General features: G+C 65.9%; 49 protein-coding genes and 1 pseudogene (2 of these 50 cut by a window edge). 23 read left to right on the forward strand and 27 right to left on the reverse strand.

What is annotated here, in order from left to right; genetic code table 11:
• The 3 genes in view from KZX42_RS05935 to KZX42_RS05945 are tightly spaced (at most 10 nt apart) and all read left to right on the forward strand, a layout consistent with a single transcriptional unit that may run on beyond the window.
• On the forward strand, positions 1-519 hold the 3' portion of the coding sequence (locus KZX42_RS05935) for a fumarylacetoacetate hydrolase family protein (protein WP_248117965.1). It extends 330 nt beyond the left edge of the window; the window shows 519 of its 849 coding nt (coding positions 331-849); its start codon lies beyond the left edge, outside the window; its stop codon occupies positions 517-519.
• A complete protein-coding gene (locus KZX42_RS05940) occupies positions 516-1268 on the forward strand; it encodes an SDR family NAD(P)-dependent oxidoreductase (RefSeq protein WP_248117967.1) in 753 nt (250 codons plus the stop codon). The genes KZX42_RS05935 and KZX42_RS05940 overlap by 4 nt, the downstream gene beginning before the upstream one ends.
• A gap of 10 nt (positions 1269-1278) precedes the next feature.
• A complete protein-coding gene (locus KZX42_RS05945; RefSeq protein ID WP_248117969.1) occupies positions 1279-2181 on the forward strand; it encodes an amidohydrolase family protein in 903 nt (300 codons plus the stop codon).
• A gap of 19 nt (positions 2182-2200) precedes the next feature.
• Here the strand turns inward: KZX42_RS05945 and KZX42_RS05950 are convergent, their stop codons facing one another.
• The 4 genes from KZX42_RS05950 to KZX42_RS05965 form a co-directional block, all read right to left on the reverse strand.
• A complete protein-coding gene (locus KZX42_RS05950) occupies positions 2201-4936 on the reverse strand; it encodes a Tat pathway signal sequence domain protein (protein ID WP_248117971.1) in 2736 nt (911 codons plus the stop codon).
• Between the two features lie 90 nt (positions 4937-5026).
• Positions 5027-8158, reverse strand: coding sequence for a TonB-dependent receptor (locus KZX42_RS05955; RefSeq protein ID WP_248117973.1), 3132 nt, complete (start codon positions 8156-8158; stop codon positions 5027-5029).
• A gap of 315 nt (positions 8159-8473) precedes the next feature.
• On the reverse strand, positions 8474-10063 hold the full coding sequence (locus KZX42_RS05960; protein WP_248117975.1) for an MFS transporter: 1590 nt from the start codon (positions 10061-10063) through the stop codon (positions 8474-8476).
• Positions 10064-10088: 25 nt separating this feature from the next.
• Entirely contained in the window at positions 10089-11195 is a 1107-nt protein-coding gene (locus KZX42_RS05965; protein WP_248117977.1) for a glycoside hydrolase family 88 protein, read from the reverse strand.
• A gap of 307 nt (positions 11196-11502) precedes the next feature.
• On the opposite strand from KZX42_RS05965, the gene kduI reads away from it, so the two are divergent.
• The 9 genes and pseudogenes from kduI to KZX42_RS06010 all read left to right on the forward strand — a co-directional run bounded on the left by kduI (position 11503) and on the right by KZX42_RS06010 (position 21903).
• Complete coding sequence (gene kduI / locus KZX42_RS05970) at positions 11503-12348, forward strand: 5-dehydro-4-deoxy-D-glucuronate isomerase (RefSeq protein ID WP_248118073.1); 846 nt, start codon at positions 11503-11505, stop codon at positions 12346-12348.
• Positions 12349-12371: 23 nt separating this feature from the next.
• Positions 12372-13130 (forward strand): 2-dehydro-3-deoxy-D-gluconate 5-dehydrogenase KduD, encoded by a 759-nt coding sequence (gene kduD / locus KZX42_RS05975; RefSeq protein ID WP_248117979.1) that lies wholly within the window; start codon positions 12372-12374, stop codon positions 13128-13130.
• A 20-nt stretch (positions 13131-13150) separates the two neighbouring features.
• Positions 13151-14209, forward strand: coding sequence for a sugar kinase (locus tag KZX42_RS05980; protein WP_248117981.1), 1059 nt, complete (start codon positions 13151-13153; stop codon positions 14207-14209).
• A gap of 28 nt (positions 14210-14237) precedes the next feature.
• A complete protein-coding gene (locus KZX42_RS05985; RefSeq protein WP_248117983.1) occupies positions 14238-15446 on the forward strand; it encodes a rhamnogalacturonan acetylesterase in 1209 nt (402 codons plus the stop codon).
• A gap of 86 nt (positions 15447-15532) precedes the next feature.
• The gene (locus KZX42_RS05990) at positions 15533-15850 is read left to right on the forward strand and encodes an L-rhamnose mutarotase (protein WP_248117985.1); all 318 of its coding nucleotides are present in this window, start codon (positions 15533-15535) and stop codon (positions 15848-15850) included.
• Complete coding sequence (locus KZX42_RS05995; protein ID WP_248117987.1) at positions 15817-18837, forward strand: beta-galactosidase; 3021 nt, start codon at positions 15817-15819, stop codon at positions 18835-18837. The genes KZX42_RS05990 and KZX42_RS05995 overlap by 34 nt, the downstream gene beginning before the upstream one ends.
• Positions 18834-19829, forward strand: a complete 996-nt coding sequence (locus KZX42_RS06000) for an alpha/beta hydrolase (protein WP_248117989.1) — start codon at positions 18834-18836, stop codon at positions 19827-19829. The genes KZX42_RS05995 and KZX42_RS06000 overlap by 4 nt, the downstream gene beginning before the upstream one ends.
• Before the next feature lie 395 nt (positions 19830-20224).
• A pseudogene (locus tag KZX42_RS06005) lies at positions 20225-21414 on the forward strand (IS3 family transposase).
• 297 nt (positions 21415-21711) lie between these two features.
• Entirely contained in the window at positions 21712-21903 is a 192-nt protein-coding gene (locus KZX42_RS06010; protein WP_248117991.1) for a hypothetical protein, read from the forward strand.
• Between the two features lie 329 nt (positions 21904-22232).
• Here KZX42_RS06010 and KZX42_RS06015 read toward each other — a convergent pair whose 3' ends face one another.
• Positions 22233-23054, reverse strand: coding sequence for a hypothetical protein (locus KZX42_RS06015; RefSeq protein ID WP_248117994.1), 822 nt, complete (start codon positions 23052-23054; stop codon positions 22233-22235).
• Positions 23055-23240: 186 nt separating this feature from the next.
• Here KZX42_RS06015 and KZX42_RS06020 point away from each other — a divergent pair, with 186 nt between their 5' ends.
• Positions 23241-23465, forward strand: a complete 225-nt coding sequence (locus KZX42_RS06020; RefSeq protein WP_282438811.1) for a helix-turn-helix transcriptional regulator — start codon at positions 23241-23243, stop codon at positions 23463-23465.
• Between the two features lie 32 nt (positions 23466-23497).
• Here the strand turns inward: KZX42_RS06020 and KZX42_RS06025 are convergent, their stop codons facing one another.
• A complete protein-coding gene (locus KZX42_RS06025; protein ID WP_248117998.1) occupies positions 23498-23944 on the reverse strand; it encodes a hypothetical protein in 447 nt (148 codons plus the stop codon).
• 191 nt (positions 23945-24135) lie between these two features.
• Positions 24136-24558 (reverse strand): hypothetical protein, encoded by a 423-nt coding sequence (locus KZX42_RS06030; protein ID WP_248118000.1) that lies wholly within the window; start codon positions 24556-24558, stop codon positions 24136-24138.
• 94 nt (positions 24559-24652) lie between these two features.
• Between KZX42_RS06030 and KZX42_RS06035 the strand changes: the two genes are divergently transcribed.
• Entirely contained in the window at positions 24653-25312 is a 660-nt protein-coding gene (locus tag KZX42_RS06035; RefSeq protein WP_248118002.1) for a hypothetical protein, read from the forward strand.
• A 52-nt stretch (positions 25313-25364) separates the two neighbouring features.
• Here the strand turns inward: KZX42_RS06035 and KZX42_RS06040 are convergent, their stop codons facing one another.
• Positions 25365-25766: a hypothetical protein gene (locus KZX42_RS06040; protein WP_248118004.1), complete on the reverse strand. Its 402-nt coding sequence runs from the start codon at positions 25764-25766 to the stop codon at positions 25365-25367.
• A 49-nt stretch (positions 25767-25815) separates the two neighbouring features.
• On the opposite strand from KZX42_RS06040, the gene KZX42_RS06045 reads away from it, so the two are divergent.
• Positions 25816-26205 (forward strand): DUF411 domain-containing protein, encoded by a 390-nt coding sequence (locus KZX42_RS06045; protein WP_221415962.1) that lies wholly within the window; start codon positions 25816-25818, stop codon positions 26203-26205.
• Positions 26206-26261: 56 nt separating this feature from the next.
• Here KZX42_RS06045 and KZX42_RS06050 read toward each other — a convergent pair whose 3' ends face one another.
• The 4 genes from KZX42_RS06050 to KZX42_RS06065 form a co-directional block, all read right to left on the reverse strand.
• Complete coding sequence (locus KZX42_RS06050) at positions 26262-27467, reverse strand: bifunctional alpha/beta hydrolase/OsmC family protein (RefSeq protein ID WP_248118006.1); 1206 nt, start codon at positions 27465-27467, stop codon at positions 26262-26264.
• A gap of 15 nt (positions 27468-27482) precedes the next feature.
• Complete coding sequence (locus tag KZX42_RS06055; RefSeq protein ID WP_248118008.1) at positions 27483-28604, reverse strand: DMT family transporter; 1122 nt, start codon at positions 28602-28604, stop codon at positions 27483-27485.
• Positions 28605-28709: 105 nt separating this feature from the next.
• Positions 28710-30392 (reverse strand): tetratricopeptide repeat protein, encoded by a 1683-nt coding sequence (locus KZX42_RS06060; protein ID WP_282438812.1) that lies wholly within the window; start codon positions 30390-30392, stop codon positions 28710-28712.
• 134 nt (positions 30393-30526) lie between these two features.
• Complete coding sequence (locus tag KZX42_RS06065; RefSeq protein ID WP_184273140.1) at positions 30527-30994, reverse strand: Lrp/AsnC family transcriptional regulator; 468 nt, start codon at positions 30992-30994, stop codon at positions 30527-30529.
• A gap of 192 nt (positions 30995-31186) precedes the next feature.
• On the opposite strand from KZX42_RS06065, the gene hppD reads away from it, so the two are divergent.
• Positions 31187-32257: a 4-hydroxyphenylpyruvate dioxygenase gene (gene hppD, locus KZX42_RS06070; RefSeq protein WP_184273137.1), complete on the forward strand. Its 1071-nt coding sequence runs from the start codon at positions 31187-31189 to the stop codon at positions 32255-32257.
• A 45-nt stretch (positions 32258-32302) separates the two neighbouring features.
• Here hppD and cueR read toward each other — a convergent pair whose 3' ends face one another.
• Both cueR and KZX42_RS06080 read right to left on the reverse strand, forming a co-directional pair.
• Complete coding sequence (gene cueR, locus KZX42_RS06075; RefSeq protein ID WP_184273134.1) at positions 32303-32755, reverse strand: Cu(I)-responsive transcriptional regulator; 453 nt, start codon at positions 32753-32755, stop codon at positions 32303-32305.
• A gap of 15 nt (positions 32756-32770) precedes the next feature.
• On the reverse strand, positions 32771-35278 hold the full coding sequence (locus tag KZX42_RS06080) for a heavy metal translocating P-type ATPase (RefSeq protein ID WP_224762239.1): 2508 nt from the start codon (positions 35276-35278) through the stop codon (positions 32771-32773).
• 159 nt (positions 35279-35437) lie between these two features.
• Between KZX42_RS06080 and KZX42_RS06085 the strand changes: the two genes are divergently transcribed.
• Together KZX42_RS06085 and KZX42_RS06090 are read left to right on the forward strand one after the other, a co-directional pair.
• Positions 35438-35632 carry a heavy-metal-associated domain-containing protein gene (locus KZX42_RS06085; protein WP_184273131.1) on the forward strand — a complete coding sequence of 65 codons (195 nt, stop codon included), beginning with the start codon at positions 35438-35440 and terminating at the stop codon, positions 35630-35632.
• An 11-nt stretch (positions 35633-35643) separates the two neighbouring features.
• Entirely contained in the window at positions 35644-36054 is a 411-nt protein-coding gene (locus KZX42_RS06090) for a DUF305 domain-containing protein (protein WP_184273126.1), read from the forward strand.
• A 150-nt stretch (positions 36055-36204) separates the two neighbouring features.
• On the opposite strand, the gene KZX42_RS06095 is transcribed toward KZX42_RS06090, so the two are convergent.
• From KZX42_RS06095 to KZX42_RS06115, 5 genes are all read right to left on the reverse strand, one after another.
• Complete coding sequence (locus KZX42_RS06095; protein ID WP_184273123.1) at positions 36205-36534, reverse strand: metalloregulator ArsR/SmtB family transcription factor; 330 nt, start codon at positions 36532-36534, stop codon at positions 36205-36207.
• Between the two features lie 80 nt (positions 36535-36614).
• Positions 36615-38093: an efflux transporter outer membrane subunit gene (locus tag KZX42_RS06100; RefSeq protein WP_184273120.1), complete on the reverse strand. Its 1479-nt coding sequence runs from the start codon at positions 38091-38093 to the stop codon at positions 36615-36617.
• Positions 38094-38173: 80 nt separating this feature from the next.
• Positions 38174-41353, reverse strand: coding sequence for an efflux RND transporter permease subunit (locus KZX42_RS06105; protein WP_248118012.1), 3180 nt, complete (start codon positions 41351-41353; stop codon positions 38174-38176).
• Positions 41350-42570: an efflux RND transporter periplasmic adaptor subunit gene (locus tag KZX42_RS06110; RefSeq protein ID WP_248118014.1), complete on the reverse strand. Its 1221-nt coding sequence runs from the start codon at positions 42568-42570 to the stop codon at positions 41350-41352. Before KZX42_RS06110 ends, KZX42_RS06105 begins: the two co-directional genes overlap by 4 nt.
• A gap of 172 nt (positions 42571-42742) precedes the next feature.
• Positions 42743-43933, reverse strand: a complete 1191-nt coding sequence (locus KZX42_RS06115; RefSeq protein ID WP_248118016.1) for an MFS transporter — start codon at positions 43931-43933, stop codon at positions 42743-42745.
• 76 nt (positions 43934-44009) lie between these two features.
• Here KZX42_RS06115 and KZX42_RS06120 point away from each other — a divergent pair, with 76 nt between their 5' ends.
• Both KZX42_RS06120 and KZX42_RS17310 read left to right on the forward strand, forming a co-directional pair.
• The gene (locus KZX42_RS06120; protein ID WP_248118018.1) at positions 44010-44285 is read left to right on the forward strand and encodes a metal-sensitive transcriptional regulator; all 276 of its coding nucleotides are present in this window, start codon (positions 44010-44012) and stop codon (positions 44283-44285) included.
• Between the two features lie 15 nt (positions 44286-44300).
• A complete protein-coding gene (locus tag KZX42_RS17310) occupies positions 44301-45059 on the forward strand; it encodes a glutaredoxin family protein (RefSeq protein WP_312165675.1) in 759 nt (252 codons plus the stop codon).
• A 71-nt stretch (positions 45060-45130) separates the two neighbouring features.
• On the opposite strand, the gene KZX42_RS06135 is transcribed toward KZX42_RS17310, so the two are convergent.
• The 5 genes from KZX42_RS06135 to KZX42_RS06155 all read right to left on the reverse strand — a co-directional run bounded on the left by KZX42_RS06135 (position 45131) and on the right by KZX42_RS06155 (position 51355).
• Positions 45131-46225 (reverse strand): cation diffusion facilitator family transporter, encoded by a 1095-nt coding sequence (locus tag KZX42_RS06135; RefSeq protein ID WP_248118020.1) that lies wholly within the window; start codon positions 46223-46225, stop codon positions 45131-45133.
• A 113-nt stretch (positions 46226-46338) separates the two neighbouring features.
• Positions 46339-47190: a 3-deoxy-8-phosphooctulonate synthase gene (kdsA, locus tag KZX42_RS06140; protein ID WP_348983612.1), complete on the reverse strand. Its 852-nt coding sequence runs from the start codon at positions 47188-47190 to the stop codon at positions 46339-46341.
• Between the two features lie 96 nt (positions 47191-47286).
• Positions 47287-48204 (reverse strand): cation diffusion facilitator family transporter, encoded by a 918-nt coding sequence (locus KZX42_RS06145; protein WP_184273095.1) that lies wholly within the window; start codon positions 48202-48204, stop codon positions 47287-47289.
• 98 nt (positions 48205-48302) lie between these two features.
• Positions 48303-49685 (reverse strand): aldehyde dehydrogenase family protein, encoded by a 1383-nt coding sequence (locus KZX42_RS06150; protein ID WP_248118023.1) that lies wholly within the window; start codon positions 49683-49685, stop codon positions 48303-48305.
• 17 nt (positions 49686-49702) lie between these two features.
• Positions 49703-51355 carry an acetolactate synthase large subunit gene (locus KZX42_RS06155; RefSeq protein WP_184273089.1) on the reverse strand — a complete coding sequence of 551 codons (1653 nt, stop codon included), beginning with the start codon at positions 51353-51355 and terminating at the stop codon, positions 49703-49705.
• Positions 51356-51554: 199 nt separating this feature from the next.
• Between KZX42_RS06155 and KZX42_RS06160 the strand changes: the two genes are divergently transcribed.
• From KZX42_RS06160 to KZX42_RS06170, 3 genes are all read left to right on the forward strand, one after another.
• Complete coding sequence (locus KZX42_RS06160; protein WP_184273086.1) at positions 51555-51755, forward strand: heavy-metal-associated domain-containing protein; 201 nt, start codon at positions 51555-51557, stop codon at positions 51753-51755.
• A gap of 133 nt (positions 51756-51888) precedes the next feature.
• On the forward strand, positions 51889-53613 hold the full coding sequence (poxB, locus tag KZX42_RS06165) for a ubiquinone-dependent pyruvate dehydrogenase (protein WP_248118025.1): 1725 nt from the start codon (positions 51889-51891) through the stop codon (positions 53611-53613).
• A 211-nt stretch (positions 53614-53824) separates the two neighbouring features.
• Complete coding sequence (locus KZX42_RS06170; RefSeq protein WP_184273080.1) at positions 53825-54577, forward strand: PepSY domain-containing protein; 753 nt, start codon at positions 53825-53827, stop codon at positions 54575-54577.
• Positions 54578-54660: 83 nt separating this feature from the next.
• Here the strand turns inward: KZX42_RS06170 and KZX42_RS06175 are convergent, their stop codons facing one another.
• The 3 genes in view from KZX42_RS06175 to KZX42_RS06185 are tightly spaced (at most 11 nt apart) and all read right to left on the reverse strand, a layout consistent with a single transcriptional unit that may run on beyond the window.
• The gene (locus tag KZX42_RS06175) at positions 54661-55071 is read right to left on the reverse strand and encodes a copper resistance CopC family protein (RefSeq protein ID WP_184273077.1); all 411 of its coding nucleotides are present in this window, start codon (positions 55069-55071) and stop codon (positions 54661-54663) included.
• An 11-nt stretch (positions 55072-55082) separates the two neighbouring features.
• Complete coding sequence (locus KZX42_RS06180; RefSeq protein ID WP_248118027.1) at positions 55083-56342, reverse strand: copper resistance protein B; 1260 nt, start codon at positions 56340-56342, stop codon at positions 55083-55085.
• Positions 56339-57671, reverse strand: the 3' portion of a protein-coding gene (locus tag KZX42_RS06185; protein WP_248118029.1) for a copper resistance system multicopper oxidase. The gene runs 488 nt beyond the window's last position; 1333 of the gene's 1821 nt are visible here — the last part of the coding sequence; its start codon lies beyond the right edge, outside the window; the stop codon is at positions 56339-56341. Before KZX42_RS06185 ends, KZX42_RS06180 begins: the two co-directional genes overlap by 4 nt.

Raw genomic sequence — 57671 nt, forward strand, 5'->3', positions numbered from 1 at the left:
GACGTGGTCATTCCGCGCGGGTCCGAGAAGACCGACTGGGAGGTCGAACTGGGCGTCGTCATCGGCAAGCCCGCCTCCTATGTGACCACGGAAGAGGCCCTGGATCACGTCGCTGGCTATGTGCTGATCAACGACGTGTCCGAGCGCGCCTATCAGACCGAGCGCGGCGGCACCTGGGACAAGGGCAAGGGCTGCGACACCTTCGGCCCCGTCGGCCCCTGGCTGGTCACGACCGACGAGGTCGGCGACGTCCAGAACCTGGACATGTGGCTGGACCTGAACGGCAAGCGCATGCAGACCGGCAACACCCGCACCATGATCTTCGGCGTCGCCGAGATCGTGTCCTATCTGTCAGAGTTCATGACGCTGGAGCCCGGCGACCTGATCACCACCGGCACCCCGCCTGGCGTGGGTCTGGGCCAGAAGCCGCCCCTTTATCTGAAGGCGGGCGACACGGTGCGTCTGGGCATCCAGAAGCTGGGCGAACAGGGCCAGACCTTCGTGGAGTGGACCCGATGAGCGCCTATCGGGACCGGTTCGCGGGCCGCACCGCCGTCGTCACCGGCGGGGCCTCGGGCCTGGGCAAGGCCGCCGCCGCCCGCATCGTCGCCGAAGGCGGCAGGGTGGTGCTGTGGGACCTGAACGCCCAGGCGCTGACCGCCGCCGCCGCCGAGGTCGGGGCCGCCCATGTGATCGCCCTGGACGTCGCCGACCCTGACGCCGTCGCCGCCGCCGCCGAGGCCTCGGCCCAGGCGCTGGACGGCCGCATCGACATCCTGGTCGCCTCGGCCGGCATCACCGGCGCCACCGTGCCGGTGCAGGACTTCCCCGTCGACAGCTGGAAGCGCGTGGTCGACATCAATCTGAACGGCGTCTTCTACTGCTGCCGCGCCGTCGTGCCCTTCATGCTGGCCAACGGCTATGGCCGCATCGTCAACGTCGCCTCGGTCGCGGGCAAGGAAGGCAATCCCAACGCATCCGCCTATTCCGCCTCCAAGGCCGGGGTGATCGGCTTCACCAAGTCGCTGGGCAAGGAGTTGGCCGGCAAGGGCGTCGTCGCCAACAGCCTGACCCCCGCCACCTTCGAAAGCCCCATCCTGGAACAGCTGCCCCAGAGCCAGGTCGACTACATGCGCTCCAAGATCCCCATGGGCCGCCTCGGCGAGGTCGACGAAAGCGCCGCTATGGTCTGCTTCATGGCCTCCGAGGAATGCAGCTTCACAACCGCCTCCACCTTCGACACCTCCGGCGGAAGAACGACGTACTAAGGACGCAGCCGTGGCCCACGACCTCCGCATCGTCGACAGCCATGTCCACCTGTGGGACCTGTCGCGCGCCCGCTACGATTGGCTTCAGGACGATCCCCTGCCGAACAATCCGGCGGGGGACATGAGCCCCATCGCCCACCGGAACTATCTGCTGGACGACTATCTGGCCGATACGGCGGGCTGGCGCGTGGACAAGATCGTCCATGTCGAGGCTGGCCAGCCCATCGGTCGGCAGTTGGCCGAGACCGACTGGCTGCAATCCATCGCTGACCAGCGCGGCTACCCCCACGCCATCGTCGCCGGCGCCGACCTGCTGGATCCCGACCTGGACGCCCTGCTGGAAGCCCAGGCGGCGCGTCCGAACGTGCGCGGCGTGCGCCAGATCGTCTGCTGGCACGAAGACCCACTGAAGACCTACACCGACCGCGATCTGCTGCGCGATCCCAAATGGGTCGAGGGTTTCGCCAAGCTGGCCCGACACGGCCTGTCGTTCGACCTCCAGCTCTATCCGTCGCAGATGGCGACCGCCGCCATCATCGCCGCCCGCCATCCCGACATTCCGATGATCGTCAATCACGCCGGTCTGCCGACCGACCGCAACGACATCGGCATGGAGCGTTGGCGGATCGGCCTGCGCCTGCTGGCCGCCCAGCCCCAGGTCTCGATCAAGATTTCGGGCCTTGGCATCACCGACCGCGCCTGGACGCCCGACAGCATCCGCCCGACCTTCCTCGAGTGCATCGACGCCTTTGGAACCGAGCGCGCCATGTTCGCCTCGGACTTCCCGGTCGAAAGCGTCCACGGAACCTTCGACGCCTTCTATTCCGCCTTCGACGCCATCACCGCCGACTTCTCGCCCAACGAGCGAGACCGCCTGTTCGCGGGCAACGCCGAGGCGATCTACCGCCTCTGACCTCGCCGCTATGTGGCGGTCAGGGCCTGTAGCCCAGACGCGCCGCCGCCTCCTCCAGACTGTCGCCGATCAGGGCCAGGTTTTCGATGGCCGCCAAACTCCATTGCGCCGCGTCGTTGGTCGACACCTGCGCGTCCTCTTGGATGGGACGCAGAACATCCACGCCGCCCACGGGCATCGAACGGGCGCCCAGCAGCGCCTGCAGCTTGGCCGGATCTTTGCCCAGAAACTCGCTCCAGGCCCGTTGCGCCAGGGCGGGGTCGCCTTCCTTATTGGCTGCATAGGCGGTCAGGCGTGAGTGCGCCTCGGTCAGCGACCGGCCCCTGGGCGCCTGGCCCAGCAGGCCGGCGATCTCGTTGTCCGGCGCGTTGTAGTAGCGGCAGTATTCCAGCCAGGCGGCGCGATAGGACGGCACATCCAGCAGGTCCAGCAGTTCGGCGTTCATCTCCGCCACGCCGAAGACGGCGTTCAGATGCGACACGGCGACATAATCGCCCTGCCCCTGATAGCGGCCGGTGGCCAGATCGAACGGCGCCTCTCCGGCGAACCAGCGGCGCTTCATGCCGCCGATGGTGGTCATGCCGTTGACGATCCGGTCGCGCCAGCGGCGGTCGCCCGTCCGCTCCCATTCCGTCAGCCAGGCCGAGATGAAGGCGCCCCATGAGGTGCCGAAGCCGGACACCACCTGCCCCTCGGGGACGGCGCGTCCCGGCGCGGGCGGCAGCTTGCGTGAGATGTCGACGTTCTGAAGCGCGTGGTCCGACTCGTTCAGTTCGCGCATCAGGTCCCCGACCCGCTCGTCCGCCGTCAGGAAATAGTAGATGCGGCGATAGGCGACGTTCGAGACGCGCGGCTGTTTGGACGAATCCGACCAGTGCTGCACCCCGTGGCGCGTGCCGAAGCCCTTGAACCGGCCCAGGTGATAGACGTCCACCTCGCCCGTGTGGCGCGTCATGGCCTCGGCCAGCTTGAACACATCGGCTCGGCCCGTCCGCAAGTAGCTGGTCCACAGCCACAGGTCGGTCGAAAGCTCTGAGTTGTCCCAGGCGTAGCCGCCGACGTCGTAGCGCCACATGTGGCGATCGGGGTCATAGGTGTGCATGACGTCGCCATAGGACCAGAACCCGTACCAGCGCCGCTGATCGACCTCCTGAATATAGTGGTCCAGCAGGTGGGTCAGCCGCCCCTCCAGCGCCGCGCGAACGGGCGTGGAGGCATCGGGCAGGGACCAGTCGCCGAACACGCCCGCCCTATGCATCCGCGCCGGCTCGACCGTCAGGCGCGCCGGATCGGCGATCTGTTCGGCCATGGCCGAGAAGTCCGCGTGCGAGGGCGTCCCGCCCAGGGCCCAGAGCGTCAGTTCCGAGGTGCGGGCGATGCCGTGGGCGTCGTCCCAGCCGGCCTCATAATCCTCATAGGTGATGTCCAGCCCGACCAGCTCCTCGGCCGTGGTGTCCATGCCGTTGGCGCTGCGATAGGGGCGCAGGTCCATGGCCGGGGCTTCCGGCGACCACATCCAGGCCGTCAGCTGCGCCGTGTCGGTATGGGCGTTGCGGATGTCCAGCGCGACCGGCGCGCGTTGCCAGAAGTCCTTCAGCCCCAGGGCGACCTCGCCCGAGGCGCCGCCGACATAGGCCAGGCCCCGGCTGCGCCTGCCCGCATTGGAATCGATCCAGGCATGGCCCTCGCTGGTCCGCTTGCGCAGGGTGAAGCCGTCGGGCGACAACTGGCTGAAGGCGAAATCGCCCCACTCAGGCACCCATTGCAGACCGTCGTTCTTGAGGATGTCGGGCAGGTCGGCGAAGGCCACGGCGCGGCCTTCGATCTGGGCCTGACGTACGGCGGGGGCCGGGTTGGCGCGTGTCCGCAGCCCCGTCAGCGTCCGCACCGCCTCGCCCCACACCCCCTCGCCCTCTCCGGCGAAACGGATGTGGCGGTTATAGCTTTCGTCGGTCATCGGCGTGTCGGCGACGACGCCCACCCCCCGGATGAAGTCGGTCTTCGGGTCGCCGTCGAAGATGAAGCTGTGGACGATCCGCACGCTGTCGGACCCGGCGTAGAAGTACAGCCGCACCGAGACCGGCAGCCACTCGCGCGTTCCATCGGTGTGAACGCCGTCCAGCTTGATCACCGCGCGTACGGGGCCGGACTGCTCGACCACAGCCTGACGGATGCGGACGCCGTAGCGCGAGGACTTCACCGCCCCGCCCTCTTCCAGTTCGGGCTTGTCTTGCGACAGGGCGACCAGGGACAGCTTGCCCACGACCGAACGGCCGCCGCGCGTCGCGCCGGAAACCAGGGCGTCGCCCGACTTCGGCACGCGCCATTCCAGATCGCCGACCGTGACGACGATCTGCTGGCCCCGATCGGCGACCCGCACCGGCTTGCCGGGCGCAGGCGAGACGCCGGGGGCCAGCGTCAGACCGTCCAGCGAAGCATCCCCGGTCACCGCATGGGCCGACCATTTCAGCGAACCATCCGGCCAATAGGCGATCGGCCAGGACTGGGCGGGGGTTGCGCGGCCCGATCCGTCGCGGATACTGAACGCCTGATTGGGGCGAAGGGCGCCGCGCGGCCACGGCACGCCGAAGGTCGCGCCCTCAAGCCGGGCAGGCTTATGGCCATCCAGCCAGCGAAGAGGCGTGGCGGGCGCGCCGCGGCGCGGTGCGGCCAAGGCGACGCCGGATACGGCCTGAGCGGCGGCGAGAGAGACGGCGCCCATCAGCAGGTGACGCCGCGAAGGTTGGAACGACATGTTCGACTCCCGCCGCCCCAGCGGCGCTTTACGCACTGAAGGAAAAACGGCCGCCGCCCCTAGAGGCGACGGCCGCGATCACCGAGATGATCAGTATTTGTAGGTCGCGCCCAGGAAGAAGCGGCGGCCCGAATAGCCCCTGTTGATCAGGCGGATGTCGCCCGCATAGGTGCTTTCATCCTCTTCGGTCAGGTTCTTGCCTTCCGCGAACAGGGTCAGCCCCTTCAGGCCGGGCTTCCAGGAGATCTTGCCGTCCAGATAGCCGGTTGGCTCCTTGATGATCGGATTGCCCGACTGATCGGCGGCCGTAACCAGGTACTGCGAGCGATAGTTGTAGGCCAGGCGCGCGTTGATCGGACCGCGCTCATACCACAGGGTCGCGTTGTAGCTGGTGCTGGACAGGCCGGGATACGACAACTCCGAACCATCGAGTTGGCTGAAAACGCCGACGTCCGAGGCTTCCTGATAGGTGTAGTTCACGTCGGCGCCGAGGCCGGACAACAGGCCGGGTAGGAAGGTGAAGGCGGTTTTGGCCGTCAGTTCGACGCCCGAAATCTTAGCGCCTTCGCCGTTGATGAAGCTGTTATAGTAGTACAGCACGCCGTCGCCAAACACGTCCCGCTGGCCCAGGCTGGTGCGCGAGGGCAGATAGAAGGTTTGGATGTCCTTATAGAAGAAGCCGGCCGAGAACTGGGTGTCGCGGTTCGGATACCATTCGAAGGACAGGTCGTACTGCGCCGCTTCATAAGGCTTCAGGTCTGGGTTGCCGGCCGAGCAGCTGTCGGGACCATCTTCCGCCGTTCCGTCGTTGGCGTAGTTGATGGTGCAGGTCATGTTCGGCAGTAGGTAGTTGTAAAGCGGCCGCGCCATCAGCTTGGCGTAACCGACCCGCATGCTCAGCATATTGTCGATCAGCCAGGCGTTGACGTTGAAGCTGGGCAGCCACTTGGTATAGTCGCGCGTTTGCTCGACTAGGGTGTTGGACACGACCGCTGTGGTCGCCACGCCGTTGACCAGACGGGTCTCGCTGCGCGTGAACTTGCCCGCCGTATTGGTCTGAGTATGGACGCGGCGCAGGCCCAGGTTCCCGACCAGATCCAGGCCGAAGATCGGCAGGGCCCAGTCCAGACGGACGTACTGAGCGTCGGTCTGTTCCTTCACGCGGTACGGAATCTGGTCATAGGTTTTGCCGTCGTTGCCGACGCCGGAATACAGGTTGTCCAGGTTGAAGTGGCTGGTGTCCAGGTTCTGGGCGATGGCGCCGAAGTTCGGATACAGCCAGTTCGAAGGCAGAGCGCCGCCGCCGTAGTAAAAGTCGGACGGCAGAGCCGTCATGGCCGAGCCGAACACCGAGTTCGAGAAGGCGCGCGACCAGGTCTCGGTCGTGTTCCAATAGTTGGTCTGATACGCATTGCCGTACAGCGGCGCCGTCTGATCGACCGTCGCCGTGTCGCTGACTCGGGCCGTGGAGTTAATCGAGTTGGCGTAGATGACGATGTTGTCGAGTTCCGAGGCCAGATTTGCGCCAGGGCTGACGATGAAGCCGCCGTAATCGTAGCCCTTGGTTTCGGCGTTCGAATACCGCCCGCCGAACTTAATGTTGGTCAGGAAGGTCGTGCGCGGGTCGAAATCGATGTCCAGCTTGTACTGATCCTCCTTGTTCGACGATTGCGAGGGCCGATACTGGATCTGGTATTGGCTGACCGCAGAGGCGTCGGACGGCGAGAAGCCGGGCGCGAAGGTGAAGATCGGCGCCGAGGTGCCTGGTTCCAGGCTGACGACCATGCCGGGCGTGTTGAAGCTGACCGAGACGTTGTTGGTCTGGCTCAGCGTCTCGCTCTTGGCGTTGGCGCCGAGGAAATCGACCTTGAAACGGTCATTGTACCACTTCAGCCCGTAGGTGATGTAGTCGGAGTCCGTCTCGTAGCGGAAATCGCGCGACGAGATGCTGAATGCCGAATCGCCGCCTCGACCCGAGGTGCCCAGGCAGTTGCCCACAGTGTATTTTATGACGTTGTGGTTCGCATCCACGACCACGCCCGGAACGGTTTCGGCGGTGGCCGGTGTGACGCGGGTGCACGCCGGACCGTAGTTCAGACGGTCAAGTGCGGTGAAGTCCGTACCATAGTTGATGTCGTTCAACTGCTGCGTCCGGTGGTTCGTCTGATAGGTGACGAAGCCACGCAGATTGTCGGCGAACTTGTATTCCGCAGTGAACTCGCCGGAGCTGCGCTTGTCCTCCCGCGTCCAAACACGATAGCGCGACACGCGCGGATTATAGTCGTACCACTGGCTTTGGCACGCGGTGCGAGCCTGCGCGGTAGTCAGGGTGTTGGCGTCGGGCGTGGTGAGAGTCGCGCACGCCGCCTCGCTGCCCACGGCGGCGATATAGTCGTTCACCGCGCGGCTATAGGATTGGTTATAATAGTTGACCGTCTTGTTCGGCGAGTTGTCGAAGTCCGCGAGGCGGGCCCACGAGTGATCGTCGTAGAAGTCACCGCGGGTCAGGACATTGTCATAGGTGACATTTGCCATGAGGCCGAGACGGCCGTCCAGCAACTGGGTCGCACCAAACACGCTGGCGCGGGGCTTCCAGTCCGGCAGGGTGTCCAGCTTCTGACCGGACAAGGTCATGGAGAAGGTCGGCGCGCGGAAATCCAGCGGCTTTCGCGTCTGGACCGACACCGTGCCGCCAACGGCTCCCTCGGTCATGTCGGAAGTGAAGCCCTTGAACACGTCGATGGACTTGACGATCTCGGCCGGCAATTCACGGAAGTCGTTGGACCGGCCGCCGCCGCCATAGACGTTCAGGTTTCCGGCCGTGGACAGGACGCTGACGCCGTTGACTTCGACGCGGTTCAGGTCGGGCTCGACGCCACGGATCGAGACGGCGTTGCCTTCGCCGAAGTCACGCGACAGTTGGACCCCCGTCACTCGGCCCAGGGCCTCGCCCACGTTCTTGTCGGGGAACTGGCCGATGTCGTCGGCGACGATGGAGTCCGACACGGTGCTGGCCGAACGCTTGCGGTTCATGGCCGACTGAAGGCTGGAACGGGTGCCGACCACCACGACTTCATCGACGGTCGAAACCGGAGCGTCCGACGCCTGGGTTCCCGTCGGCTGCTGGGCGTTCGCCGCGCCGGCGGACGCCAGCATCAGGGCGGCGGCCCCGGCGGTGTACATGAAGCGGCGGGCCCGTCGCCCGTTCGACTGTGTCGTCACTGAAGTTCCTCCTGCGGCCTATGGCCTTATTGTTTGAGCGGCGCCCTCGCGGCCGCCCCCCGGCGGCGCATTGTGTGAAGGCTGTGGCGCGGGCGTTGCGACGCCCGCAAATCATCTGCGGCTGGCGCTCCGGTCAGCGTCCATCGACGCCGGACGCGAAGACGCGCCCATTCACGCTTCCCTCCTGACAGCGGTCCTTTGCGGACTCGTATTCTCGCTACCCAGCCCTCTATAGCACCGGGTCTGATTTGTGCCAAATATGAATTTGTCGTCTCACATTTTAGGAAATCAGAGATGGCGCTCAGAAAAACTTAATCACACCAGCCGGTTGCGGCCCCACAGACGCTCGTACTTCCACCCCGTCAGGCTTTCGACGATCTGCTTGGCTTCTGGGCTGGACGGCTCGGTCTCTCCAGACCGCAGACGGTCGATTTCGCTCATCAGGACCTTGTGGCTGGGTTGATCTAGGCGGAATGACCACGAAAGGATCGCGCCCGCCGCCATGACCAGGATCGGGCCGGCGACCAGCAGCCCCGCGACCGTGGCCACCGCCCCCGGCGTCTGCGCGACCACGCCCCCCGCTGCGCCAGCCTTAGGCGAGACATAGCCTCCGGTCTCGATGATCCAGCCGGTCAGGATGATGGCCCCGGACTGGGCGACCTTGCGCACCAGGGTCATTACCCCCGCGAAGATGCCCTCGCGACGCTGGCCCGTGACCGCCTCGTCGACGTCCGGCAGATAGTTGTAGACCGACCACGGCACGAAATTCAGCGTGCCGCGCCCCAGCCCCGCCAAGACGATTGGCCCCAGCAGCCAGAAGGCGGCGCCCAGGTTGAACCCGCCTGAGCCCGGATTGACCAGGGCGAACAGATCCTGCCCCCCGACCGTCGGCCGCACGAAGTAGAAGATCAACAACAGCATCAGGGCGGCGGTGAAGAAGCCCGCCGCGATCCGATAGGCGATCACCGGCCCGATGCGGATGACCAGATGGATCGCCACCATCACGGAGATCAGCTGGGCGACATACATGGCGGTCATCATCTGCGAGATCATCACCGTCGCGCCCAGCATCACGGTCGCCACGAAGATCGGAAACGCGGTGTTGAAGATGTCCTGAGAGATATAGCCGCCCAGATAGATCGACAGATGCTGGCGGAAGGCCCGGATCCGCAGGGTCGAGAACAGGTCGCGGAACATGTTCACCGGGATCAGCAGCGCCTTGCGCAGGCTGGGCGGCTCGGCCTTCACCGCCTTCTCGGCGTCGGTGAACGGACGTTCCCAGGTGAAGATCACGACCAGGATCACAACGGCGCTGAACAACAGGCCGAAGATGGTCGCCATGATCAGGAAGGTCTGGGCCGAATCCCGACCGCCGAAGTTGTTGATGATCAGGGTCGGCAGATAGGAGGCCAGGATGGCCGAGCTTTGGGCCATCAGCATGCGCGCGCCCGCAAACTTGGCCTTCTCCTTGTAATCCTTGGTCATCTCGGCCGCGAGCGTTTCCCAGGGAATGAGAAACATCGTGTACAGCAGCTCGAAGAAGATGAAGGCGGTCAGATAATAGACGAAGGTCTGGCCGCTGATGAAGATCAGGGCGAAGCTGGGCAGCAGCGGAATGGTGATCAGAAGGAAGATCTTGCGCCGCCCCACCGTCCTGCCGATCCAGGTGTGGCGCAGATTGTCCGACACATAGCCGATCAGCGGACAGGTGATGGCCTCCAGCAGTCGCGGCAGGCCCAGGATCAGGCCGGCCTGGACCGGCGTCAGGTCGCAGAAGGTCGTGAAGAAGTAGAACAGCCAGCCGGTGATCACCGCCTGGGCGCCCGCCCCCAGCATGTCGCCGGAGCCCCAGCCCCAGTAGTTGTACCAGCGCGGGATGCGGGCGGACGGTTCCGTGGACGTCATCTCGGCTTCTCCAGACCGCGGCGCGTCAGATGTACTGACGCAGGAATTCGCCCAGGCACAGGATCGCCAGGGACTGGCCGTAAGGCATGGAGGTCAGCGGAATGTCCTTATAGCCCTGCAGGTCGTCGAAGACCGGCGTGCCGAACGACACCTGCTGCAGCTCGCCGTCATCCGAGATGTTGGCCAGCACGCCCTTGACCGCCTTCAGCGCCATTGGGGCGTATTCGGCGCTGATGTAGCGTTTGCGCACCGCCTTCAGGACGCCGTAGGCGAAACCGGCGGTCGCCGAGGCCTCCAGATAGCTGTCGTGATCGGGGATCAGGGTGCGCCACAGGCCGCTCTCATCCTGATGTTCAGCCAGGGCCTTCACCTGGGCCTCCAGCGTCTCGATCAGGAAGCGGCGCAGGCTGTCTTCTGGCGGCAGGTCCAGCAGCTCGATGAACTCGGGGATGGCGATGGTGACCCAGCAGTTTCCGCGCGCCCACAGGGCGTCGGCGAAGTTGTGCCGTCCCAGGAAGGTCCAGCCGTGGAACCACAGGCCGGTCTTGCGGTCGAACAGATATTTGATGTGGAGGAGGAACTGCTTCTTGGCCTCCTCGACATAGTGCGGGCGGCCCAGCACCAGGCCGATCTTGGCCAGTGGCAGGACGCTCATCATCAAGGTGTCGTCCCACAGTTCCTGCGGGTTCTCGTCGTTGAAGACGATGTGCTGGAAGCCGTCTTCCTCGGTGCGGGGCAGACCATCCATCAGCCACTCCGCCCAGGTGTCGAGATAGGGGATGAAGGTCTGGTCGCCTGTCTGCTCGTAAAGATAGGCCAGGGTCAGGAAGGGCGAGACGGTGTTGATGTTCTTGGTGGGGGTGCCGGCGGCGAAGCGGTCGCGGAACCAGTTCAGCATGATGTCCAGCGCCGCCTGATCATTGGTCTGCTCATACAGCTTGTAGATGCCGTACAGGCCGATGCCGTGGGTCCACTCCCAGTCGTTCCAGCCCTTGGTGTCGATGACGCGACCGTCTTCCAGACGCAGCAGGAACTCGCCCGTGTCGTCCTTGATGTTCACCAGATTGTCCAGCAGGCGGGCGATGGCGTCGCGGACGTCGGCGTAAGGCAGGTCGTGGATCAGATTCGGCATGACGGGTTCCCAAGGCGCCGAGGCGCCGTCGCTCAGACAACATCGGGCGTCGGCAGGCGGGTCTGTCCGCTGGCGCGACAGCCTAGGCCGTATCGCGCGCCTTCGGCGTCCCCGACAGTTTCCACCCCATTCCTTGAAACGGCGACTGGCATCACCGTCCCATTTTTTATATAGCTCTCTCATTATGTGAGCCGCAATGCCTCGTCAAGGCGACGGCCGGCTCTCAGATAGCCTTGGGATCGATCGTCGACGTCAGACGCCTCGGCCCCTCTCAAACCAGCGCGAGACCCACGCCATGTCCGATCCGATGTACGACAAGATTTATCAGGCCACCCACCCGGACATGATGGAGGGAGCCACGAACCAGCAGCTGCGGGATCGCTATCTGGTCGGCGGGCTGTTCACGCCCGGCAAGGTCAGCCTGAACTATTCCCACAACGAGCGGATGGTGCTGGGCGGGGCGATGCCGGTGGACGGCGCCCTGGGCCTGCCCAGCCATTCGGAGCCGCCGTCCCTGGCGGGCAAGCCGTTCCTGCACGCCCGCGAACTGGGCGTGGTCAATATCGGCGGCGCCGGTTCGGTGACGGTTGATGGCGAGACCATCGAACTGGCCTTCCGCGACGGCCTCTATGTGCCGATGGGGTCGACCGAAGTGACCTTCGCGTCGAAGGACGCCGCTGAGCCGGCCCGATTCTATCTAGTCGCCACGCCGGCCCACGCCCGCTACGACCTGACCAAAATTTCGATCGATGAGGCGGTGCCGTTGGAGATGGGGTCGCTGGAGACCTCCAATGAGCGCACCATCTATCAGTACATCGTCCCGGCGAAGGTGAAGTCCTGCCAACTGCTGCTGGGCGTGACGGTCCTGAAACCGGGCTCGGTGTGGAACACCATGCCGCCGCATCTGCATGACCGCCGTTCCGAAGCCTATCTGTATTTCGGTCTGGGCGAGAACGACCGCGTCTTCCACTTCATGGGCGAGCCGGACAATGCGCGTCACATCGTCGTGGCCGACGGCGAAGCCGTCATCAGCCCGCCCTGGTCGATCCACATGGGTTCGGGCACGTCCAACTACACCTTCATCTGGGGCATGGGCGGCGAGAACCTCGACTATACCGACATGCACAAGCTCGACATCTGCCAACTGCGCTGATCCGAACAGGAGAGGAAACAACCATGAGCAATCCGTTCGACCTGACCGGCAAGGTCGCCTTGGTCACCGGGGGCAACACGGGTCTGGGTCAGGGCATCGCCCTGGCCTTGGCCGAGGCCGGCGCCGACATCGTTTCGGTCGCCCTGTCCGATTCCGACGATACGGTCGCCCAGGTTCAGGCCATGGGCCGGCGCGCCCACGCCGTCAGCGCCGACCTGACCTCGATCGAACCGGTCGAGCGCGTTCTGGCCGAGGCGCTTCAGGCCATGGGTCGGGTGGATATTCTGGTCAACAACGCCGGTCTGATCCGCCGCGCCGACGCGGTGGACTTCTCCGAAGCCGACTGGGACCTGGTGATGAACATCAATCTGAAGACCGTCTTCTTCATGAGCCAGGCGGTCGCCCGCCACTTCATCAAGCAGGGCGATGGCGGCAAGATCATCAACATCGCCTCCATGCTGTCCTTCCAGGGCGGCATCCGCGTGCCGTCCTACACCGCGTCCAAGTCTGGCGTGGCGGGTCTGACCAAGCTGATGGCCAACGAATGGGCGCCGCACGGCATCACCGCCAACGCCATCGCCCCCGGCTATTTCGCCACGGCCAACACCCAGGCCCTGCGTGAAGACCCGGTGCGGTCGGCCGAGATCCTGGGCCGCATTCCCGCCGGTCGCTGGGGCCAGCCCTCGGACCTGGGCGGCGCCGCCGTCTTCCTGGCCAGCCGGGCCTCCGACTATGTTCAGGGCGCCATCCTGCCGGTCGACGGCGGCTGGCAGGCGCGCTGAGACACGGTTAGCGTTCCGACATGACCAACACCGCCTCGGGTCCCTCGGCCGCCTCCCGCGCCATCCTCTGCTTCGGCGAGATGCTGCTGCGGCTGTCGCCCAATCAGAATGAACTGCTGATGCAGTCCCCCGCCCTGACCGTGCGTCCGGGCGGGGCCGAGGCCAATGTCGCCGTGGCCCTGGCCCGCTTCGGCGCGCCGACGCGGATGGCGACGGTCCTGCCGGACAATGCGCTGGGCCACGCCGCCCGCGACGAGGTGCGAAAGCACGGCGTCGACACCACCCCCATCGTCTTCACGGCGGGACGAATGGGCCTGTATTTCCTGACGCCCGGCGCCGTGCGCCGTCCGTCCGAAGTCCTCTATGACCGCGCCGGTTCGGCCTTCGTGGAGCGTGTCCACACGGCCTTCGACTGGGACCGGCTGCTGGACGGCGTCGAGTGGCTGCACGCCTCGGGCGTCACGCCCGCGACCGGCCCCAACGGCTCGGCCGCCGCTGTCGCCCTCATCGAGGCCGCCGTCCGCATGGGCGTGAAGGTCAGCTATGACGGCAACTTCCGCGGCAAGCTGTGGGACCAGTGGGACGGCGATCCGCCCGCGACACTGGGCAAGATGCTGGCGGGCGCCACCGTCGCCTTCGCCGACGACCGCGACTTCGCCTTGGTGCTGAAGACCCGCTTCGACAGCCCCGACCCAGCCGAGCGCCGCCGTCAGGCCGCCAAGGCCGCCTTCGCCGCCTTCCCCCGCCTGGAACGCATCGCCTGCACCCTGCGGGTTCAGGACAGCGTCGCCGACCAGGCCCTGTCGGCGGTCATGCTGACCCGCGACGGGGACAGCATCATCGAGACCCATGCCGAAGCCATCCACCTGAGCGGCGTCGTCGACCGCGTCGGCGGCGGCGACGCCTTCGCCTCGGGCGTCCTGTTCGGCTTGTGGAGCGGATGGGCGGATCAGCAGGCCCTGGACTTCGGCCTGGCCGCCGCCGGGCTGAAACACTCGGTCCCCGGCGACTTCAACCTGTTCACCGCCGACCAGGTTCAGGCCGCCATGGGCGACGGCGGGTTCGACATCCGGCGATAGGCCGTCCTCTCACCAAAGAGACACCCCGATGCTGACGGCGATCCTGATGGCGGCGACGATATCGACCTGGCGTTTCGACCTGGCGCCCCAGCCGACCGCGCCGGATCGGATCGCGGTCCAGCCCAGCCAGACCTATCAGCCGGGCGGATACGGCTTTGAGCCACAGTTGACGCCGGACGGTTATGCCTTCTCGGCGGCCGTCCCCGAGGGCCTCTATCGCGTGACGGTCCGCTTCGGCAGCGCCCAGGCTGGGCGCACCACGGTCAAGGCCGAGGCTCGGCGGCTGATGGCGCGCGACATCGTCACCGCCCCCGGCGTCTATCAGACCCGCAGCTTCATCGTTCCCGTGCGCGGCCCCGCCCTGGCCGCGCCGCCCGCCAATGCGCCGGGCGGCGCGGCCGTCGTGCTGACGCCGCAGGAGCTCGCCTCGCGCACCTGGGACGACCGGCTGACGCTGGAGTTTCTGGACCATCCACAGGTCGCCGCCATCGACATCGCGCCGGTCGAGGCGCCCGTGATCTATCTGGCGGGCGATTCCACCGTCACCGACCAGCCGTCCGAACCGGCGGCCAGCTGGGGCCAGATGCTGCCAGCCCTGCTTGGTCCCGACATCGCCGTGGCCAACCACGCCCAGTCGGGAGAGACGCTGAAATCCTTCATAAGCGAACTGCGCCTGGCCAAGATTCTGACCACGCTGAAGGCCGGGGACTGGCTGCTGATCCAGTTCGGTCACAACGATCAGAAGGTCCAGTGGCCCCAGACCTATGTGGACCCTGAAACTACCTATCCCGCCTATCTGAAGGTCTTCATCGCCGAGGCGAAGCGACGCGGCGCCCACCCGGTCCTGGTGACCTCGCCCGAACGGCGCAACTTCCGCGACGGACGCATCCAGGACACCCTGGGCGCCTATGCCGAGGCGGCGCGCAAGGTCGCGCGCGAAGAGGACGTGCCTCTGATCGACCTGAACGACGCATCCCGCCGCATCTATGAGGCGCTGGGCCCGGATCAGGCGGCGAGCCTGTTCAACGACGGCGGGGCGGACCGCACCCATCATGACAATGCCGGGGCCTGGCTGCTGGCCCGCGCCGTCGCCGCCCAACTCGCCGAAAAGGCGCCGGATCTGGCGGCGCACATCGCGCCCGAGTTCCGCACCTTCACGCCCGACGCTCCGCCGATGTCCGAGACCGACATCGCCCCCAGCCTGTCGGCAAGCCGGGAACGCCCGCGCGGCGATTGACCGCGCTGCGAAGCGTTTGACGCGCGACGTCGGAGCCACTACCAAATGGTGAAACAGAATACCGAATAATCGGAACTGGAGGAATCATGAGTTCGCTTCACGCCTTCCGCATGCAACTGAAGCCCGGCGCGGTCGAGGAATACAAGGCGCGTCACGACGCCATCTGGCCCGAACTGGCCGAACTGCTTACGGCCAGCGGGGTCAGCGACTATTCGATCTTCCTGGATGAGGAGACCCTGTCCCTGTTCGCGGTGCTGCGCCGCGCGGACGACCATACGCTGAACGACCTGCCCAACCATCCGCTGATGAAGAAATGGTGGACGCATATGGCGCCCCTGATGGAGGTCCTGCCCGGCGACCAGCCGCGCGAATGGCCCCTGCAACTGATGTTCCATCAAGCCTGATGCGGGCGCTTCTTCTCGCGGCCGCCGTCGCCGCCGCCCCGCTGGTTCAAGCCTCGACCGCCGTCGCCCAGACAGCCCAGGCCACCGCCGATTTCACCGCCCCCGCCCAGACCTTCGGCCGCGTCTCCTATGACGCGCGATCCCTGATGATCGACGGCAAGCGCCTGGTCATCTGGTCGAGCGAAATGCACCCCTTCCGCCTGCCCAGCCCCGAGCTGTGGCGCGACGTGCTGCAGAAGATGAAGGCGAGCGGGTTCAACACCGTCGCCTTCTATTTCGACTGGGGATACCACAGCCCCAAACAGGGGGTTTACGACTTCACCGGCATCCGCGACCTGGATCTGTTGCTGAAGATGTCCGAGGAAGAAGGCCTGTACGTCATCGTCCGGCCTGGCCCCTACGCCAACGCCGAACTGACGCGCGGCGGCTTCCCCGGCTGGCTGGTCAATCAGCGCGCGCCGTCGCGCACGGATTCGCCCGAATATCTGGCCGCCGCCGACGAGTGGATGACCCAGATCAATGGCATCATCGCCCGCCACCAGATCAACGGCGACGGCAAGGGCAACCAGGGCTCGGTCATCCTCTATCAGATCGAGAACGAGCTGGCGCTGACCACGCCTGCGCACCGCCGCTACATGGACCATCTGTACGCCAAGGCGCGGGCGGACGGCATCAATGTGCCGATCTTCCATAACGACCAGGGCCGCAACGGCTATTGGGCGCCCGAGACCTCGCCCGTCGACAAGGTGGTGCACGGTCCGGTCGACCTCTACGCCTTCGACGGCTATCCCGGCGGCACCTGCACAGTAGGCGGCCAAGTCACGCGCGGCGCGGCGGCGCCCGACTGGGGCTTCTATGGTCCGGGCGGAGCCAAGGGCGGAGCCTCGGCCTCGCCTTCGACCCCCGGCTTCATGGCCGAGATCGGCGGCGGCTGGTTCGACTATTGGGGCTCCAACGGCGGCTATGAATGCAACGCCCGCCAGCGCGGCGAACGGTTCCAGCGCGTCTTCTACGGCGTGAACCTGGCCAACGGCATCACGCTGCAGAGCATCTATGTCGGCTTTGGCGGCACCAGCTGGGGCTGGCTGGCGGCGCCCGTGGTCTTCACCAGCTACGACTATGGCGCGGCCATCTCGGAGGCGCGCGAAATACGGCCCAAGGCCGAGGAGATGAAGCAGCTGGCGGGCCTGCTGGAGTCGGTTCCCGATCTGGCCGGCATGATTCCCGCCGGGCCGGTCGAAATCTCGTCGCCGAACATCCAAGTCTATCATAACCGCAGCCCGGAGACGGACGCCCGCTTCCTGCTGGTCACGCACAAGCCGTCGAACGGCCAGACGAACGACGACTTCACCGTCACCGCCAGCCTGCCCGATGGCCGCTATGTCGTGCCGATGACGCTCAACGGGTTCGACGCCAAATGGCTGGTCGCGGGGGTCGATCTGGCCGGTCAGCGGCTGGTCTATTCGACGTCCGAGGTCCAGGCGGTCCTGCCGTCGGCGCGCCAGCCGGTCGTGCTGATCCACGGCCGTAAGGATGAGCCGGGTCAGACCATGCTGCGCTTCGCCTCGGCCCCGACCGTGACGGTGCTGGAGGGGCAGGTTCGCTCCGCCTTCGACGCGGCGGCCGGCGACCTGAAGCTGGACTACGCCCACCAGGGTCTGGCCCGCGTGAAGATCAGCGGCGGCGGCCGTCCCGACCTTCTGCTGCTGATCGGCGAAGAGAAGGAAGCCGCCCGCTTCTGGCGTCAGGGCGATGTCCTGGTGCGCGGCCCGGCCCTTCTGCGTCACGCCCGTATCGACCGCGGCCAGCTGCTGCTGACCGGCGACACCCGTGAGGCGACGCCGCTGGAGCTGTGGTCGTCCCAGGCGGTGCGGTCCGTCCGCTGGAACGGCGCGACCGTCGCCACCCGCACCACGGCCTCTGGCGGACTGGAAGCCCGGTCCGCCCTGCCCGGCCCGGCCGACTTCGCCCTGCCCGTTCTGACGAACTGGCGCGCGGCCCCCGGATCGCCCGAGGCCAAGCCGGACTTCGACGACCGCGACTGGCAGGCCATCGACAACCGCGCCTACGCCAGCAACACCCTGCGCCCCGACGGCCAGCCGAACATGCTGATGGACGCCTATGGCTTCCATGAAGGCGACGTCTGGTATCGCGGCCGGTTCGAGGGCGGTCCGAACGCCGAGACGATCGAGCTGTTCTACGGCGCAGGCGGCGCAGGCATGCTGCAGCTGTTCCTGGACGGCGAACTGGTTGGTCAGGACGAACTGCCCACCGGAATGCCGCGCCCGATCACCACGGGCATGGCGCGCTTCACTCTGCCCGCCGCCGCCCGCACGCCGGGTCCGCACGTCCTGTCGGTCATGGTGCGCAACAACGGCCACAACTGGAACCTGGACGCCAACGACTTCCACAAGGAGGCGCGTGGTCTGGTCTCGGCCTCGGTCGGACCACGCAGCGGCCCCGGTTTCTCGGCGCCTGTCGCCTGGAAGATCCAGGGCCGTCAGGGCGGTGAGGACTTCACGGACACCGTGCGGGGCGTCGCCAACAACGGCGGTCTGTTCGGCGAGCGCAACGGCTGGCACCTGCCGCAGTTCGACGACACGGGCTGGAGCGCCGCCACGGTCGGTCAGCCCCTGCAGGCGGGCGTAACCTGGTATCGCACCGGCTTCGACCTGAATGTGCCCCAGGGCCAGGACGCCTCCATCGCCCTGGCGTTCGGCGACATCGACAAGCCGCGTTCGGACACCGCCTATCGCGTGCTGATCTTCGTCAATGGCTGGCACATGGGCCAGTTCATCGCCAACGTCGGCCCGCAACGGGTCTTCACCCTGCCGGAAGGCATACTGAACGCCCGCGGCCATAACAGCATCGCCCTGGCCGTCTCGACCGACGGGGCGCCCGGCAATGTGCTGGAGGACGTTCGCCTGATCACCCAGCGCAATGTGCGCGGCGGCGTTCAGACCACGACGGAAGGGGGGCGGCGATGACCGCACCCCGCCTGCCGCGTCGGGCTCTGTTGGCGTTAGGCGCGGGCGCCGTCATTGCGCCCGCCGTCGCCCGCTCGCAAACGGCGTCCTCGGCCACGCCCGCCGTGTCCGCGCCCTTCGAGGTCCGCCCCCTGTGGCCCAGCGCCGCGCCGGGCGGCGAGGCGGTGACGGTTCAGGAGCAGGTCGTGCTGCGTAACCCGAACGGCGATCCCAACGACACGGCCTTCGTGCATGTGCGCGATCCGTGGATCATGCTGCGTCGTCCGGCCCGGCCCAATGGCGCGGCCATTCTGATGATCCCCGGCGGCGGCTATCAGCGCGTCGCCGTCAGTAAGGCGGGCGGCGCCATCGACGCGCGCCTGGCAGAGATGGGCTACACCGTCTTCATCATGGATTACCGCCTGCCCGGCGACGGCTGGGCCGCCGGTCCCGCCGTCGCGCTGCAGGACGCCCAGCGCGCCATCCGCATCGTCCGCTCACGCGCGGCGGAACTGGGTTTCGACCCGAACCGCGTCGCGGTCGCCGGTTTCTCGGCCGGGGGCCATGTGGCGGGCATGCTGGCGACACGCTTCGCCCAGGAGACCTACGCCCCCATCGACGCTATCGACCGCCTGCCGACCCGGCCCGACTTCGCCGGACTGATGTTCCCGGTCGTCACCCTGACCCAGCCCTACGCCCACGGCCCATCCACGCGCGCCCTGGTCGGCTCCGCACCCACGGACGCCGCCAGCGACGCCTGGTCCAACGAACGCCATGTACCCGCCGACATGCCGCCGACCTTCATCGCCTCGGCGGCGGACGACCGCGTGGTGCCGGTCGAGAACAGTCTGATGCTGTGGCAGGCCCTGCGCGCCCAGAACCTGCCCACCGAACTGCACGTGTTCGAAAAAGGCGGCCACGGCCTGAACGATCCGGGTCAGTCAGGCCCGCCCGCGTGGGAAGGTCTGTTCGACGCCTTCCTGCAACGCGATCGCACACCGCCCACACGCTAGCGTTGGAGCCCCATCAGCCCAGCAGAACGCAAGACCCTATCGCGGCGCGGAAGGGTCTCCGCCTTCGCCTAGCCTGTACGAACGATGCACGTCGGCTCCCGGCCAAGCCGTCGGCGATCTGTCATTGAGAGAAGGAAATGGTGGACGCGACAGGGATTGAACCTGTGACCCCCTCGATGTCAACGAACTGCGCTCTGACAGAAATCCAGACGACGATTGAGCAGTGGAGCCACTTCGTTTGCGGCTGATGTAGCTAGATGCTGCCCTTTTTCATGCGTTTCTGGTTAGTTTCTGGTAAGCGCCGTCATCGGGCAGCGAGGGCGAAGCGTCATGACGTGACCCCCTGAAACTCCTCCACGAATAGCTAGAGTCCGCCCCTCGAAAGGACGGACAGAATGAAGCGATCACGGTTTACGGAAGAGCAGATCATCGGGATCCTGCGCGAGCAGGAGGCCGGTGTTCCGGTGGCGGACCTGTGCAGGAAGCACGGGCTGAGCTCGCCGACCTTCTACAAATGGAAGGCCAAGTATGGCGGCATGGACGTGTCGGAGGCCCGGCGGCTGAAGGCGCTGGAAGAGGAGAACGCCAAGCTGAAGCGGATGCTGGCGGACTCGATGCTGGACAACGTCGCGCTGAAGGATCTGCTGGGAAAAAAGTGGTGACGCCCGCTGCGCATCGAGCGGCGGCGGCGCACCTGCAGTCGGCTTACGGGATGAGCGAACGGCGGGCCTGCCGGGTGCTGGGCGTGGACCGGACGAGCGTGCGCTATCAGGCGACGCGACCGGACGACGGCGCCCTGCGCGATCGGCTGAAGGCCCTGGCTCAGGAGCGTCGGCGGTTCGGCTATCGACGTCTGCACGTGATGCTCCGGCGCGAGGGCCATGCGGTCAACAAGAAGCGTGTCCAGCGGATCTACCGCGAGGAGAAGCTGACGGTGCGTCGGCGCGGCGGGCGCAAACGCGCGATGGGCACAAGGCGGCCGCTGGAGATTCCTCTGGTCGCAAACCAGCGCTGGTCGCTGGACTTCGTGTCCGACCAGATGACGGACGGGCGGCGCTTCCGCATCCTGACGGTGATCGACAACTGCACCCGCGAGTGCCTCGGGCTCGTCGCCGACACCTCGCTGTCAGGGCGACGGGTGGCGCGCGAGTTGGACGCCATCATCCTGCGACGCGGGCGACCCGAGACGATCATCAGCGACAACGGCACGGAATACACGTCCAACGCCATCCTGGCCTAGGCCGACGACGCCGGTGTGGGCTGGCACTACATCGCGCCGGGCAAGCCTCAGCAGAACGGCTTCAACGAGAGCTTCAACGGCCGTCTGCGTGACGAGCTGCTGAACGAGACGCTGTTCCGATCCCTGCCGCACGCCCGTGCGGTGCTCGAAACCTGGCGGCGCGACTACAACGAAACCCGGCCGCACTCGAAGCTCGGCTGGCTGACGCCGCAGGCCTACGCAGATGCGCTCAGCGGAAAGATCGGCCGGTCCGCTGCGCTGGTTGGAGGCTGCGCTGACCGGCCTCTTGCCAACCCCACCAACCCCAGTTCAGATCACCAAAGGACTCTCGTTATGGCTGGATGAGAAACGGGGGTCACGTCACGTCGAATAGCCTTGGCGCTCATTGTCATTCTCCAGATTGTGATGGTTGCGCGCGATAGGTGCGCGCGATAACGTCAAGGCTGAGCCTTTCGGCTCGCTCTAGCGGGGAGCTAGGGCCGGAGGTTCCGCAGATGCCCCGGCCAGTCTTCCAAATTTGCCAAGCCGGGCATTGAGGCGATACGGCAGAGCTGTCGCGGCTCATGCCCGAACTGCGTCACGCGGCCCGGGCGGGGCGAGGGCACATTCGGCCGGGCCGCATCACAGCGATTGGGGGGTGCGATGGATGACGGTACGCTGGAGCGGCGCGCTATGGGGGCTGAACAGCTGGTCGCCGCCAAGATCACCGAGTTCGGGGCGCACTTGACGGCAGGCGACCGAGCAGCGGCCGAGCGAGCGCGGACGGAAGCCCTTGCCGCCCTGGAGGTTCACTTCGACCTGACCGATCAGTTGATCAGCCAGACGTTCGCGTAGACCTGACTTCAGATGATGGGCGCTTCCATCGCAAAGCTTAGATTGGCTTGCAGACCCGGCAGGAGCGGATCCACAACCGCTGACGACAGCCGCACAGCCGATACCCGATCAGACAAGCGTATCATCGCGATGGGGATGGGCACCGACGGTCCGCGTTCCAACCAAGCCGACGACCAATAGGTCGGAAAGAGGCCTTCCACCTCTCTAAGCATGTTTTCGGCCGATTGACCGTCCGCATGGTCGTTTGCCTACTGCTGTACGTCGTGCTGAACCTGACGTGGTGGTTCTGCACCACGGCTTCGCAGGCGCGGTTGTCGCATTCTACTCGATCACCGGCACACCGTCGGCTCTGGACGGTGGGGGACCATCGGGCCAATGCCACGTCTCTGGCGTCCGCTGCATGGACTGGATGGTCTGACCGGGCACCGCCGGAATGCCGGTGGGGACGGGAAAGTCCGTTCCAGACGGGACAAGATACAGCGTGAAACGATGTGGCGCGCCGGCGAAGTTGACCTCGACGACGATCTGGCGCCCGTTCCTTCCGGGATCAGCAGTTGGTCCGCAAAGATGTAGCCCCCGAAGGTGGCTCCGGAGTCGATGGTTGTGGTCTGGAGGACGTTCCGTCCCCACGCCGACATGGCATGGCGTAGTCGGCTTTCGATTGTGGCGGAGTCCACTGCATAGGAACCGGAAGCCGTGCGGAAGGCGATCTGGCGGCGGGTTCGGTCGGGCAGGCCTTTCGTGTCGAGGTAGGCCAAATACCCCTCCACACCAGCGTCGATCCAGGCCGCGTTGAGGTCGCGCTGGGCTTTAACGCGCTCTTGATGGCGCAGATAGTTGAAGTCCTGAACGTAGAGTGGCGTGCCATCCTCTAGGGATATGCGAACATCTTCGGTGCCGAAATTGATCGGCTGACCTGACGTGTTGAAGGCTGCAAGGGCGAAATACATCTTCGAGGTCGCGTTGTACCGGACCGGCAGAAGCATCACTGCACCGGCCGGGCCATTCGACACCATCGCGGCGTTGCCGCGCGAGAACCGGACACCGACATTGTGATCACCCGTAGGGATCATGCGATATTCTGGCTCGACAGTTGCACAGCCCGCAAGAACCGCGCTCGCCACCAGTGTTGCGAGCAGTTTGGATTTCATCGACGTTTTCCCCGAACGGCGCCGAAGATGCCGATGAGAAGCCCGATGATCGCCCCGACAGGACCGGCAACGAAGAAGCCGACCACTCCGAATATGATGCCCATCAGGCAACCCATTTTGCATCCCCCTTCAGATAGGACATCTATGTCCTAGCGGGGTTACCGCTCCGCTAACACCATCGCACCGATGGAATGGGAGAAGATCGTCGGCGCGAATATCAGGCGCCTCCGCAAAGAGCGTGGGTTGAGCCAGGAGGCGCTTGCCGGCGACGCAGGCCTCGCGATGCGCCACATCGGCCGGATCGAACGTGGCGAGGGCAATCCCACAGTGTCGATGGTCGCTAAGATTGCGACCGTACTCGGCGTTCATCCATCCGCGCTCTACGACGAGATCGCTGCCGCGAAATTTTGACAAGTCCTCGGCATATGATCGCGAGGCAAGTATCACTCCGTCAGGGGCTCTTCTCGAAGCCCCTGCGCCACGGCCTCGTCGCACAAACGGACGATCATCATGTAGATCATTCGATTCTTCAGCCGCCCCATGTCGAATCCCGCCGCCAACGCCAGCGCGGTACGCTTCGTCATACTTGCCGGCAATCGCTCCTCGCGTGCCGATCCCAGAAAACAGATCGCATCGTGCATCGCTTGTTGTTCGAGTCGTTCGTCATGGGGCAGGCGTTGGAAGGACGGTTTTGCCTCGATAGCATCGATGCAAGATCGCCACCCACCGAGCCGCCAGACACGGTTCGCTGCTTCGCGGTTAGCCTCGACGCGAGGGTCACGCTCGGCTGGCGGCAGGTCATGAAAGACCATCGATGAGTCGAGCCATTCCGTGGCAGGGTCGATTTCGGCAGCACCAACCGCGTCGTCCAGCAGGCGTTCAAGTTCCATAGAGTTTCCTTTCGTAAGTATGAAATGATGCGGCGTCGTTCAGGCTTTGGATGACGAGCGTCCGCCGCGCGTCAGTGCGGCGCCGACATCGGATTGATAGTCAGGCCGGTGATGTCCGTAGACACGCTCGAGGGTTCGAGGGGTCATACCCAAGTACTGAGCCGCCTTGCGGGTAGGCACATCGGCTTCCATCAGCCAGGTCGCCGCCGTATGGCGGTGCCAGTGAGGCGTGACGGTATCGGAAAGACCGGCGTCTTTAACGATGCTCGAATAGGCTGGAGGAACACCAAGAGCGACTCGTCGATCCAGCTGTTGATGGCGGCTTCCTCGGCGTTCCCACTGGTCGTCGCGTCAATGCCGACAAGCCAACACACCCCTTGGCGAAGGATGGATCCTACTGCTGGTCCGCAAAGATGACGGGCAAGCAATTCGCGCACGCTCTGGGTGGACGCTTCGGCGAACATCAGCTCACCTTCCATAATTATGGTAAGTTCATCTGGGCTCGGACCGCGTGCGGCAATGCTCGTCCGCAGCTTGAACAACACGGCTCCTGGCGCCGATGTTGGCAGATTGCCCCGCAGACATGCAGGATGAAAACCTTCAAGATCAGTCATACAGCGCTCCCTGTTTGAAGACCCCATAGACAAAGGAGTCACTTTTTGCGTAATGGTCAGAATAAGAGATGTGGTTGATTTGGGGTAGACTGACATGGCGCGCCTTCCGGCTCTTATCGATGCACTTGCCGCCGCTGACGGGCGCCCGCGTCGCAGCGTCGATCATGTCGCCCGTGAGGTACGCGAGGCGGGGCTGATTCGAACCACCAAGAGGGGTCGCGGCGCGGCCGACATGACTTCGATTGATGCAGCCTACCTTATGCTTGGACTTTATGGTGCCCCGACCCCAGCCGACGCAAAGGCCGCGGCGCAGGAGTTGGCCAGTTTTAAGAACGTCGTCCCAGGAAGGGTCTATCCAGAACTGGAAGCGATCAGGGCGGCCCCCGATTTGGTGCACGCTTTGGCTGCCTTGATCGAACTCGCGCCGCTGGTTGCGGCTCCAACCTCTCTTGCGGACACTTTTATGGAAATGTCTGGAGGGGCGCGCTTCCCCGAGCTTTTGCCGAAGGGGTGGACAGTCCATCTGACCTTCGAGCGTCCCAATGCTTCCGTATGGCTGGGCTTGGTGCGACCAGACTCGACTGAAGAACATGGATACGATGAGATCATCTTCATCTTCGATGGCGCGAGACCACCCGCCCCGCCGCGCGCGCCCTTCGTGAAGATCAAGACACGAGTCAACGGCGGCGTAATACGCGCGGTGCATCAAAGCCTGTTCGGCGCCGAACCTGGCTCCCGGTTGGAGAGGCGTTGAGCGGTCGCAGCCGCCTTGCCAAAGACGAGCACTTTTGCTTCCAACACGTCGCTTACAGAGATCCATAGGCCGCCACCTCCGCTGGGGTTAGCGGCTGCTCAGCCTTGCGGTGTGTAAGAAGCTGTCGCCGCGCGCCTTCGATAAGCATCGTGCCGGAAGTGTTCGCATCCCGCATGGCCTGGCGCCGCCCCATGGCTTGAACAGCCGTCAATTCGTCCTGGGATAGGTAGTGCTCTAGGGTAGCGTGGATGTGCTTGAGCGAATGCCCGGTGACGGAAGCGATCATGGGCACCGTACAGCCCGCGCGACCGAACTCGACGATCGCCGTATGGCGCAGCGTGCCTAGCTTCAACTTGCTGTTTTCGTAGCCCGTCGCTCGAGAGCGGATATAGCCAAACCGAGCACTGATTTCCCGCCCGAACGGCTTCCCACCCTCCCCCAGCCGTCGCAGCATTCTGTCTGGCGGGCTGGTGCTTTGTGGCGTCGTCGTCGGATCCGGAGCGATGGCCCAGACGCGACGAAACATCACGGTCTACAAGACGCCCTGGTGCGGTTGCTGCGGCCTTTGGGTCGGTCATCTGCGCCAGGCCGGCTGGACGGCCCGTGTCATCGATGTCGAGGACCTCGCCCCCGTCCGGGCGCGCCACGGGGTGCCGGACAGGCTCGCCTCCTGCCATACCGGCGTCGTCGGCCGCTACGCCATCGAGGGTCATGTGCCGGCCGCCGATATCGATCGGCTGATCAGGGAGGCGCCCGCTGGGCGCGCCCTGGTGGTTCCCGGCATGCCCGCCGGCTCGCCTGGGATGGAATCCGCCGGACGTGAGCCCTACGTCTCCCTGCTGTTGCTCGCCGATGGTCGGACCCGGGTGTACGGCCGTCATAACGGGGGGTGACTTTCGGCGGGTGTGGCCGGGCGACCGGCACTCGGCGCACACCCGGCCGAAACCGTTCAGGCGGCGGGGAGCAGTTCGGTCTCAACCTCCGCGCCCCGGACGAGCATCAGATCGACAGGGCAGCGGTCCGCCATCTCCAGCAACCGGGCGCGCTGCGTCTCGTCCAGCGCGCCTTCAAGGGTGATGGCGCGTTTGAAGACGTCGGCCGGCGTCTGGTCCCGCCGTTTCGAGTGCACGACGCGAACGGCGGCCCGTTTCAGCGGCCATCCCTTCCGGGCGGCGTACATACGCATGGTCATCACACTGCAGGCGCCCAGACCCGCCGAAACGAGTTCGAACGGCGATGGACCACTGCCCAGGCCGCCCAGGCTCACCGGTTCGTCGGCGAGGAAGGCATGAGGCCCGGCGCGAACCCGGGTCTGATAGGCGCCGCCGCCCGTCTCCTCGACGAGGACGCCAGCCAAGTCGCCCTCGTCTCCCGTCAGGTCGGGCTCGAGCGCCGGAAGGTAGCGCGACGCCCAGCAGGCGATGACGCCGGCGACATAGTCGGCGTCCGTCTGGCGGGTGAGCAGGTGATCGGCGTCGTCCAGGGAAATGAAGCTCTTGGGATGTCTGGCCGCCACGAATATGGCGGAAGCGTTGTCGATGCTGACGACCTCGTCCAGCGGCGCATGCATCACCAGCAGCGCGCGTTTCAGACGGCTGACGGCATCCAGAGGCGAGTGGGTCCTGACGTCGTCGACGAAGCTCTGGCCGATCCGGTACGGTCGACCGCCGAGCGTCACCTCGGCCTCCCCTTCGCTTTCGATCCGCTTCAGATCCTCTTCTGACACATGGGTCAGTACATGGGCCGCGTCGGCGGGCGCCCCTATGGTGGCGATGGCCCGCACCTGGGGCAGATGTTCGGCGGCGGCCAGCACCGCCAGGCCGCCCAGGCTGTGACCGACCAGAAGATTCGGCGTCATGCCGGCCGCTTCCATGGCTCCGCTGGCCGCGATCAGATCCTGCACGTCGGCGGCGAAGCTCGCGTCAGCGACCTGGCCGTCCCGATCACCCGCCCCGGCGAAGTTGAAACGCAGGACGCCTACCCCGCTTCGCGCCAGCGCCCGAGACAGCCGCACCGCGGCCAGACCGTCCTGACCACAGCTGAAGCAATGCGCGACGATGGCCCAGCCTCGCAGCGTCGCCTGCGGCCGCTCGATCACGCCGACGATCCTGCGCCCGTCCCCCAGTCCGAACTCGAACTCCTTGTCTCCGCTCATTCGCATGTTCTCCATTCATGGGTCCAATCGGCGCGGGCCGCTCGGGATGATGCGGCCCAGCCTACAGTGTTCCGCCGCGGCAGGGTCAAGCGACGCGTCGTCGGGCTTCACATCAGGCGGCCGCCTCGGTCTCTGTCGGCCGTCCCGGAGGGTCAGCCAGACGCCGCCGGCGCAGACCAGCAGCAACAGCAGGCTGAATGCGCCCGGCGCGGCTTCCCAGCCGAGCCCCCACTCCCCCATGCGGACGAGGAACGGCACCGCCAGCATCAGCGAGGCTGTGAAGAGCGCCCCCTTCCGCAGGATGAGCCTGTGCAGGATGAGGAAGACCGGCGCCGTCAGCCCCGCGCCCAGACCTGCGATGGCGGCCCAGTCTGAAGGCGCGACGCCGACGAGCGGGACGAAGAGAACGACCGTCACGGCCAGCATGGCGGCGCCGGCCCCGGTAATGGCCGGCAAGGCCGAGAAGGCGGACAGGTCCGCCATGCGCGCGCGGAAGACGTAGCCATAGAGGGCGTAGGACGCTGTTCCGCCGAACACGAGCAGGGCGCCGCCGATGAGGTGCAGCCCCTCCGCCCCGGCATGACCCTCGCTTGCGGGCATGTCTGAGATCGCATAGGCCAGCGCGCCGCCCAGGGCGAGACAGGCTCCCAGCACCTTGTTGCGGGTGACCCGTTCCCCAAAGGCGACGGCGCCGATCACGAATGTGAGGCTCGGCAGAAGCGAGATGATCAGACCGGTGCGGGAGGGGCCGATGAACGCCGCGCCGAGCATGGTTCCGGCATAGTAGAGGAAGAAGCCCAGCAGTCCGAGCAGAGCGACTGTTCCGCCGCGTCGCGCCGCAATCCGCGCCTCGGAACGGCTCCGAGCGGAAAACAGCACGATCGCGGCAAAGACGATGAAGCTGGCCCCTGTGCGGCCGGCGGCCACCAGCAGCGGCGACACGCCCGAAACGAGGTAGCCGACGAGCAGCCAGCTCGCCGACAGAAGCAGAACGAGCGTGACCGAGAGGATCGGCGTCGTCAGCGCGGTGCGCGAGGCGGCGACCAGGCGAGTCCCGTTCCACATCCTGCTTCCCTTCATCGCCTCCTCCAATCGCCGACGAGCAAGGCTCCCCAGCCCGCCGGCGGCGTCCGGCAAGCCCGTGACGGATCAGAGGAAGACGCAGGTGATCCGGACATCGCACGCAGCGCGCCAGGCCCGGACGGCGCCGGCACGGTCAGGCCGGTCGAGCATCCGGTCCCGTCAGTCGGCCTCGTTCTCAAAGGCGCTCAGGCGACAGAAACAGGCTGCGGCGATCTTGATGTCGGCCGAAGCCACGGCGATGTCGCGCTGGAGGACGATCTCCCGGGCCTCGTCGTGCCGGCCGAGTTTCGTCAGACACTCGTAGAGGCCGTGCAGGCTCCAGACGTTGTTCGGTCGGATCCGCCGCCTGCCCAGCTTGCGCTCCAGCCCGAGGTCGATCCTGTGCTGTTCGGCAGCTTCGGCGTGCCGCCCCTGCTCGGTCAGCAGGGCGCAATAGGCGTGGCGGACGGGCTGCAGCCAGGCCGGAGGGTCGCTGTAGGGCAGCGTGTCCTCGAGGGCGATCGCCTCGCGCAACAGCGAGAACGCCTCCTCGATATTTCCCTTCCTGTATTCCAGTTCCCCGTCGAGCATCTTGCGCGCAATAGCGAGCGCCTGGAGCTCCGGCACGGGAATGGAGTTGAAACGGCTGTCCGGCACCGCGGCGACGGCGTCGATGAATTTCTCCCGTTCCGCCTCGGCTTCCGGCACGCGCCGCAGGGCCGCGAAAGCGATGCCGCGGGCATAGTGGATCATCGCCGTGGTCGAACAATAAAGTTCGCGGTCCGTCGGAAATTCCAAATCGAGGATGTCCTGCCAGCGCCCGAAGCGAATGAGAACATGCGGAAGCGTGGTGCCGTGCGCCTCGAGCAAATCCGCCATCGGCGGACTCTGGATGCCGAGCAGTTGCGGCGTCAGGACTTCCTTCAGCCGGTTCGCCATGAACAACGCCTCACGCGAACGGCCCGCCATCATCGCGCCATAGGCGCCGACCATCAGGTTGTGGACGCGATAGACGTTGTACCAGGCGCCGACTTCGGTCTCGTGACCGAAATAGCGTTCATCCGCCTCGACCGCATCGAGGTTGGAATCGATCACCCGGCGCCAGTCGCCGCAGGCGTTGTCGATGTGGGTGGACATATGCGCCAGATGGGCGCCGTCCCGCGACAGGCGACGCAGACGGTCGGCGGCCGGAAGCGCGATCTCGGGCCACGGCGACATCTCCATCAGGTGGATATAGAGATGGTTCAGGACCGGATGCCGGTCGCCCCCGGGACGCGGCAGGGCGTCCTCGATCACCGCCCGGGCCTCCAGCGTGCCCGGTCCGATCGGTTCTCCCGTATCGAGATCCCACAGAGCCCGCGGACTGAGACAGATCAAGGCGTCCCCGAACAGCGCCGCCGCGTCGATGTCGTCAGAGAACTGCTGATAAAAGACCCGCATGGCGTCCGCGTAGGCGCGGTTCAGGCGATCGAATTCCTCCGGGTCGCGGGTCGCCTGTTCGGGAAAGCGTGGTCCAAGCGCCGCGATCAGGGCCTTTTCGAAGGCGGTGCCGTTGCGGGCGACCGCTTCGCGAGCGCGTTCAAGCGCGCCACGGCCGATCGTCACGGCCTTCTGCATGTCCTCGGCGTCGAAAAGCCGCCAAGCCTTGTTGTAGTTCGGGCCCGTGCCGAAGGCGACGCCCCAGTGCGCCATGGCGCAGTCGGGATCGTAGTCGAGCGCCTTTTCGAAGCAGCGGACCGCTTCCTCGGGATTGAAGCAGTAGGCCCAGGCCAGCCCCCGATCAAACCAGAGTTGCGCCTGTGGCGAGGTGGTCGTCACATCGCGACGGAAGTCGCCAAGGTCGTAATAGTCGTCTTTCATCATCCATGCTCCGCTGGCCAGGGCCGATCTGGGAACCCGACCGCCAAGGCTATAAGTTAATACCTGAATACATATTCATATATCATGTTTCAAGCGCAGATCGCGGGATTCCGGCCGTGTCGATCCATGCGATCCGCCTAGAGCGGCACGGCGGTGGTGTATTTCACCTGGCTGAGCGCGAAGTGGGAGGCGGCGGTCGCCACATTCGGATGGTTCAGCAGATCGCACATCAGGAAGCGTTCGTAACCGGCGACGTCTGCGGCCACGATCCGCAGAAGGTAGTCCCATTCCCCGGACATGGAATGGGCCTCCATGACGTCCGGCCGGGTGGCGAGGTAGGCCTCGAAGGCGGTCCTGTCTGCCGGGGCGTGCGACCGCATCCTGACCTGGCACATCACGTTCACGCCCCGGCCGACCCTTTCGGCATCGACCAGTCGCACGGCTCCCTTCAGAATTCCCGCCTCTTCCAGCGCCCGGATCCGGCGCCAGCACGACGCCGGAGACGATCCGGCGAGCTCCGCCAGGGCCACATGGCTCAGGCCGGCGTCGCCCTGCAAGGCGCGCAACAGCCGACGATCGACATCATCCAGCACTCTTTCTTTCATGAACTCGTCCATTCTGGAATTGGATTTCATATCACGCTCAAATTCGAGCCGCTTTGAAAGGCGATCCTCGCCTATCCGGTCTACAATGACCACGATGGCGCAGCCTCCTCGCGAGCTCTGGCCTCACCTCCCTCGCGCGCGCCTGCGCCATCTGTCACAGGCGCGCCGTCAAAGAATGCCGGAGACACCCCCATGAGCATCACCCCCGAGAACCCCATTGGTCTGGACGGCTTCGAATTCGTGGAATTCACCAGCCCCGATCCCGAGGCGATGACCACCTTGATCGAACGCCTCGGCTTCGTCGCCACACACCGTCACCCGACGAAGGCGGTGGTTCGCTACAAGCAGGGGCGCACCAATCTGCTCGTCAACAGCGAAGCGACCGGACAGGCGGCTGCGTTCCGGGCGCTGCACGGGCCTTCAGCCAGCGGTATGGCCTTCCGCGTGGCCAACGCTCGCCAGGCCTATGATCTGGCCCTGTCGCGCGGTGCGCGCGCCGCCGACGCCGCCGCCGGCGCGCTCGGCGCTGACGCCATGGTGCTGGAAGGCATCGGCGGCTCCTACCTCTATCTCGTCGACCGCCACGGCGCAGCCGGGTCGCTGTACGACGATTGGACCGAGATCGACGGATGGCGCGAGGCCGAGGCCGCAAACAGCGTCGGCCTCGATATCCTGGATCACCTCACCCACAACGTCCGTCGGGGCCAGATGCGGACCTGGTCCGGCTTCTACAACCAGATTTTCGGCTTCGAGGAGCAGAAGTATTTCAACATCAAGGGCCAGGCCACCAGCCTCATCTCCCAGGCGATGATCGCGCCGGACAAGGCCATCCGCATTCCGCTGAACGAGAGCGAGGACGACCAGTCCCAGATCGAGGAGTTTATCCGTGAATACAACGGCGAGGGCATCCAGCACCTGGCCATGACCACGGATAACATCTACGAAACCGTCGAAGCCCTGCGCGCCCGTGGCGTACGATTGCAGGACACGATCGAGACCTATTACGAACTGGTCGACAAGCGGGTGCCCGGCCACGGCGAGGATCTGGAGCGGCTGAAGGCGAACCGCATCCTCATCGACGGAAACGTCGGCGAGGAAGGCATTCTGCTGCAGATATTCACCGAGAATCTGTTCGGACCCATCTTCTTCGAAATCATCCAGCGCAAGGGCAACGAAGGGTTCGGCAACGGCAACTTCCAGGCCCTGTTCGAATCGATCGAGCTCGACCAGATCCGGCGCGGGGTGATCAAGGTCGACGCCTGACCCGGCGCGGGGGTCGGATGCATATCATCCGACCCCCGTCATCGCTCAGACGCGCGACTTCAGTTGACCGACCCCGCCGGCCGACCGGACACCGGTCGGCGGCGCTTCCGAGGTTTCTTCCAGATCCATTAGGATCGGACAGTCGGGGCGATTATCGCCCGCGCAACAGGCGATCAGCGTCTGCAGGGTTTCCGACATCTGCCTGAGGCTGGCGATTCGCGCATTGAGCACCGCGATATGCGCGCTGGCGATGCGTTTTACATCAGCACTTTGACGCGACCGGTCGTTCCACAGACTCAGCAGGTCCTGAATCTCAGCGACGGAAAAACCGAGGTCGCGGGCGCGCCGGATGAACCGGAACCGGTGCACGTCCGCGTCCGAATAGTCGCGATAGCCCGACTCCTTTCTGTCCGCCACCGGGATCAGTCCGGTCTGCTCATAGTAGCGGATCATCTTGGCGGATACGCCGGAAGCCTTAGCTGCCTGACCGATATTCATACTGATCTCTCCTATTCACCCAAGCCGTCCCGCGCCATCGCCCTCGCCGCCCTGCGGCGACCGGAAGCCACGCAGCCGCAGGGCGTTGCCAAGCACGAACACGCTGGACATGGCCATGGCGCCCGCCGCGAACACGGGCGACAGCAAGACACCCCACACAGGATACAGCACGCCGGCGGCGACAGGGATGAGCGCGGCGTTATAGACGAAGGCCCAGAACAGGTTCTGGCGGATGTTGCCGATGGTGGCCCGCGACAGGGCGATGGCCGTGGCCACGCCCTTCAGGCTGCCCGACATCAACACCACATCGGCCGCCTCGATGGCGATATCCGTGCCGTTGCCGACCGCCAGGCCCACATCCGATTCCGCCAGCGCGGGGGCGTCATTGATGCCGTCGCCGACGAAGGCGACCCGGCCATGCTCGCCCTTGAGACGGCGGACCGCCTCGACCTTGCCGTCCGGCAACACCTCGGCCACGACTTCGTCGATGCCCAATTGGCGGGCGATGGCGGCGGCGGTGCGGCGGTTGTCGCCGGTGATCATCGCCACCTTCAGGCCCAGTCCGTGCAGGGCGGCGATGGCCGCCGGAGTGCTGGCCTTGATCGGATCGGCCACCGCGATGATCGCCGCCAGACGTCCGCCGATGGCGGCGTAGAGCGGCGTCTTGCCCTCATCGCCCATGCGGCCAGCGGCGGCGGCGAAGACGCCCACGTCCAGTCCCAGTTCGCCCATGTAGCGATCCGAACCGATCTGCACGGCCTCGCCGTCCACCGTCGCGGTCACGCCACGTCCCGTAACGGACTCAAAGGCCGAAACCAGCGGCAGCGTCAGACCCTCGGCCTCGGCGGCCTCGACAATGGCGCGGGCGATGGGGTGTTCGGACTTGGCCTCGACCGCAGCCACCAGAGCCAGAACGCGGGCGCGCTCCATGCCGGGTTCAATCTGCAGGTCCGTCAGGGCGGGACGACCTTCCGTCAGGGTGCCGGTCTTGTCGACGGCCACGACCTTGGCGTCCTTGAGCAGTTGCAGCGCCTCGCCCTTGCGGAACAGCACGCCCAGTTCGGCGCCGCGACCGGTGCCGACCATGATGGAGGTCGGCGTCGCCAGACCCATGGCGCACGGGCAGGCGATGATCAGCACAGCCACCGCATTGACCAGGGCGAAGGTGAGCGCAGGCGACGGACCGAACACCAGCCAGACCAGGAAGGTCAGGGCGGCAACAGCCATGACCGCCGGAACGAACCACATCGTCACCTTGTCGACCAGCGCCTGGATCGGCAGCTTGGAGCCCTGGGCCTGTTCGACCATGCGAATGATCTGGGACAGCATGGTGCCGTCGCCGACCGCCGTGGCGCGGAACACCAGGGCGCCCTTCTGATTGACAGTGCCGCCCACCAGAGCTGCGCCCGAAGTCTTGGCCACAGGGACCGGCTCGCCGGTGATCATGGATTCATCGACATAGCTTTCGCCCTCGACGACTTCGCCGTCGACCGGAACGCGCTCGCCGGGACGGACCTCGACCAGATCGCCAGCCGCCACCTCGGTGATGGCGATTTCGACCATCATGCCGTCGCGGCGCACGCGCGCGGTCTTGGCCTGAAGCCCGACCAGACGCTTGATGGCCTCGGAAGTGCGGCCCTTGGCCTGGGCCTCAAGGAAGCGCCCCAGCAGGACCAGGGTGACGATGACGGCGGCCGCCTCGTAATAGACATTGACCGTTCCCGCCGGCAGTAGCGCCGGAGCGAAGGTCGCCACCAGGGAATAGGCATAGGCCGCCAGGGTGCCGACAGACACCAGCGAGTTCATGTCCGGCGCCAGACGCCCCAGGGCGGGCAGACCCTTCTTGTAGAAACGCGCGCCCGGCACGGCCAGCACCAGCGTGGTCAGGGCAAACTGCAGATACCAACTGGCCTGCATGCCGATGGTCCCTGCGATCATCGCATGGACGCCCGGAATGAGGTGCGACCCCATCTCCAGCAGGAAGACCGGAAGGCTCAGAGCGGCGGCGATGATCAGATCACGCTTCAGGGCGGCGCGTTCGGCGTCCTTGCGCTCGGCCGCTTCTTCGCCCGCATCCGCAGCGTCGCTCAGCGGACGCGCCGTATAGCCCGCGCCAGCCACGGCGGCGATCAGGGCCGACACGTCCGCCGCCCCCTGGATCGTGGCCCGTTCTGTGGCCAGGTTCACGCTGGCGCTCACCACGCCCGGCGTCGCCTTCAGCGCCTTTTCGACCCGCCCGACGCAGGACGCGCAGGTCATGCCCTCAATCGCCAGTTCGACGCTGGCGGCCGGAACGGTGTAACCGGCCGATTCCACAGCCTTGACGAGGTCTGCCATCTGGATCGGTCCGCTCGCCTGGATGTCGGCCCGCTCCGTGGCGAGGTTGACGCTGACCGCGGCCACGCCCGGCGCCTTGCTGATGGCGCGTTCGACGCGGCCGACGCAGGACGCGCAGGTCATGCCTTCGATCGGCAGACTCAACGGGGAGCCGACGGTTTTCGTCGGCGCATAGGGGGCGTTCATCGCGCGATCCTCACACGGGTGACTAGAGTTCGCAGGGATGATGGGGCTTCCCATTGTTGGAATGTCAACTCCCCAAAAAAAGTCGCGACCATCCTTGACCTTCCAACGATGGCAAGGGGCATTTCATCTCTCACCAACCGATGCGAAAGGACTTTTCCCATGCAGTTCCACGTCGAAAACATGACCTGCGGCTCGTGCGTGAAGCACATCACCCAGGCCATCGCCACGGTGGATCCGAACGCCCGTCTCGAGGCCGATACGGTGTCGCGCACCATCTCGGTGACCACCACCGCCGACGCCGACGCCATCCAGCAGGCGCTGGCGGACGACGGATACACCGCCCGGCCCCTCTGAGCTCTTCCGACATGCAAGCGAAGGCTCTCACCGTCATCTTCATCGCCGGCGTCGCCCTGGCCGCCAGCGGTCTCGCCTATGCCCAGTCCCAGATCGTCAAAGGAGATTCGGAACACGCCATGACCCAGAACAGCCACGCCAATCACCCCGCCCCCGTCCCTTCCGGCAATCCTGCCGTGCGCGCCTATCAGGAAGCCAACGACCGGATGCACGCCGACATGACCATCGATTTCACCGGCGACGCCGACGTCGATTTCATGAAGGGAATGATTCCACACCATCAGGGGGCCATCGACATGGCCCGCGTCGCGCTGGAACATGGACGGGATCCGGAGGTTCGCCGGCTCGCCGAGTCCGTCATCACCGCCCAAGAGGCGGAGATCGCCATGATGCAGTCCTGGCTCGATACCCGGAACCGGTAAAGGCCGCCCCTTCGCCGCCGTTCCCTCCCCCGATGTGGGGGTGGAGTTGGCGTCATCGGACAGAAACCTTCGAGAACGCCATGGCAGGCGCACCAGTCCCTGGTGCGCCTGAACCCTTTTCCGAACAGCGCCCAATCGCCGCCGTCGTCTTCAGGCGTCCTCATCCTCATTGATGTGGTGAAGCATGTCGATCAGCACATGACTGACATGATGATCGGCCACCTCGTAGAAAACCTGCCGCGAGGAACGTTCTCCCCGGACCAAGCGCGCCCCGCGCAGAAGCCTGAGATGGTGGCTGACGAGGGTCTGGGACAGGTCCAGGCTGTCGGCGATCTGCTTGACAGGCTTCGGGCCATTCAGACAGAACATGAGGATTCTCAGACGGGTCGGATCGCCCAGCAGACGAAAGGTCTCTGCAAGAGCCGACAGTTGGCGCGTATCCAGCGCTGGCACCTTTTCGTCGCTGGCCCGTTCCGACATGGCGTACGCTCCCCCGCATCATTAAACATATGGCGATGTCTTCACCTGTTCATGTATCGTGAGACAGGGCGTCGCTCCAATCAAGTGCGACCGCCTGTCTGCGTCTGTTCGGTCCAGCCGCCGCCCAGCGCCTTGTAGAGGGTCGTCAGATTGCTCAGCCGGGCCAGACGGGCGCGCAGCAGCGCCTGTTCCGATCCATAAAGGGTGCGCTGGGCGTCCAGAACCGACAGCGAACTGTCCTCGCCTTCCTGATGCCGCCTCTGCGCCAGATCATAGGCGCGGCGGCTCGCATCCACCCTCTGCTGTTCGGAAAGGATCTGTCGTTCGAGGGCGTCGCGCGCGGCAAGCCCATCGGCGACCTCCCGGAAGCCCGCCTGAACGGCCCGCTCATAACGCGCCACCTCGATTCTCTGCCGCACCTTGGCGAGGTCCAGATTGGCCGACAGGGCGCCGCCGTTGAAAATCGGCAGGCTGAGCCGGGGCGCGAAACTCCAGCTTCTGGTTCCGGCGCTGAACAGATTGTCCAGATCGCTGCTGGCCGATCCTGCCGAGCCCGTCAGGGTGATCGTCGGAAAGAAGGCCGCGCGCGCGGCGCCGATATTGGCGTCGGCGCCGCGCAGCATCTGTTCGGCGGCGCGGATATCCGGTCGTCGGTCCAGCAGATCGGACGGCAGACCGGCGGGCAGGTTCGCCTCGACCACATCATCCGGCAGCGGTTCGCCCGCCCATGCCTGAAGCGTCCGGGCCAGGTCCGCATCCAGAGGCTGGCCGATCAGCAGGGTCAAGGCGTTGAGATCCTGAGCCGCCTGCCGTTCGTAAACCGCCTGATCCGCCTCGGCGGAGCGAAGCGCGATCTCGGTCCTGCGGACATCGAGTTCGCCCGCCTCCCCGACCTCGGCCAGAAGCTGGGTCAGTTCATGAGAGCGCCGCTGGGCTTCGGCGGTGTCCCTGGCCAGTTCCAGCAGGGCCTGATCGGTGCGCAGGGTGAAATAGGCGGTCGCCACCTCCGACACCAGACTGAGTTGCGCGGCCGTCCGCGTCTCGTCCAGCGCAAGCCAGGTCGCCAGGGCCTGGTCATTGAGGCTGCGCACACGGCCCCAGAGGTCCAGCTCCCAGGCCGTGACCGCCCCGCCCGCCTCATAGGCGCGCGTCACCTCGGACTGACCGGTTGGGCTGAGATCCGCCGGCGTCCTCTGCGACACGCCCGCGGCGACGCCGTCGATGCGGGGCAGGCTGTCAGCGCGCCGGATGCGATACTGGGCGCGCGCCGCCTCAACATTCAGGGCGGCGACCCTCAGGTCGCGGTTGGCGTCCAGTGAGGTCGCGATAAGCTGTTGCAGGACCGGATCACGAAAGACATCGCGCCAGCCCAGATCAGCCGCCGCAACCGCAGCCGGAGCGGCCGCCTGATCCGCCTGCGAAGGATAGGCCGCCGCCACCGGCGCGACGGGCCGCACCGTCGTCGGCGCCATGGCGCAACCGGCCACCGCAAAGACCGCCGACAGGGCGACGCCGTAAGCGAGCCTGCGGCCCGGACGAAGCAGAGAAGAGGATTTCATGGAGTCATTCTCCTTGTGGGTTGGCCGCGTCGTCCTCCGTCCTGACCGCGAGGGCCGTTGAACGGAGGACGACCACGGCATCACTCGGCCGTCGGCGCGATGTGTCGGGCCGCATTGCGGCGGCGCTCACGACGCAGTTCGAAACGGCGCACGATCACGTAGAAAACCGGGGTCAGCAGCAGACCGAACAGGGTCACGCCCAGCATCCCCGAGAAAACGGCGATACCCATGGCGTGCCGCATCTCCGCCCCCGCGCCCGTGGCCAGCACCAGCGGCACGACACCGGCGATGAAGGCGAGCGAGGTCATCAGAATGGGCCGCAGACGCAGACGGGCGGCTTCCAGAACGGCGCCGAGCGGATCGACCCCGTCATGTTCCCTGGCGCGGGCGAACTCGACGATCAGGATGGCGTTCTTGGCCGCCAGCCCCACCAGCACCACAAAGCCGATCTGGGTGAAGATGTTGTTGTCGCCCCCCGACAGCCACACGCCGACGATCGCCGACAGAAGGGCCATGGGCGCGATCAGCAGCACCGCCAGAGGCAGGGACCAGCTATTATACTGGGCCGCCAGGATCAGGAAGGCGAGCAGGACCGCCAGCGGGAAGACATACATGGCCGTGTTGCCCGCCTGCTTCTCCTGGAACGTCAGATCGGTCCATTCATAGGTCATGCCCGCCGGCAGGGTTTCCTGCACGATCCGCTCGATCGCCGCCGTCGCCTGGCCTGAAGAATAGCCGGGCGCGGCGCCGCCGCTGATGTCGGCGGACGGATAGCCGTTATAGTGCATGACCCGGTCCGGTCCCGAACTGCGCGTGATGCGGACCAGAGAGGCCAGAGGGATCATTTCGCCCGAGGCGTTGCGCACCTTGAGCTGGCCGATGTCCTCGGCCTGCTGACGGAACGGCGCGTCCGCCTGGACCATGACGCGATAGGTCCGGCCGAAACGATTGAAGTCGTTCACATACATCGAGCCGAGATTGACCTGCAAAGCCTCGAAAACGGTCGTCAGGGGCACGCCCATGGCCCGCGCCTTGACCCGGTCGATATCGACCTGAATCTGTGGCGCATTGGTCTGGAAGCTGGCCAGCATGCCGGCCAGTTCCGGCGTCTGATAGGCCTTGGCCATGACCTCGCCCTGGGCCTTGGCCAGGGCGTCGAAGCCCAGTCCCGCCCGATCCTCGATCTGGAGTTTGAACCCGCCCATGGCGCCCAGTCCCGGCACCGGCGGCGGCGGGAAGACGCCGATGAAGCCGTCGGGAATCTGGCTGAACTGCCCCATCAGGCGACCAGCGATGGCGTTGGCCGACAGATCAGGCGTCTTGCGCTGGTCGAACGGGTCCAGCATCACGAACATGAGGGCCGCATTGGGGATGTTGGCCCCGCCGTTGACCGACAGACCAGGGAAGGCGACGACGCTTTCGACGCCGGGCGTCTTCAGAGCCGTATCGGACACCTGCTTCACCACCGCCTCGGTGCGGTCCAGAGAGGCGCCCGTGGGCAACTGAACCACGCCGACCAGATAGTATTTGTCCTGCGGCGGCACGAAACCGTTGGGGATATGGTTGAAGCCCAGCCACGTCAGGCCGATCAGACCGCCATAGACGATCAGAACCAGTCCCGTGACCCGCACCGCGCGCTTCACCGACCAGACATAGCCGTTGGACGCACGATCAAAGGCGCCGTTGAAGCGGCGGAAGAAGCCGCCGAACAGGCGATCGATGATCCGGGTCAGCCGGTCGCGCGGCGCATCGCCGTGGTGCGGCTTCAGCAGCACGCCCGCCAGGGCCGGAGACAGGGTCAGAGAGTTGACCGCCGAGAAGATGGTCGAGATGGCGATGGTCAGGGCGAACTGGCGATAGAACTCGCCCTGCAGGCCCGACAGGAAGGCGGAGGGAATGAAGACCGCCGCCAGCACCGAGGTGATGGCCAGGATCGGCCCCGTCACCTCGTCCATGGCCGCGCGCGCCGCCTCCTTGGGCGACTTGCCCATGGCGATGTGACGCTCGACGTTTTCCACCACGACGATGGCGTCATCGACCACGATGCCGATCGACAGCACCAGGCCGAACAGCGACAGGGTGTTCAGCGAGAAGCCGAACAGATGCATCATCGCAAAGGTCGCCACCAGCGAGATCGGCACCGCCACCAGCGGAATGATCGAGGCGCGCCACGACTGAAGGAACAGCACCACCACCAGCACCACCAGCAGGATGGCTTCCACCAGGGTGACGCTGACCGACTTCAGCGAAGCCCGGACGAAGACCGTCGGATCATAGGCGATCTGATATTCAAGCCCCTCGGGGAACTCGGTCTGCAAACGATCCATGGCGCCGCGAACGGCGTCGGACACGTCCAGCGCATTGGCGCCGGGGCTCTGGAAAATCTGCATGGCCACGGCGGGTTTGCCGTTCAGCAGGCTGCGCATGCCATAGGCGTCGGCGCCCAGTTCGATGCGCGCAACATCACGCAGGCGCGTAACCTGCCCCTCATCGCCCGACTTGATCACAATGTCGCCGAACTGCTCTTCGGATGTCAGCCGCCCCAGGGTGTTGACGGTGATCTGGGTGGCCGCCGAGGCGTTGGGCTGCTGGCCGATGGAGCCGGCGGCGACCTGGACGTTCTGTTCGCGGATGGCCGCGACCACGTCGCCGGCGGTCAGGCCGCGCGCCGCCACCTTGTCAGGATCCAGCCACGCGCGCATGGCGTATTCGCCCTCGCCGCCCAGAACCACGTCGCCGACCCCCGGCAGACGCGCCAGTTCATCGCGGATATGCAAGCGCGCATAGTTGGAGACGAACAGGGAATCATAACGGTCGTTGGGCGACCGCAGGTGGACCACCATTAGCACGTCAGGCGACGTCTTCTGGGTGACGACCCCGATGCGCTGCACCTCTTCGGGAAGACGCGGCAGCGCGCGGGCCACACGGTTCTGGACCTGGATCTGGGCCAGGTCAGGGTCCGTGCCCTGTTTGAAGGCGACCGTCAGGGTCATGCGGCCGTCGGTGGCCGCCTGAGAGCCCATATAGAGCATTCCCTCGACACCGTTGATGGCCTGTTCCAGCGGCGCGGAGACTGTCTCGGCGATGACCTGGGGATTGGCGCCGGGATAGCTGGCCGTGACCTGCACCGTGGGCGGCGTCACCTGGGGATACTCGCTCAGCGGCAGGCGCATGAAGGCCAGCCCCCCGGCGATCAGCATCAAGACCGAAAGCACGACCGCAAAGATCGGCCGGTCCACAAAGAAACGGGGAAATTTCATCGGGCGGCCTCCGCCGACGGGGCCGCCTGCCCAGCAGGGGCCGCAGCCCCCGTCGCAGTCGCAGCCGCAGTCGGGGCGGCCGCCATGGGCTGCGGCGTCACCTTCATGCCGGGACGCACCAGTCCCTTGACGATGACAGTGTCGCCGGGATTGAGGCCCGTCTCCACCACACGCATCCCGTCAACCACGGGACCGAGCGACACCGGGCGATATTCAGCGGTGTTTCCTTCACCCAGAACCATGACATAGGTCTGGCCCTGTTCAGCGCCGACCGCCTGATCGTCGATCAGCATGGCCTGACGCGGCGCCCCGGTATCCAGTCGGATCCTGGCGAAAAGACCCGGCGCCAGTTGACCGGACGGATTGGCCACGATCGCACGCGCGCGGATCGTTCCAGTGCCGCGATCGACCTGGGCGCCGAGGAAGTCCAGCGTGCCCTGATGCGGGAACCCGTCTTCGCTCATCAGCCCGATCTGGACCGGAAAACGCCCCGCCCGGCCCGAGCCGTTCGGACGGGCGCGCTGTGCGAAGTCGAGATAGGTCGCCTCATCCATGTCGAAATAGGCATAGACGGGGTTCACCGAGACGATGGAGGTCAGCGGCGTGGTTCCGGCGGCCACAATATTGCCGGTCGTCACCAGCACCCGATCGACCCGGCCGCTGATCGGCGCGGTCACGCGGGTGTAGGACAGGTCCAGACGCGCGGCGGCGACGGCGGCGCGCGCGGCGGCGACCTGGGCCTCGGACTGACGCGCCTTGCTCTGGGCGTTCTCAAGGGCGCGGACCGGTATGGCGCCGCCGGGCGCCAGTTGCTCAGCCCGCGACAGATCGGACTGAGCCTGCGCCAGCAGGGCCTCGGCCTGCCTCAACTGCGCCTGGGCGCCGTCCAGCGCGACCTGGAATGGTCTGGGATCGATCTGGAAGAGCAGTTGCCCACGCTGGACCAGCCCGCCTTCCGGCACGCTGACCCGGATGATCGGGCCGCTGACCTGGGCGCGCAGCTCGACGGTATCGGGCGCAGCGAGGTGTCCGGTGAATTCCGCAGCCGGTGCGATTTCCCGCATGACGACCTTGGCGACGGGAACGGCGGGCGCTCCCGGCGGGGCGGAAGCGGCGGCCGGCGCGCCCCCGCCCTGTGTTTGCAGAACATAGATCAGCCCCGCCGCGGCCAGCAGCCCGGCGGCCGCGATCACGGCGGTCTTCTTGTTGAAGCGCATCGGTCGTCCCCTTGGAAATCGCCGCAGATTCGACACTGATCGAAGGCGGCTTGGCGCCGATTTCCATGGGTGATGCAGATTCCAACGCTAGGAAGGTCAAGCGTTAAATCGCTGATATTCGAACAGCCGACGTCCAGACGTCCGCGGAACGCCGGGCCTCAGGGACCGGCGATCAGATCGAAGGGGGCGCGCTTCGCCGCGCGGCCTGCCACAGCAGGGGCGCCAGAATCAGGGCGACAGGCGGAAACAGCAGCCAGTTGATGGCCTGCCAGCCGGAGGTGTTCAGCACGGCCCCCGCCAGGAAGGACACGATGGCGGTGGCCCCGAAGACGAAGAAGTCATTGGCGCCCTGGGCCTTGCCCCGCTCCTCGGCCGTATGACAGTCCGTCACCATGGCCGTGGCCCCGATGAAGCTGAAATTCCAGCCCACGCCCATAATCATCAGCGACAGCCAGAAATTGGCCACCGCCATGCCTGACAGGGCGACAGCCGCCGAGACGGCGATCAGCACCATGCCCACGGCGGCGACCCGCTCCTTGCCGAAACGCCCCATCAGCCGTCCGGTGAAGAAGCTCGGCGCGAACATGGCCAGCAGATGCCACTGGATGCCCAGCGCCGCGCTGTTCACCGAATGGCCGGCGTTGACCATGGCCACCGGGGCGGCCGTCATGACGAAAGCCATCAGGCCGTAGGACACCACGCCCGTCGCCACCGCCAGGATGAAACGCGGAACGCGCATGATCTGACCCAGAGACCGGCCGCCGCCGGCGCCGGACTGAACGACCGCCGGCGGCGAACGCAGCAGCAACAGGACCGGGATGACCAGCAAGGCCAGGGCGGCCTGACTGAGGAAACTGCCGACGTAGGGCGTGCCCGGCACGGCGTCCCGGGTCCAGATGACCAGTTGTGGGCCGACGACGGCGGCGACCAAGCCGCCGACCATCACCCAGGAAATCGCCTTTGCTTTCAGGTCTCCTTCGGCGCCGTCGGCGGCCGCGAAGCGGTAGCTCTGAACATAGGCGCCGTAGAGACCGGCGGTGAAGGCGCCTATGCAAAAGAGCCAGAAGGACGCGATGAAGATGCCGAAGGCCGCCACGAGACCGGAGGCGACGCCGAACAGCGCGCCCAGCAGATAGCCGTTCCGACGACCATGTCGCCGCATGATGAAGGCCGCCGGCGGTGCGCCGAGGGCGAGGCCGACGCCGAACAGACTGACTGGAAACGTGACCCAGGCGGGATCGGCGGCCAGGTGCTGCCCCACCAGACCGCCTAAGGACATCACGATCGGCGGGCTGGCGCCGCCCAATGCTTGGGCGGCGGTGAGGACGGCCATGTTTCGGCGGGCGATCGACTGATCAGTCATGAAGACCTTCGGGAGGGAGGCCGGGCGGGAACAAATCGGTGCTTTGCACGATACCTAGCCAGGGTATGGTAGACACATGCAGGCCAGAGACGTCAAATCAATCCGCTCCGCCCTGAACCGGATTTCCGGTCAGGTTCGCGGCGTCAGCCAGATGGTGGAGGACGGCCGTTACTGCATCGATATCCTTTATCAGGTCCATGCCGCCCGCGCGGCCCTGGCCCGTGTCGAAACCCAGATTCTCAAATCGCACGCCGCGTCCTGTGTCGAGGACGCGATTGCGTCAGGCGACGCCGCTCAGCAGCGCGAAAAATTCACCGAACTGGCGGAGTTGTTCGCCAAAGCGAAACTCTAGAACCCGGAGGGAACCATGGCCTCACCCGCCAAACGCGCCGAAATTTACCGAATGGTCATGCCGGGCCACACCTGCCCCTATGGCCTGAAGGCGCTGCACCTGCTCAAGAGCCAGGGCTATGCGGTGCAGGATCACCACCTCGCCTCGCGTGAGGAAACCGACGCCTTCAAGGCCGAACACGGCGTCCAGACCACGCCCCAGACCTTCATCGACGGCCAGCGGATCGGCGGCTACGACGACCTGCGGCGCTTCTTCGGCAAGCGAGTGCGCGACAAGGACGAAGTCACCTATACGCCCGTCATCGCCCTGTTCGCCATGGCCGTGCTGATGGCCCTCGCGGCGGGCTGGGCCGCCTATGGCGAACTGATGTCGGTGCGTGTCGTCGAATGGTTCATCGCCATCGCCATGTGTCTTCTGGCCCTGCAGAAGCTCAAGGACGTGGACGCCTTCGCCACCATGTTCCTGAACTATGATCTGCTGGCCAAGCGCTGGGTTCCCTATGGGACGATCTATCCCTTCGCCGAAGCACTGGCGGGTGTGCTGATGCTGGCCGGGGCGCTGATGTGGGTTTCGATCCCGGTCGCCCTGTTCATCGGCGGCGTGGGCGCCGCATCGGTGTTCAAGGCGGTCTATATCGACAAGCGTGAACTGAAATGCGCCTGCGTCGGCGGCGACAGCAAGGTGCCGCTGGGTTTCGTCTCGCTGTCGGAAAACCTGATGATGGTCGGCATGGCGATCTGGATGCTCGTCAAGCCGATGACCATGGGGCACTGAGCGGAAGCTCATCCACGAGCCTCCGCACATAGCCTGTCCGGCGCCGGTCGCCCGGCGCCGGATCACCTGCCTCAGTGGGCGTGCGCCCTGCGCGCCCCCGCTGCGGACTTTGGCTCGTGATCGTGACCGGCGTGGTCATGATCTCCATGATCATGGCCCGAATGGTCGTGATCCGAATGGTCATGACCAGAGTGATCGTGGCCAGAGCGATCGTGGGCATCATGGTCATTGACCGGCGGCGACGACAGGCTGCACACCACGGACCCATCGTTCCAGTCCACGGCGACGGTGGGATGCTCAATACTGAACCTGGACTTCAACTCCCGCTCAACAGCGATCGCCACGGCCCGCGCCTGAGCGTCGGATTCCGGACGCACATGCAGGGTCGCCAGGGTGCGGCCTGACGTGATCTGCCAGACGTGGACGTGGCTGACCTCGGCCAGACCCGGCACCTTGGCCTTCAGGTGAGCCGTCACCGCATCAGGCGCGGCGTTGTCAGGCGCGCCTTCCAGCAGGATGTGCAGCGACTTGCCCAGCAGCTTCCAGGCGCTGCGCAGGATCAGCAGCGAAACCAGCACCGACAGGATCGGGTCGATCGGCGTCCAGCCCGTCAGGGAGATGATGATCGCGGCGGCGACAGCACCGACCGAGCCAAGCAGATCGCCCATCACATGCAGGGCCGCGCCCTTGATGTTGACGTGTTCGGTGTCGCCGCGGGTCAGGATCCAGAACACCAGGATGTTGACCAGCAGGCCCGCCACGGCCACCCAGAACATCGGGCCGGCCAGAACGGCATGCGGTTCCTTGAAGCGGTTCCACGCCTCAAACAGGATCCAGCCGACGATGGCGAACAACGTCACCGCATTGACGAAACCGGCGACGACCTCGAAGCGCATATAACCGAAGGTGCGCTTGGAATCGGCCATGCGGCGTCCGAAGCGGAACGCCAGATAGGCCAGCGCCAGCGCGATGGCGTCGGTCAGCATGTGGCCGGCATCCGCCATCAGAGCCAGCGAGCCGGACGCCAGACCGCCGATCACCTCGACGATCATGAAGGTGAAGATCAGGCTGAAGGAAAGCAGGACCTTGCGTTCATTGTCGCGCGTCACGGTCGGCGCGTGAGAATGGTCGTGGTCGTGTGAGTGGTCGTGATGAGAATGAGACATGGAGCAGCGCCCGCTGAAAACAGATAACATATGAATACGTATTCATATGTTATCTGTCAACGCCATTCGCACATGCCGCGTCTGATCGTAGCGCGCCTGCGAGACGCCCGGCTTCAGGTCAGGTCGACGGGATCGAAACTCTTGACCAGATCGTCCACCGCCTTGACCTGCTCCAGCACCGCGCCCAACCGATCCAGCGGCAGGGCGCTGGGGCCGTCGCAGAGCGCCCGGTCCGGGTCGGGGTGCGCCTCCAGAAACAGACCCGCCAGTCCCAGGGCCAGCCCCGAGCGGGCCAGTTCCAGCACCTGTTCACGCCGCCCGCCCGACTGGGCGGCGCCGGGGGCGCGCGTCTGCAGGGCGTGGGTGGCGTCAAAGACGATCGGCGCCCCGCCAGTGACCGCCTTCATCACGCCGAAACCCAGCATGTCCACGACGAGATTGTCATAGCCGAAAGAACTGCCGCGCTCGCACAGGATGACATCCGGGGCGCCGAAATCGTCGAATTTCTCGACCACATGGGCGATTTGCTGCGGGCTCATGAACTGGGGCTTCTTGACGTTGATCGCGCGTCCGGTGCGCGCCAGCGCCTCGATCAGATCGGTCTGGCGCGCCAGAAAAGCCGGAAGCTGAAGGATGTCGCAGACCTCCGCGACCGCCGCAGCCTGCTCCGGCCAATGCACGTCGGTCAGAACGGGAACCGCGAATTCGCTGCGAACCTCCTGAAGAATGCGCAGCCCGGCTTCAAGACCCGGACCGCGATAGGATCGGTTCGAGGACCGGTTGGCCTTGTCGAAAGAGCCCTTGAACACAAAAGGCACGCCCAGTCGCTGCGTCTGCGCCTTCATCGCCTCGGCCACGGTCATGGCCAGATCGCGGCTTTCCAGCACATTGACCCCGCCGATCAACACCATCGCCCGACTGTTGTTGAAGGCGACCTCCCCGATCGTGACTGTCTTCATGGTCATCTCCTGACGGAATTGATCGGCCCCAGGGGACGGACTGTCAGTCAGCGCCCCTTGGAACCAGTTCGCTGTCGGCCGAACACGGCCCGAAAAACAGGCTCAGATCGGCGCGGGTCGCCGCAAGGCGCCGGGGGCGTCAACCTGAACGGTGACGTGATCAATGGCGTGATGGGTTTTCAGCCAGTTCGCCACAAGGGCCGGCAGGGTGATCGGATCGATCCCCGGCGCAGGCGTGACATGGATGGTGGCCACCACGGTTTCGTCGGTCAGGGTCCAGGCATGGAAATGGCCCGCTTCCTCGATCTCGGGCAGGGTCGCCAGATCCGTCTCGGCCTTGCGCGCGTCCAGTCCGCGCGGCACCGCCTGCAACAGAACCCGCAGCGATTCCTTCACCAGCGACCAGGCCGAGCGCACGACCAGCAGCGCCACCAGAACCGACAGCAGCGGATCAAGCAGCGTCCAGCCCGTCAGCATGATGCCGATCGCCGCCGCGATCGCCCCGACCGAGCCCAACAGGTCGCCGACCACGTGCAGCAGGGCGCCGCGCAGATTGCTGTCGCCCTTGCGGCCGCGCGACAGGATCCAGGCCCCGACCAGATTCACCACCAGACCGATGGTCGCGACAATCAACATCGGCCCGGCCATGACCTCGACCGGCTGGTTGATGCGGTTGACGGCCTCCCAGGTGATCCAGGCCACCAGCAGCAGCAGCGATGCGCCATTGGCCAGCGCCGCCAGCACCCGCACGCGGTGATAGCCATAGGTCCGCACGCCATCGACGGGACGGCGCGCCACCCGATAGGCGATCAGCGCCAGCAGCAGGGCGGCGGCGTCCGACACCATGTGGCCGGAGTCCGCGATCAGGGCCAAAGAGCCTGACATCCACCCGCCGATGGCCTGAATGGCGGCGTAACCGGCGGTGAAGATCAGGACGAAGCGGATGCGCCGCTCGTTATCCGCCGTCACCACCTCGCCGTGGTCGTGCCCGTCGCCCTCATCATGCTTCGCCGACGCCATGTCCATCTCCGATCCTTCTGGATGCAGGCCTTCCCGCATCGACAATCCTTTCGGCCCCATGCGTCAAGGCCGCCCTCATCCGCAACGACCGTCAGGTCTCAACCCCGGCGGAGCACGACCATCTTCTCCTGCGTCATATCCCGCAGGGTGTAACCGATCCCGCCGGTCCCGTACCCGGAGGTCCGACGCCCGGCGAAGGGCATCCAGTCGGTCCGGAAGGTGGTCGGATCGTTGACCATGACCGCCGAGGCGTCCAGCCGGTCCGCCGCCCTGAGCGCGACACCGATGTCGCGAGCGAAGACACTGGCCTGGAAGGCCGTCGGCAGAGCGTTGGCGCGCGAGATCGCCTCGTCTAGATCCTGGTAGCGGTAGAGAGCCAGCACGGGCCCGAACACCTCCTCGCGCGAAATCCGGGCCTCGGCGGGCGGATCGAGCAGCACCGCTGGCTCCAGGGTTGTCTGCGACAGGCGCCCTCCCCCGATGGCCAGACGGGCGCCGCCCGCGACCGCCTCTTCGATCCAGGCCGCCACCCGATCAGCCTCACGCCCCCGGATCAGCGGGCCGACCTCGGTGTCCTCCCGCGTCGGATCGCCCGTGCGCAGAGCCGCCACGCGGGCGACCAGTCGCTCCGCGACGGCCTCGAAGACCACGTCATGCACATAGAGCCGCTGGGTCGACACACAGACCTGCCCGGCATGATAGAAGGCGCCTTTCACGACAGGCTCGATCAGGGCGTCAAGATCCGCGCTACGATCGACGATGGCCGGCGCCGCGCCGCCGTGTTCCAGCGCGGAACGCACGCCGGGCGCCAGGCGTGAATGCAGATACCATCCCACGCGGGCCGAGCCGATGAAGCTGAGAAAGGCGATGCGCGGATCCGTGGCGAGCCTTTCGGCAAGCGCGGTGTCCGCGGTGATCAGGGTCTGGCACCAGGCTTCCGGCAGGCCCGCCTCCCGGACGAGGGCGACGAGATCCAGGCAGGACAGGGGCGTAGCCTCGGCCGGCTTCACAATGACCGGACAACCGGCGGCGATTGCGGGCACGATCTGGTGCACGATCAGGTTCAGGGGATGGTTGAAGGCCGAGATCGCGGCCACCACCCCGATCGGCTCCCGAGTCGTGAAGGCCCAGCGGTCGTCCGATGCGGGCGACAGGCCCATGGGGATCTCGCGTCCGGAGAAGGTCCTGAGCTCGTCGGCGGCGTTCCGGACCCCGTCGATGGCGCGAACGGCCTCGATCCGGGCGTCGGCCAGCGGCTTTCCGCCCTCGCGCGCGATTTGCATCGCGAAATGCTCCCGTCGCGCCTCCATCAGTTGGGCCAGTCGCCGAAGGACGGCCACCCGCTCATGCGGTTTCAGCCACCGGTCACGGTGCGTGAAGAGATCGCGGGCGGTCTGCAACTTTCGCTCCAGCGCCGCCGCGTCGTCAGTCTCAATCCCGGCGATGAGGGCCTGGTCGTAGGGTTGTACGATCTGCAGCATAATATTCTCCGGCACGCTCAGGACAGGTCGATCGCCGACGCCCGGGTCTTCAGCTCATCGACCAGCACCCGGGTGTTCTCGGAGTAGTCGATGGCGCAGTCCACCAGGTGAACGCCGCCGCCGGCGAACGCGGCCTCCAGCACAGGGCCAAGATCCGCCGCCGACGTCACGCGGGAGCCCTTGGCGCCGTAGGCCTCGGCGTAGCGCACGAAGTCCGGATTGCCGAAGGTCATGCCGAAATCCGGAAAATCGTCGACCGCCTGCTTCCAGCGGATCATGCCATAGGCCCCGTCGTTGAGGACCAGGACGACGAGATCGAGGCCCAGACGGACGGCCGTCTCCATCTCCTGGGAGTTCATCATGAACCCGCCGTCGCCGCACACCGCCATGACCCGCCGGTCGGGATGCAGCATCGCCGCCATCATCGCCGACGGCAGACCCGCCCCCATGGTCGCCAGTGCATTGTCGAGCAGGAGGGTGTTGGCCACATGGGTCCGGTAGTTCCGGGCGAACCAGATCTTGTACATGCCGTTGTCCAGACAGACGATCCCGTCGTCCGGCATGACGGCGCGGACATCGCGCACCAGGCGCTGTGGCGTGACCGGGAAGCGATCCTCGTCCGCCCGGTCTGCAATGCGCGCCAAGATGCTCTGGCGCAGTTCCAGCATCCGTGTCTGGGGCGCCAGTCGCCCCGACAGGCGCCGGGCCAGCCCCGAGGCCGTCGCCCCGATATCGCCGATCACCTCGGCATCCGGATGATAGACCTGCTCCACCGTCGCCGACTGGACCCCGACATGCAGCACCTTCGGCCCCCCGGCGTCGCGCATCAGGAACGGCGGCTTCTCGACCGTATCATGGCCGATGGCGATGATCAGGTCAGCCAGTCCGATCGCCTCATGCACATAGTCGCCTTCGGACAGGGCCGCCGTGCCCATGTAGAGGTTCGAGCCGCCATCCACGGCGCCCTTGCCCATCTGGGTGTTGAAGAAGGGCAGGCCCGTCGCGCGAACAAAGGCGGACAGCGGTTCGACCAGTCGCGGACGATTGCCCCCGGCGCCGATCATGACCAAAGGGCGCTGCGCCGCCAGGATCATCCCGGCTGCCCGATCAAGGGCGGCCTCGGTGGCGACAGGCCGTTCCAGGGCGTGAATGGGAATGGGCGCGACATCCGCCGTCTCGGACGCCACGTCCTCGGGCAGTTCAAGATGCACCGGACCCGGGCGCTCCTCCATGGCCACGCGGAAAGCGTCGCGCACCACGGTCGGGATGCTGGCGGCGCTCAGAATCTGCCGGGTCATCTTGGTCAGGGGGCGCATGGAGGCGATGACGTCCACGATCTGGAAGCGCGCCTGTTTGGCCGTCATGATCGCCTTCTGGCCGGTGATCAGGATCATCGGCATGGCCCCCAGATGGGCATAGGCGGCGCCGGTCGAAAAGTTCAGGGCGCCGGGACCAAGCGTCGCCAGACACACCCCCGGCTTGCCGGTCAGGCGGCCATAGGTGGCGGCCATGAAGGCTGCGGCCTGCTCATGCCGGGTCAGGACCAGTTCAATCTTTGAATTGCGCAGGGATTCCACAAGATCGAGGTTTTCCTCGCCCGGCACGCCGAAGATGCGTTCAACGCCCTCGTTTTCGAGCGCGCTGACCAGAATGTCGGAACCCTTGGGCATCGAAGCCTCCCTTCAGTGAGCGGACGGACCGATTCCGGCGCCGCGCCCGGGAACGCCTCGGCTGACCAGCCCTTCGCAGGCAGGATGGGCCTTTCAACAGTGGCAAGGTCAAGCCCGGAATTATCATTCCGGCGGAGGCTTGACATTGCCACTGTTGGAAGCCGGACCGTGGTTTTCCTGCAAACCCAAGGAGATCGCCATGATCCATCTCAGCATTCCGAAAATGGCCTGCGGAGGCTGCGCCAGCGGCGTCACGAAGGCCATCCTGGCCCTGGACCCCGACGCCCGGGTCGACACCTCCACCGAGCGACGCGAGGTCACGGTCGACACCGTTTCGAACCAAGCCCAGGTCCAGTCCGCGCTCGCCGAAGCCGGCTACCCCTCGACACCTGTCGCCTGAGCCGTATCGGGCAGGGATCTCCTCCGCGCATGAAGAGATCCCGCCTCCCGGGCGGCGACGCTCGCCCCCTGTCCGATCCGGTCGCGGGATCGTCACAAGGTTTGGCCAGGATCGCCAGCCAGAGGAGTTCGAAATGACCGAAACCGTCGCCGACCTTATCGCCGAAACCCTCGCCGACGCAGGCGTGACCCGCATATGGGGGGTGACCGGCGACAGCCTGAACGGACTGAACGACAGTCTGCGCCGCATGGGCCGGATCGACTGGATGTCGGTGCGCCATGAGGAAACAGCCGCCTTCGCAGCGGGGGCTGAAGCGGCGATCACCGGGGAACTGGCCGTCTGCGCCGGCAGTTGCGGCCCTGGCAACCTGCACCTGATCAACGGTCTGTTCGACTGCAAGCGCAACCATGTGCCGGTGCTCGCCATCGCCGCCCACATTCCCTCCTCCGAGATCGGCCTGAATTATTTTCAGGAAACCCATCCCCAGGAGCTGTTCCGGGAGTGCGCGGATTTCGTCGAGCTGATTTCCAATCCGGCCCAGCTTCCCGAAATGCTTCACCGCGCCCTGAACGTTGCGATCGGACAGAAGGGCGTCGCCGTCCTCGTGTTGCCGGGTGATGTGGCGCTGGCCCCGTCGCCGGTATCCGCAACGCCCCGCTATACGGCGCCCCGCCCGCCCCGGATTCTCCCTCCCGAGGACGAGATGGATCGCTTCGCCGCCCTGCTGGATCAGAGCCAGGCCGTCACCATTCTCGCGGGCAGCGGGTGCGCCGGTCATCATGACGCCCTGATCGAGCTGGCCGAGCGGCTGAAGGCTCCGATCGTCCACGCCCTGCGCGGCAAGGAGCATGTCGAATGGGACAATCCCTTCGACGTGGGCATGACAGGTCTGATCGGCTTCTCGTCCGGCTATCACGCACTGATGTCCAGCGACACCGTCCTGATGCTCGGCTCCGACTTCCCGTATCGCGCCTTCTATCCGAAGGAGGCGCGAATACTTCAGGTTGATCGCGATCCGGGCGCCCTGGGCCGGCGCGCCCCCCTCACACTGGGTCTGGTCGGCGACGTCGGCGAGACCCTGACGGCGCTCCTGCCCCGGTTGAAGGCGAGACCTGACCGCGACTTCCTCGACCGGGCCCTAAAGCACTACGCCTCAGCGCGTCAGGCGCTCGACGACCTTGCGACCCCGTCCGTCCGGGGACGCCCCATCCATCCCCAGTATCTGACCCGCCGCATCGACGAGATCGCGGCCAAGGACGCCATCTTCACCGCCGATGTCGGCACCCCGACCGTCTGGGCGGCGCGCTATCTGACGATGAACGGGCGGCGGCGGCTGCTCGGCTCGTTCAACCACGGCTCCATGGCCAACGCCATGCTGCAGGGGATCGGCGCCCAGGCCGCCGCGCCCGACCGCCAGGTCGTTTCCCTGTCCGGAGACGGCGGCTTCACCATGATGATGGGCGACTTCATCACACTGTCGCAGCTCGACCTGCCGGTGAAGGTGGTGGTCTATAACAACGGCTCTCTGGGCTTTGTGGCCATGGAGATGAAGGCGGGCGGCTATCTGGACACCGGCACCGACCTGAAAAACCCCGATTTCGCCGCCATGGCCCGCGCCATGGGGGTCAAGGGCATCCGGGTCGAGGCGTCCGACGATGTCGATGCGGCGCTCATGGAAGCCTTCGCCCACCCCGGCCCGGCGCTGGTCGACGTGGTGACGGCCAAGCAGGAACTGGTGATGCCGCCGAAGATCCAGCTTGAACAGGCCAAGGGCTTCAGCCTCTATATGCTGCGGGCGATCATCAACGGACGTGGCGACGAAGTGGTCGAACTGGCCCGCACGAACCTGCGTCGCTAGCTCCGCCGCCGACGGCTTTGAACAGCCCCCTGCGCCGATCTTGCCGCCGCCTTTTCCGGCGTTAAGGTGAAACGCGGCGTCGGTCAGACAACCGAGTCTCAAGGGGGAGATCAATCTTGACCAGCCGCGCCTGCCCTACCCTTGCCTGTCCTGACTTTGCCTGTCCGGGCCTCTCCTGTCTGACGACGCCGGTCGCTGTGGCTCCAAGCGAATGAAGCTGCTTCGTCTTTCCGCCCAGATCCACAAATGGATCGCGGTTCTGGTCGGTTTGCAGATACTGTTCTGGGTCGGCGGCGGTCTGGTCATGACCGCCATTCCGATCGAGACTGTCCGTGGCGAGCACAGGGTGCGGACGGCGCAGCCCCAGGCGCTGGACCTGACCGGCATACGCGCCCTCGACGCGGTCGTCGCCGAGCGGAATCTGACGCCGACGCGCGCCGAGCTTAAATCGACGCCGCGCGGCCCCGCCTGGCTGCTGACACCGACGGAAGGCGCGCCGATCACCCTGGACGCGCGCACGGGTCAGACGTTTGCACCGCTGGAAGCAGACGAGGCCCGGCGACTGGCGACGGCTGTGTATCGCGGCGGGGCCCAGGCCGTCGCGGCGACGCGGCTCAACGACGCCAAGCGCGAGACAGGTCGCACGGGTCCGCTCTGGCGTGTCGATTTCAATGACCGGGAAAAAACCCGTTTCTACGTCTCGCCCGACACCGGCGAGGTCATAACGCGCCGGTCCGCCGTCTGGCGTCTGTACGACTTCTTCTGGCGCCTGCACATTCTGGACTTCAAGACAGGCGAGAACTTCAACCACCCGCTGCTCATCGCCGCCAGCGCCCTGTCGCTCGTCGTCGTCCTGTCCGGCTTCGTGCTGCTCTGGATCAGGCTAGAGCGCGATTTCGTGCAGTGGCGCGTCCGTCGCGGCGGCAAACCGCGCCGGACGTCGGGACGGACAGGCAATTCCTGAAGGCGCCGCCCGGTCGTCATGGCGGCGGTCAGGCAATGGCGATGACGCCGGGATCATCCGGCGTCATCGCTCGCCTCAGGGGGTCAGTGAACCATGAAACGCACGGCGCCGTTCACGGCTTGCCCATCAGCGCCCTGAGCGGTCCAGTTCAGGGTGTAGTTGCCCGCCGCGAGACGCGGCAGGGCCGTCGAGACCTGCCTGGACGCCGCCGCCGCCGTCACCGGCGCCTGAATGGCCGCACGGCCCTGCGGCGTGATGGTGACGCTGCGCAAGGTCATCGGCTGAGGGAAAGTCGCCGAGAAACGCTGCGGCGAGCCATTCAGCATGGCCCCGTCCGCCGGGACGGTGACGACGCCGCTCGGCGTCGCCGCCGAAGCCTGGGCGCGCGGCGCAGAGCCATGGTCGCCGTGACCGGCGTGGCCCTGTTGCTGGGCCAGAACCGGCGTGGCGATGAAAACAGCCGCGACAGCGGCCAGCAGGGTGGATTTACGCATGTCTTTTCTCCTTAGAACCACGCACGCACACCAACGACCACCCGGGTGTGCTCGGGCTCCCCGCCCATGGCGCGCGTCAGGTCGGCGGTGCCGCCCAGATCGCTGCTCCATTCGACCCCGACATAGGGGGCGAATTCCTTTTTGAACTCGTAGCGAAGGCGCACTCCGGCCGAAACATGGGTCAGACCTGACGCCAGTTGCAGTTCAGGAATGTCCGAAGCCGACGCCTCGACCTCCACACGCGGCTGCAGGATCAGCTTCTGGGTGATGCGCTGGTCATACTCCGCCTCGAAACGTGCGGTCAGGTCGCCCTCGGTCGACAGAAAGGCCGCACCGTCGACCTCGAACCAATAGGGCGCCAGTCCCTGGATGCCCAACACCAGATGGGTCGTGTCTTCTCCACCCTCGCGGAAGTCCTGACGCACGCCCGCCTGGACATCCCAGAAGGGCGCGACAGCCCGACTGTAAAGCGCCTGGACTTCACCCTCGACCTCGCCATCGCCGCCGAAGTCGCCGCCGCCCTCTGACTTCCACCAGAAGCGGTTGATGTCGCCCCCGGTCCAGCCGCCGACATCCCACGCCCAGTTTTCGTTTCCGTCGCCGAAACCGGCCTCAAGCCGATCAATGACCACGGCCGTGGTGCGAATATCGCCATTCTCGCGCACCAGAACCTCGCGCGCGCTCGACATCGCCGCCTCGCCGAAGATGGCGTCCGCCGCATGGCGCGGACCCGACAGCGCCGCAGCCGGCGGCGGCGGGACAGGCGGACGTCCGGCGTCATTGGCGCTGGTCGGCACATCGGGCGGCCCCATGCTGGTCATGCCGCTCATGTCGTGACCCGCATGCGGATCGGCCTGAGAACTGGCCTGAGAACCAGCCTGAGACATGGCGCTCATATCGTGGCCTGCATGTGGGTTCCCGGCCTGAGGCGTCATGGAACTCATGTCGTGACCCGCATGCGGGTCCGCAGCCTGAGGCGCCATGGCGCTCATGTCGTGGCCGGCGTGCGGATCGGCCTGCGTCGGAGCCGGGGTCTGCGTCTGAGCCGGAGTCTGGGCCGGGCGCTGGGCCGCGCTCATGTCGTGCCCCGCATGAGGGTCCGCGGCTTGAGACGTCATGGCGCTCATGTCGTGACCTGCATGTGGGTCGCTTACGGTGGCCGCAGGGGTCTGCGGCGCGTTCTGGGCGGACGGGTGCTGACTGTGATCCTGAGCCGAAACCGTCCCTGCGGCGGCCATCAGAGGCAGAAGACCGATCGCGAGCCGGATCATGCGGCGTCTCCATCGAGGGGTCGCACGGTCACGACGTTGAACATGCCCGCATGCATGTGCATCAGCATGTGGCAGTGGAAGGCCCAGTCGCCCGGCGCATCGGCGGTCAGGTCAAAAGTGACCTTGGAGCCGGGCGCGACATTGACCGTGTGCTTCAACGGCTGATGCCCGGCCGGCCCGCCCGTCACCAGTTCAAAGAAGTGGCCATGCAGATGGATCGGGTGGGACATCATGGTGTCGTTCACCAGCGTCACCCGCACGCGCTCGTCGCGCTCGAAGCGGATAGGCTCGACCAGTTCAGAGAATTTTCGACCGTCGAAACCCCACATGAACCGCTCCATATTGCCGGTCAGGTGGATTTCCATCGAACGCGCCGGGGGCCGCTGATCCTTGTTCGGCGTCAGGGACACCAGATCGGTATAGACCAGCACGCGATGCGGTTCGTTCTCCAGCCCCATGGGCCGTTCAGCCAGACGGTTGGCGGGCGACGGCGCCACCATGTCCACCCCGACGCCCACCGCCATATTGGCCGGCGCATTGTCGGGATTGCGCATGTCATGGCCCATGTTTCCATGATCCATGGGCGCGGCCTGTCCCATGCCGTCCTGCGCCATGGCGGAATGATCCATGCCGCTCATGTCCATGCCGCTGTGGTCCATGCCGCTGTGGTCCATGCCGCCCATGTCCATGCCGCTGTGATCCATCCCGGCCATGCTTCCCATGCCCATGTCGCGCATGGTCAGGGTCGGCACCTGCCGGAGGGGGGGAACCTCCGCCGTCATGCCCATACGGGGGGCCAGTGTCGCCCGCCCCATGCCCGAACGGTCGACCGCTTCGGAGACGATGGTATAGGCGCGGTCCTCGGTCGGCTGGACGATGACGTCATAGGTCTCGGCCACTGAAATCTGGAACTCGTCCGTCTCGACCGGCCGCACATTCTCGCCGTCGGCATTGACCACCGTCATGGCCAGACCCGGAATGCGCACGTTGAAGATGGTCATAGCCGAGGCGTTGATGACGCGCAGCCGCACCCGCTCTCCCGGCCGGAACAGACCCGTCCAGTTCTCCTGCGGGCCATGGCCGTTGATCAGATAGGTGTAGGTCGTCCCGGTGACGTCCGAGATGTCACGCGGATCCATGCGCATCGATCCCCACATGCGCCGATCAGCCGGGCTGACGCCGTCCTCACCGGACAGCAGGCCCGCCAGGGTGGTGCGCTGCTGGTTGAAATAGCCGGGGCTTTTCTTCAGCTTATCCAGGATCTGGTGCGGATGCATGAAGCTCCAGTCCGCCAGCACCAGCACATGTTCGCGGTCATAGGCCACGGGA

Source organism: Brevundimonas sp. EYE_349 (assembly GCF_023147505.1).
Classification (GTDB): domain Bacteria; phylum Pseudomonadota; class Alphaproteobacteria; order Caulobacterales; family Caulobacteraceae; genus Brevundimonas.

What these genes read in the sequence shown, in the direction of transcription:
- KZX42_RS06170 (WP_184273080.1), top strand. Translation starts at nt 53,825, where the DNA reads ATGAAGCTGCTTCGTCTTTCCGCCCAGATCCACAAATGGATCGCGGTT.
- kduD (WP_248117979.1), top strand. Translation starts at nt 12,372, where the DNA reads ATGAGCAATCCGTTCGACCTGACCGGCAAGGTCGCCTTGGTCACCGGG.
- KZX42_RS06060 (WP_282438812.1), bottom strand. Translation starts at nt 30,392, where the DNA reads ATGATGAAAGACGACTATTACGACCTTGGCGACTTCCGTCGCGATGTG.
- cueR (WP_184273134.1), bottom strand. Translation starts at nt 32,755, where the DNA reads ATGAATATCGGTCAGGCAGCTAAGGCTTCCGGCGTATCCGCCAAGATG.
- KZX42_RS06010 (WP_248117991.1), top strand. Translation starts at nt 21,712, where the DNA reads ATGGATGACGGTACGCTGGAGCGGCGCGCTATGGGGGCTGAACAGCTG.
- KZX42_RS06025 (WP_248117998.1), bottom strand. Translation starts at nt 23,944, where the DNA reads ATGGAACTTGAACGCCTGCTGGACGACGCGGTTGGTGCTGCCGAAATC.
- KZX42_RS05960 (WP_248117975.1), bottom strand. Translation starts at nt 10,063, where the DNA reads ATGACGTCCACGGAACCGTCCGCCCGCATCCCGCGCTGGTACAACTAC.
- KZX42_RS06105 (WP_248118012.1), bottom strand. Translation starts at nt 41,353, where the DNA reads ATGAAATTTCCCCGTTTCTTTGTGGACCGGCCGATCTTTGCGGTCGTG.
- KZX42_RS05985 (WP_248117983.1), top strand. Translation starts at nt 14,238, where the DNA reads ATGCTGACGGCGATCCTGATGGCGGCGACGATATCGACCTGGCGTTTC.
- KZX42_RS06135 (WP_248118020.1), bottom strand. Translation starts at nt 46,225, where the DNA reads ATGTCTCATTCTCATCACGACCACTCACACGACCACGACCATTCTCAC.
- KZX42_RS06090 (WP_184273126.1), top strand. Translation starts at nt 35,644, where the DNA reads ATGCAAGCGAAGGCTCTCACCGTCATCTTCATCGCCGGCGTCGCCCTG.
- KZX42_RS06030 (WP_248118000.1), bottom strand. Translation starts at nt 24,558, where the DNA reads ATGACTGATCTTGAAGGTTTTCATCCTGCATGTCTGCGGGGCAATCTG.
- kdsA (WP_348983612.1), bottom strand. Translation starts at nt 47,190, where the DNA reads ATGACCATGAAGACAGTCACGATCGGGGAGGTCGCCTTCAACAACAGT.
- KZX42_RS06015 (WP_248117994.1), bottom strand. Translation starts at nt 23,054, where the DNA reads ATGAAATCCAAACTGCTCGCAACACTGGTGGCGAGCGCGGTTCTTGCG.
- KZX42_RS06050 (WP_248118006.1), bottom strand. Translation starts at nt 27,467, where the DNA reads ATGAGCGGAGACAAGGAGTTCGAGTTCGGACTGGGGGACGGGCGCAGG.
- KZX42_RS05990 (WP_248117985.1), top strand. Translation starts at nt 15,533, where the DNA reads ATGAGTTCGCTTCACGCCTTCCGCATGCAACTGAAGCCCGGCGCGGTC.
- KZX42_RS06180 (WP_248118027.1), bottom strand. Translation starts at nt 56,342, where the DNA reads ATGATCCGGCTCGCGATCGGTCTTCTGCCTCTGATGGCCGCCGCAGGG.
- KZX42_RS05980 (WP_248117981.1), top strand. Translation starts at nt 13,151, where the DNA reads ATGACCAACACCGCCTCGGGTCCCTCGGCCGCCTCCCGCGCCATCCTC.
- KZX42_RS06145 (WP_184273095.1), bottom strand. Translation starts at nt 48,204, where the DNA reads ATGGCGTCGGCGAAGCATGATGAGGGCGACGGGCACGACCACGGCGAG.
- kduI (WP_248118073.1), top strand. Translation starts at nt 11,503, where the DNA reads ATGTACGACAAGATTTATCAGGCCACCCACCCGGACATGATGGAGGGA.
- KZX42_RS06085 (WP_184273131.1), top strand. Translation starts at nt 35,438, where the DNA reads ATGCAGTTCCACGTCGAAAACATGACCTGCGGCTCGTGCGTGAAGCAC.
- KZX42_RS06000 (WP_248117989.1), top strand. Translation starts at nt 18,834, where the DNA reads ATGACCGCACCCCGCCTGCCGCGTCGGGCTCTGTTGGCGTTAGGCGCG.
- KZX42_RS06020 (WP_282438811.1), top strand. Translation starts at nt 23,241, where the DNA reads ATGGAATGGGAGAAGATCGTCGGCGCGAATATCAGGCGCCTCCGCAAA.
- KZX42_RS06175 (WP_184273077.1), bottom strand. Translation starts at nt 55,071, where the DNA reads ATGCGTAAATCCACCCTGCTGGCCGCTGTCGCGGCTGTTTTCATCGCC.
- KZX42_RS06080 (WP_224762239.1), bottom strand. Translation starts at nt 35,278, where the DNA reads ATGAACGCCCCCTATGCGCCGACGAAAACCGTCGGCTCCCCGTTGAGT.
- KZX42_RS06035 (WP_248118002.1), top strand. Translation starts at nt 24,653, where the DNA reads ATGGCGCGCCTTCCGGCTCTTATCGATGCACTTGCCGCCGCTGACGGG.
- KZX42_RS06160 (WP_184273086.1), top strand. Translation starts at nt 51,555, where the DNA reads ATGATCCATCTCAGCATTCCGAAAATGGCCTGCGGAGGCTGCGCCAGC.
- hppD (WP_184273137.1), top strand. Translation starts at nt 31,187, where the DNA reads ATGAGCATCACCCCCGAGAACCCCATTGGTCTGGACGGCTTCGAATTC.
- KZX42_RS05965 (WP_248117977.1), bottom strand. Translation starts at nt 11,195, where the DNA reads ATGCCGAATCTGATCCACGACCTGCCTTACGCCGACGTCCGCGACGCC.
- KZX42_RS06040 (WP_248118004.1), bottom strand. Translation starts at nt 25,766, where the DNA reads ATGCTGCGACGGCTGGGGGAGGGTGGGAAGCCGTTCGGGCGGGAAATC.
- KZX42_RS05950 (WP_248117971.1), bottom strand. Translation starts at nt 4,936, where the DNA reads ATGTCGTTCCAACCTTCGCGGCGTCACCTGCTGATGGGCGCCGTCTCT.
- poxB (WP_248118025.1), top strand. Translation starts at nt 51,889, where the DNA reads ATGACCGAAACCGTCGCCGACCTTATCGCCGAAACCCTCGCCGACGCA.
- KZX42_RS06115 (WP_248118016.1), bottom strand. Translation starts at nt 43,933, where the DNA reads ATGACTGATCAGTCGATCGCCCGCCGAAACATGGCCGTCCTCACCGCC.
- KZX42_RS06155 (WP_184273089.1), bottom strand. Translation starts at nt 51,355, where the DNA reads ATGCCCAAGGGTTCCGACATTCTGGTCAGCGCGCTCGAAAACGAGGGC.
- KZX42_RS06120 (WP_248118018.1), top strand. Translation starts at nt 44,010, where the DNA reads ATGCAGGCCAGAGACGTCAAATCAATCCGCTCCGCCCTGAACCGGATT.
- KZX42_RS06100 (WP_184273120.1), bottom strand. Translation starts at nt 38,093, where the DNA reads ATGAAATCCTCTTCTCTGCTTCGTCCGGGCCGCAGGCTCGCTTACGGC.
- KZX42_RS06045 (WP_221415962.1), top strand. Translation starts at nt 25,816, where the DNA reads ATGGCCCAGACGCGACGAAACATCACGGTCTACAAGACGCCCTGGTGC.
- KZX42_RS06095 (WP_184273123.1), bottom strand. Translation starts at nt 36,534, where the DNA reads ATGTCGGAACGGGCCAGCGACGAAAAGGTGCCAGCGCTGGATACGCGC.
- KZX42_RS05995 (WP_248117987.1), top strand. Translation starts at nt 15,817, where the DNA reads ATGGCCCCTGCAACTGATGTTCCATCAAGCCTGATGCGGGCGCTTCTT.
- KZX42_RS06065 (WP_184273140.1), bottom strand. Translation starts at nt 30,994, where the DNA reads ATGAAAGAAAGAGTGCTGGATGATGTCGATCGTCGGCTGTTGCGCGCC.
- KZX42_RS17310 (WP_312165675.1), top strand. Translation starts at nt 44,301, where the DNA reads ATGGCCTCACCCGCCAAACGCGCCGAAATTTACCGAATGGTCATGCCG.
- KZX42_RS05940 (WP_248117967.1), top strand. Translation starts at nt 516, where the DNA reads ATGAGCGCCTATCGGGACCGGTTCGCGGGCCGCACCGCCGTCGTCACC.
- KZX42_RS06150 (WP_248118023.1), bottom strand. Translation starts at nt 49,685, where the DNA reads ATGCTGCAGATCGTACAACCCTACGACCAGGCCCTCATCGCCGGGATT.
- KZX42_RS06110 (WP_248118014.1), bottom strand. Translation starts at nt 42,570, where the DNA reads ATGCGCTTCAACAAGAAGACCGCCGTGATCGCGGCCGCCGGGCTGCTG.